50 protein-coding genes and 3 pseudogenes (2 of these 53 cut by a window edge) are annotated in these 56,773 nt (G+C 70.1%); 29 read left to right on the top strand and 24 right to left on the bottom strand.

The genetic code is table 11. From position 1 onward, the window contains the following. Positions 1-2,341, top strand: partial view of a formate dehydrogenase subunit alpha gene (gene fdhF / locus GGE06_RS25770; RefSeq protein ID WP_184931901.1) — the 3' portion only. It extends 395 nt beyond the left edge of the window; the window shows 2,341 of its 2,736 coding nt (coding positions 396-2,736); the start codon falls outside the window, past its left edge; the stop codon is at positions 2,339-2,341. Here fdhF and GGE06_RS25765 read toward each other — a convergent pair. From GGE06_RS25765 to GGE06_RS25730, 8 genes are read right to left on the bottom strand one after another with little or no spacing between them, the layout of a single operon-like run. Continuing rightward, positions 2,312-3,166 (bottom strand): universal stress protein, encoded by an 855-nt coding sequence (locus tag GGE06_RS25765; RefSeq protein WP_184931900.1) that lies wholly within the window; start codon positions 3,164-3,166, stop codon positions 2,312-2,314. The genes fdhF and GGE06_RS25765 overlap by 30 nt on opposite strands. Continuing rightward, the gene (locus GGE06_RS25760; RefSeq protein ID WP_184931899.1) at positions 3,163-3,843 is read right to left on the bottom strand and encodes a CBS domain-containing protein; all 681 of its coding nucleotides are present in this window, start codon (positions 3,841-3,843) and stop codon (positions 3,163-3,165) included. Before GGE06_RS25760 ends, GGE06_RS25765 begins: the two co-directional genes overlap by 4 nt. After that, positions 3,843-4,112: an acyl carrier protein gene (locus GGE06_RS25755; RefSeq protein WP_184931898.1), complete on the bottom strand. Its 270-nt coding sequence runs from the start codon at positions 4,110-4,112 to the stop codon at positions 3,843-3,845. Before GGE06_RS25755 ends, GGE06_RS25760 begins: the two co-directional genes overlap by 1 nt. Continuing rightward, positions 4,109-5,437 carry a dihydrolipoamide acetyltransferase family protein gene (locus tag GGE06_RS25750; protein WP_184931897.1) on the bottom strand — a complete coding sequence of 443 codons (1,329 nt, stop codon included), beginning with the start codon at positions 5,435-5,437 and terminating at the stop codon, positions 4,109-4,111. The genes GGE06_RS25755 and GGE06_RS25750 overlap by 4 nt, the downstream gene beginning before the upstream one ends. A gap of 1 nt (position 5,438) precedes the next feature. Next, the gene (locus GGE06_RS25745; RefSeq protein WP_184931896.1) at positions 5,439-6,449 is read right to left on the bottom strand and encodes an alpha-ketoacid dehydrogenase subunit beta; all 1,011 of its coding nucleotides are present in this window, start codon (positions 6,447-6,449) and stop codon (positions 5,439-5,441) included. Then, complete coding sequence (pdhA, locus tag GGE06_RS25740) at positions 6,446-7,510, bottom strand: pyruvate dehydrogenase (acetyl-transferring) E1 component subunit alpha (RefSeq protein WP_246532741.1); 1,065 nt, start codon at positions 7,508-7,510, stop codon at positions 6,446-6,448. The genes GGE06_RS25745 and pdhA overlap by 4 nt, the downstream gene beginning before the upstream one ends. Then, entirely contained in the window at positions 7,510-9,312 is a 1,803-nt protein-coding gene (acsA, locus tag GGE06_RS25735) for an acetate--CoA ligase (RefSeq protein ID WP_184931895.1), read from the bottom strand. Before acsA ends, pdhA begins: the two co-directional genes overlap by 1 nt. Further along, complete coding sequence (locus GGE06_RS25730; RefSeq protein ID WP_132916198.1) at positions 9,309-9,986, bottom strand: CBS domain-containing protein; 678 nt, start codon at positions 9,984-9,986, stop codon at positions 9,309-9,311. The genes acsA and GGE06_RS25730 overlap by 4 nt, the downstream gene beginning before the upstream one ends. A 248-nt stretch (positions 9,987-10,234) precedes the next feature. On the opposite strand from GGE06_RS25730, the pseudogene GGE06_RS25725 reads away from it, so the two are divergent. Then, a pseudogene (locus GGE06_RS25725) lies at positions 10,235-10,414 on the top strand (DUF1918 domain-containing protein); the annotation flags it as partial. A gap of 25 nt (positions 10,415-10,439) precedes the next feature. Here GGE06_RS25725 and GGE06_RS25720 read toward each other — a convergent pair. Continuing rightward, the gene (locus GGE06_RS25720) at positions 10,440-11,039 is read right to left on the bottom strand and encodes a CBS domain-containing protein (protein WP_184931893.1); all 600 of its coding nucleotides are present in this window, start codon (positions 11,037-11,039) and stop codon (positions 10,440-10,442) included. Positions 11,040-11,427: 388 nt separating this feature from the next. On the opposite strand from GGE06_RS25720, the gene GGE06_RS25715 reads away from it, so the two are divergent. From GGE06_RS25715 to GGE06_RS25705, 3 genes are all read left to right on the top strand, one after another. Further along, positions 11,428-12,327, top strand: coding sequence for a universal stress protein (locus tag GGE06_RS25715; RefSeq protein ID WP_184931892.1), 900 nt, complete (start codon positions 11,428-11,430; stop codon positions 12,325-12,327). Continuing rightward, positions 12,327-13,058: a helix-turn-helix domain-containing protein gene (locus GGE06_RS25710; protein ID WP_184931891.1), complete on the top strand. Its 732-nt coding sequence runs from the start codon at positions 12,327-12,329 to the stop codon at positions 13,056-13,058. The genes GGE06_RS25715 and GGE06_RS25710 overlap by 1 nt, the downstream gene beginning before the upstream one ends. 81 nt (positions 13,059-13,139) lie before the next feature. Further along, positions 13,140-13,661: a hypothetical protein gene (locus tag GGE06_RS25705; RefSeq protein ID WP_246532740.1), complete on the top strand. Its 522-nt coding sequence runs from the start codon at positions 13,140-13,142 to the stop codon at positions 13,659-13,661. A gap of 375 nt (positions 13,662-14,036) precedes the next feature. Here the strand turns inward: GGE06_RS25705 and GGE06_RS25700 are convergent, their stop codons facing one another. After that, positions 14,037-14,894, bottom strand: coding sequence for a universal stress protein (locus GGE06_RS25700; protein WP_184931890.1), 858 nt, complete (start codon positions 14,892-14,894; stop codon positions 14,037-14,039). Positions 14,895-15,117: 223 nt separating this feature from the next. Between GGE06_RS25700 and GGE06_RS25695 the strand changes: the two genes are divergently transcribed. The 8 genes from GGE06_RS25695 to GGE06_RS25660 all read left to right on the top strand — a co-directional run bounded on the left by GGE06_RS25695 (position 15,118) and on the right by GGE06_RS25660 (position 24,703). Further along, positions 15,118-16,023 (top strand): universal stress protein, encoded by a 906-nt coding sequence (locus GGE06_RS25695; protein ID WP_184931889.1) that lies wholly within the window; start codon positions 15,118-15,120, stop codon positions 16,021-16,023. Continuing rightward, positions 16,020-17,030, top strand: coding sequence for a universal stress protein (locus tag GGE06_RS25690; protein ID WP_184931888.1), 1,011 nt, complete (start codon positions 16,020-16,022; stop codon positions 17,028-17,030). The genes GGE06_RS25695 and GGE06_RS25690 overlap by 4 nt, the downstream gene beginning before the upstream one ends. Positions 17,031-17,159: 129 nt before the next feature. Beyond that, positions 17,160-19,562, top strand: coding sequence for a phosphoenolpyruvate synthase (ppsA, locus tag GGE06_RS25685; RefSeq protein WP_184931887.1), 2,403 nt, complete (start codon positions 17,160-17,162; stop codon positions 19,560-19,562). A gap of 240 nt (positions 19,563-19,802) precedes the next feature. Further along, positions 19,803-20,216, top strand: a complete 414-nt coding sequence (locus tag GGE06_RS25680; RefSeq protein WP_132916206.1) for a CBS domain-containing protein — start codon at positions 19,803-19,805, stop codon at positions 20,214-20,216. A 213-nt stretch (positions 20,217-20,429) separates the two neighbouring features. Then, positions 20,430-20,885, top strand: coding sequence for an Hsp20/alpha crystallin family protein (locus GGE06_RS25675; protein WP_184931886.1), 456 nt, complete (start codon positions 20,430-20,432; stop codon positions 20,883-20,885). Positions 20,886-20,898: 13 nt separating this feature from the next. Further along, positions 20,899-21,369 (top strand): flavodoxin domain-containing protein, encoded by a 471-nt coding sequence (locus GGE06_RS25670; protein ID WP_184931963.1) that lies wholly within the window; start codon positions 20,899-20,901, stop codon positions 21,367-21,369. 48 nt (positions 21,370-21,417) lie between these two features. Next, on the top strand, positions 21,418-22,011 hold the full coding sequence (locus tag GGE06_RS25665) for an Rv1733c family protein (RefSeq protein ID WP_184931885.1): 594 nt from the start codon (positions 21,418-21,420) through the stop codon (positions 22,009-22,011). Further along, positions 22,004-24,703: a cation-translocating P-type ATPase gene (locus tag GGE06_RS25660; protein WP_184931884.1), complete on the top strand. Its 2,700-nt coding sequence runs from the start codon at positions 22,004-22,006 to the stop codon at positions 24,701-24,703. Before GGE06_RS25665 ends, GGE06_RS25660 begins: the two co-directional genes overlap by 8 nt. Here the strand turns inward: GGE06_RS25660 and GGE06_RS25655 are convergent. The 5 genes from GGE06_RS25655 to GGE06_RS25635 all read right to left on the bottom strand — a co-directional run bounded on the left by GGE06_RS25655 (position 24,673) and on the right by GGE06_RS25635 (position 28,601). Beyond that, positions 24,673-25,335, bottom strand: a complete 663-nt coding sequence (locus tag GGE06_RS25655; RefSeq protein ID WP_184931883.1) for a DUF4389 domain-containing protein — start codon at positions 25,333-25,335, stop codon at positions 24,673-24,675. The genes GGE06_RS25660 and GGE06_RS25655 overlap by 31 nt on opposite strands. Beyond that, positions 25,332-25,946, bottom strand: a complete 615-nt coding sequence (locus tag GGE06_RS25650) for a CBS domain-containing protein (protein ID WP_184931882.1) — start codon at positions 25,944-25,946, stop codon at positions 25,332-25,334. The genes GGE06_RS25655 and GGE06_RS25650 overlap by 4 nt, the downstream gene beginning before the upstream one ends. After that, positions 25,943-26,599 (bottom strand): CBS domain-containing protein, encoded by a 657-nt coding sequence (locus GGE06_RS25645; RefSeq protein ID WP_184931881.1) that lies wholly within the window; start codon positions 26,597-26,599, stop codon positions 25,943-25,945. Before GGE06_RS25645 ends, GGE06_RS25650 begins: the two co-directional genes overlap by 4 nt. A 12-nt stretch (positions 26,600-26,611) precedes the next feature. Further along, positions 26,612-27,082, bottom strand: coding sequence for a cyclic nucleotide-binding domain-containing protein (locus GGE06_RS25640; RefSeq protein ID WP_184931880.1), 471 nt, complete (start codon positions 27,080-27,082; stop codon positions 26,612-26,614). A 91-nt stretch (positions 27,083-27,173) separates the two neighbouring features. Then, on the bottom strand, positions 27,174-28,601 hold the full coding sequence (locus GGE06_RS25635) for an MBL fold metallo-hydrolase RNA specificity domain-containing protein (protein ID WP_184931879.1): 1,428 nt from the start codon (positions 28,599-28,601) through the stop codon (positions 27,174-27,176). A gap of 174 nt (positions 28,602-28,775) precedes the next feature. On the opposite strand from GGE06_RS25635, the gene GGE06_RS25630 reads away from it, so the two are divergent. Genes GGE06_RS25630 through GGE06_RS25620 form a run of 3 tightly spaced genes read left to right on the top strand, consistent with a single transcriptional unit; the run spans position 28,776 to position 33,006 of the window. Beyond that, positions 28,776-29,846 (top strand): alcohol dehydrogenase catalytic domain-containing protein, encoded by a 1,071-nt coding sequence (locus GGE06_RS25630; protein WP_184931878.1) that lies wholly within the window; start codon positions 28,776-28,778, stop codon positions 29,844-29,846. Beyond that, the gene (locus GGE06_RS25625) at positions 29,846-30,619 is read left to right on the top strand and encodes an HAD family hydrolase (protein ID WP_132916217.1); all 774 of its coding nucleotides are present in this window, start codon (positions 29,846-29,848) and stop codon (positions 30,617-30,619) included. The genes GGE06_RS25630 and GGE06_RS25625 overlap by 1 nt, the downstream gene beginning before the upstream one ends. Continuing rightward, the gene (locus GGE06_RS25620; protein WP_184931877.1) at positions 30,616-33,006 is read left to right on the top strand and encodes a glycoside hydrolase family 65 protein; all 2,391 of its coding nucleotides are present in this window, start codon (positions 30,616-30,618) and stop codon (positions 33,004-33,006) included. Before GGE06_RS25625 ends, GGE06_RS25620 begins: the two co-directional genes overlap by 4 nt. A gap of 27 nt (positions 33,007-33,033) precedes the next feature. Here the strand turns inward: GGE06_RS25620 and GGE06_RS25615 are convergent, their stop codons facing one another. Next, positions 33,034-34,023, bottom strand: coding sequence for an Acg family FMN-binding oxidoreductase (locus GGE06_RS25615; RefSeq protein ID WP_312883293.1), 990 nt, complete (start codon positions 34,021-34,023; stop codon positions 33,034-33,036). Positions 34,024-34,045: 22 nt separating this feature from the next. Next, a complete protein-coding gene (locus tag GGE06_RS25610; RefSeq protein ID WP_184931876.1) occupies positions 34,046-34,669 on the bottom strand; it encodes a CBS domain-containing protein in 624 nt (207 codons plus the stop codon). A 203-nt stretch (positions 34,670-34,872) separates the two neighbouring features. Between GGE06_RS25610 and GGE06_RS25605 the strand changes: the two genes are divergently transcribed. The 4 genes from GGE06_RS25605 to GGE06_RS25590 are packed head-to-tail and all read left to right on the top strand — an operon-like array spanning position 34,873 to position 41,091. Continuing rightward, positions 34,873-35,820, top strand: coding sequence for a universal stress protein (locus GGE06_RS25605; RefSeq protein ID WP_246532739.1), 948 nt, complete (start codon positions 34,873-34,875; stop codon positions 35,818-35,820). After that, positions 35,817-36,677 (top strand): universal stress protein, encoded by an 861-nt coding sequence (locus tag GGE06_RS25600; protein ID WP_184931875.1) that lies wholly within the window; start codon positions 35,817-35,819, stop codon positions 36,675-36,677. The genes GGE06_RS25605 and GGE06_RS25600 overlap by 4 nt, the downstream gene beginning before the upstream one ends. Positions 36,678-36,684: 7 nt before the next feature. Continuing rightward, positions 36,685-39,306: a cation-translocating P-type ATPase gene (locus tag GGE06_RS25595; RefSeq protein WP_184931874.1), complete on the top strand. Its 2,622-nt coding sequence runs from the start codon at positions 36,685-36,687 to the stop codon at positions 39,304-39,306. Between the two features lie 24 nt (positions 39,307-39,330). Next, positions 39,331-41,091: a sensor histidine kinase gene (locus GGE06_RS25590; protein WP_376773587.1), complete on the top strand. Its 1,761-nt coding sequence runs from the start codon at positions 39,331-39,333 to the stop codon at positions 41,089-41,091. Position 41,092: 1 nt separating this feature from the next. On the opposite strand, the gene GGE06_RS25585 is transcribed toward GGE06_RS25590, so the two are convergent. From GGE06_RS25585 to GGE06_RS25570, 4 genes are all read right to left on the bottom strand, one after another. Beyond that, complete coding sequence (locus GGE06_RS25585) at positions 41,093-41,782, bottom strand: response regulator (protein ID WP_184931873.1); 690 nt, start codon at positions 41,780-41,782, stop codon at positions 41,093-41,095. Between the two features lie 63 nt (positions 41,783-41,845). Next, positions 41,846-42,472, bottom strand: a complete 627-nt coding sequence (locus tag GGE06_RS25580; protein ID WP_184931872.1) for a CBS domain-containing protein — start codon at positions 42,470-42,472, stop codon at positions 41,846-41,848. Positions 42,473-42,908: 436 nt separating this feature from the next. Then, positions 42,909-43,445 carry a flavodoxin domain-containing protein gene (locus GGE06_RS25575; RefSeq protein ID WP_221518487.1) on the bottom strand — a complete coding sequence of 179 codons (537 nt, stop codon included), beginning with the start codon at positions 43,443-43,445 and terminating at the stop codon, positions 42,909-42,911. Positions 43,446-43,468: 23 nt separating this feature from the next. Next, on the bottom strand, positions 43,469-44,113 hold the full coding sequence (locus GGE06_RS25570; RefSeq protein ID WP_184931870.1) for a hypothetical protein: 645 nt from the start codon (positions 44,111-44,113) through the stop codon (positions 43,469-43,471). Positions 44,114-44,383: 270 nt separating this feature from the next. On the opposite strand from GGE06_RS25570, the gene GGE06_RS25565 reads away from it, so the two are divergent. After that, positions 44,384-45,100, top strand: coding sequence for a hypothetical protein (locus tag GGE06_RS25565; RefSeq protein ID WP_184931869.1), 717 nt, complete (start codon positions 44,384-44,386; stop codon positions 45,098-45,100). Here GGE06_RS25565 and GGE06_RS25560 read toward each other — a convergent pair. Then, the gene (locus tag GGE06_RS25560) at positions 45,092-45,847 is read right to left on the bottom strand and encodes a transposase family protein (protein WP_184931868.1); all 756 of its coding nucleotides are present in this window, start codon (positions 45,845-45,847) and stop codon (positions 45,092-45,094) included. The two genes, GGE06_RS25565 and GGE06_RS25560, sit on opposite strands and share 9 nt — an antisense overlap. Positions 45,848-45,880: 33 nt before the next feature. On the opposite strand from GGE06_RS25560, the gene GGE06_RS25555 reads away from it, so the two are divergent. From GGE06_RS25555 to GGE06_RS25540, 4 genes and pseudogenes are all read left to right on the top strand, one after another. Beyond that, on the top strand, positions 45,881-46,573 hold the full coding sequence (locus GGE06_RS25555) for a hypothetical protein (protein ID WP_184931867.1): 693 nt from the start codon (positions 45,881-45,883) through the stop codon (positions 46,571-46,573). Between the two features lie 112 nt (positions 46,574-46,685). Next, a pseudogene (locus GGE06_RS25550) lies at positions 46,686-46,860 on the top strand (transposase); the annotation flags it as partial. Positions 46,861-47,424: 564 nt separating this feature from the next. Next, the gene (locus tag GGE06_RS25545) at positions 47,425-49,677 is read left to right on the top strand and encodes an AbiJ-related protein (RefSeq protein WP_184931866.1); all 2,253 of its coding nucleotides are present in this window, start codon (positions 47,425-47,427) and stop codon (positions 49,675-49,677) included. 79 nt (positions 49,678-49,756) lie between these two features. Continuing rightward, positions 49,757-50,563 (top strand): transposase family protein, encoded by an 807-nt coding sequence (locus GGE06_RS25540; RefSeq protein WP_184931865.1) that lies wholly within the window; start codon positions 49,757-49,759, stop codon positions 50,561-50,563. Between the two features lie 83 nt (positions 50,564-50,646). Here the strand turns inward: GGE06_RS25540 and GGE06_RS25535 are convergent, their stop codons facing one another. Beyond that, complete coding sequence (locus GGE06_RS25535; RefSeq protein WP_184931864.1) at positions 50,647-51,861, bottom strand: IS110 family RNA-guided transposase; 1,215 nt, start codon at positions 51,859-51,861, stop codon at positions 50,647-50,649. Positions 51,862-52,179: 318 nt separating this feature from the next. Between GGE06_RS25535 and GGE06_RS25530 the strand changes: the two genes are divergently transcribed. After that, positions 52,180-52,929 (top strand): transposase family protein, encoded by a 750-nt coding sequence (locus GGE06_RS25530; RefSeq protein WP_184931863.1) that lies wholly within the window; start codon positions 52,180-52,182, stop codon positions 52,927-52,929. A 227-nt stretch (positions 52,930-53,156) separates the two neighbouring features. Here GGE06_RS25530 and GGE06_RS25525 read toward each other — a convergent pair whose 3' ends face one another. After that, complete coding sequence (locus tag GGE06_RS25525) at positions 53,157-55,238, bottom strand: hypothetical protein (RefSeq protein WP_184931862.1); 2,082 nt, start codon at positions 55,236-55,238, stop codon at positions 53,157-53,159. A 181-nt stretch (positions 55,239-55,419) separates the two neighbouring features. On the opposite strand from GGE06_RS25525, the gene GGE06_RS25520 reads away from it, so the two are divergent. The 3 genes and pseudogenes from GGE06_RS25520 to GGE06_RS25510 form a co-directional block, all read left to right on the top strand. Further along, on the top strand, positions 55,420-56,022 hold the full coding sequence (locus GGE06_RS25520; protein WP_312883291.1) for a metal-dependent hydrolase: 603 nt from the start codon (positions 55,420-55,422) through the stop codon (positions 56,020-56,022). Further along, complete coding sequence (locus tag GGE06_RS25515) at positions 56,019-56,597, top strand: helix-turn-helix domain-containing protein (protein WP_184931861.1); 579 nt, start codon at positions 56,019-56,021, stop codon at positions 56,595-56,597. The genes GGE06_RS25520 and GGE06_RS25515 overlap by 4 nt, the downstream gene beginning before the upstream one ends. Before the next feature lie 64 nt (positions 56,598-56,661). Next, a pseudogene (locus tag GGE06_RS25510) lies at positions 56,662-56,773 on the top strand (IS5/IS1182 family transposase); its annotated part runs 45 nt beyond the window's last position; the annotation flags it as partial.

Genomic DNA, 56,773 nt, shown 5'->3' with positions numbered 1-56,773 from the left:
GTACGTTCATCTCGACCGGGACCTGTGCATCGCGTGCGGGCGCTGCGTACGGATGTGCTCCGACGTCCAGGGCACGTTCGCGCTCACCCTCACCGGGCGCGGTGCCGACACGGTCGTCGCCCCGGGAACCGGCGGCCCCTGGGCCGCCTCCGACTGCGTGGCCTGCGGTGGCTGCGTCGACACCTGCCCGACGGGGGCGATCACCCAGCCCGGGCCCGGTCAGGGCCTCACCTCGCGACAGACACCCCCAGACCGTGTGCGCACCACCTGCGGCTACTGCGGAGTCGGCTGCACCCTCGACGTCGTCGTCCGCGAGGACCGCGTCGCCGCCGTGCTTCCCGCCGGGGACGGGCCCGTCAACCGGGGCCACGCCTGCGTCAAGGGCCGCTTCGCGTACGGATACCTCGGCTCCGCCGAGCGCCTCACCGAGCCCCTGCTCCGTGAGAACGGGGTCCTGCGGCCCGCGAGCTGGGCGGAGGCCGTGGACCGGATCGCCGACGGCCTGCGCGCGGCCCTCCGTGACGGCGGCCCCGACGCGGTCGCCGCGATCTCCTCCGCCCGTGCCACCAACGAGGAGAACTACCTCGTCCAGAAGTTCCTGCGGACCGTCATCGGCACCAACAACGTCGACAACTGCTCACGCCTCTGCCACGCCCCTTCCGCCGCGGGACTCACCGCGTCTTTCGGACGCGCCGGCGGCACCGACCCCTTCGACGACGTCGAGACCGCCGACTGCCTCCTGGTCGTCGGCGCCAACCCCGTCGAAGCCCACCCCGTCGTCGGCGCCCGCCTCCTCCAGCGGGCACTCTCAGGCGCCTCCCTGATCGTGGCCGACCCCCGCGCCGTGGGTCTCGCCCGCCATGCCGACCTGCACCTGCGTCCGCGCCCCGGTACGAACGTCGCGCTCTTCCACGGCCTGGCCCACGTCCTCGTCGACGAAGGCATGACCGACCCGGGTTTCCTCCGCGAACGCGCCACCGGACTGGACGAACTCACCGACCTGCTGGCCGACTACCCGCCCGAGCGGGTCGCCGAGATCACCGGCGTCCCCGCCGACGACATCAGGAAGGCCGCTCGGCTCTACGGCCGCGCGGAGCGGCCGGCGGTCCTGTATGGCCTCGGGGTCACCGAGCACCTGCACGGCACCGACGGCGTCCGGACCCTGGCCAACCTCCCCATCCTGCGCGGCGCCGTCGGAGGCACCGGCCGCGGGTTCGGCATCAGCCCCCTGCGCGGCCAGAACAACGTGCAAGGCGCGTCCGACATGGGCGCCCTGCCCGACCTGCTGCCGGGCTATGGCCCTGTCACCGCCCCGGAGGCCCGCGCCCGTGCCGAGGCGGTGTGGGGTCGACCGGTCCCCGAACGGCCGGGTATGCGCATTCCCGAGATGTTCGTGGCGGCCCGGGAGGGCCGGCTGCGGGCGCTGTGGGTCATAGGCGAGGACGTGTGTGCGACCGATCCCGACAGCCGACGGGTCGCGGAGGCCCTCGACGCCTGCCCGCTCGTCGTCGTCAGCGAGCTCTTCCTCAGCGAGACCGCCCGGCACGCGGACGTCGTCCTGCCCGTGGCCTCGTGGCTGGAGAAGGACGGGACCTTCGTCAACTTCGACCGCCGCTTCCAGCGCGTACGGCAGGCGGTGAACCCGCCTGGAACAGCGCGCCCCGACTTCCAGGTCGTGCACGCCGTCGCCGAGGCCCTCGGTGCCGACCTGGGGTGCCCCACCCCGGCGGCGGCTCTCGCCGAGTGCGGACGTGTGACGCCTCTCTTCGCCGGTCTCTCGCACGAGCGGATCGACCGGGAGGGGGCCGTGCCCTGGCCCTGCCCCGCACCGGACCAGCCGGGCGAACGCACCTTGTACGGCACGGAGTTCGCTACCCCCGACGGGTGCGCGCACCTGTCGGCGGCCCCCTACCTGCCGCCCGGCGAGGAGCCGGACCAGGACTATCCGCTGGTGCTCGTCACGGGGCGCCGCTGGGCCCACTACAACTCCGGAAGCATGACCCGGCGCGGCGGCAACCTTCTTCTCGACGCGTACGACCGCCTGGACCTGCATCCCGAGGACGCCGCACGCTACGGACTGCGGGACGGCACCCCTGTCACCGTCGAGAGCCGCCACGGACAGGCGCGACTCGTCGCCCGCGTCGGCACGGAACTCGCTCCGGGGCAGGTCTTCTGCGCCTTCCACTTCCCGGCCAGCGGCGTCAACTCCCTCACCTCGGCGCACGCCGACACCGTGACCTCGTGTCCGGAGTACAAGGTCACGGCGGTACGGCTGCGGCCGGCTTCGTCCCGCGACTCGGCGGCCCCGAGGTCAGCCGTGGGGGACGAGGGCGACCGGTGACCGACTGTGGTGCAGCACCGCGTGGGCCACACTGCCGATGCGTGCACCCAGCGTCGAACCCCGGGTGCGTCTACCGACCACCACAAGAGCCGCGTCCGAGGCGGTGTGCACCAGCTCCTGGCCGGCCGAGCCGGTCGTCACTCGCCCGGTCGCCATCACGTCGGGGAACTTCGTTCGCCAGGGTTCGAGGAGATCGTCGAGCGAACGCTGGATCTCGGGGGCGACGGTGAGCCGGACGTCCGGGACCATGGCGGGGCCGAGCGTCGCGTACACAGGCAACTGCTGCGCGTAGACGACCTGCACGCGGGCGAGACGCCGTGCCGCCTCCTCGAAGGCGAATCCCAGAACGGTGTCCACGGGTTGCCGGAGGTCGACGCCGACCACGACGGGTCCTTGCGGAGGTGACGTGTCGAGGGCCCGTACGAGGACGACGGGCCGTTCGACGAGACCGGCGACCGACATCCCGACCGAGCCGATCAGGTATCCGGTCGTACCGCCCAGGGCGCGGGAGCCGAGGACGAGCAGGTCGCTCTCCTCGGCCACGGCGACCAGTCTCGCCACAGGCTCCGACGGCAACAGCCGGGTGGTCACCGACAGATCCGGATGACGTTCGCGCAGGCCGGCCGCCGTGCGGGCGAGCAGATCCTCCGCCCACGGCTCGTCGGGCTCTCGCGCCGCGAACGGGAGGAGGACATCCGGCGACGTCTCCTTCACATGCACCAGGTCCACCCCGGTGCCGCGCAGCTCCGCCTCCTCCGCCGCCCACTGCGCGGCGGCGTTCGCCTGATCCGTACCGTCCAGACCGACCACGATCCCCTGCGTCATGATCGTCCACCTCCTTGTGCGGTGTCGTCGATGTCGTAGGCGAGACGGGTCGCGGAGACCGAGACCACTCCGTCGACCGTTGCGCACATGCGCACGACGGCCGGGATCATGCCGCGGAAGCGCAGCTTCCCGGTGAGGTCGACACGCCCCTCTCGCACGTCGACCGCGATCAAGGTCGGGTCGAGACGCAGAGTGGCACCGAGCACGTCCTCGACGATCTCCTGGCGGATGTCGTCGTCCTGGCGGAGGAAGATGCTCAGGAGGTCGCGGCGGCTCACGATGCCTACCAGGCGGTCCTCGTCGTCGACGACGACGAGCCGCTTGATCCCTTGGACCTCCATGAGCCGGGCCGCCTCAGCCACGGTCCAGTCGGGGCGGGCGCACACGGCGGGTGCGGACATCAGCTCCTCCGCGCGCGTTCCCTCGGCCTTCGCCCGCTCCCACGCCTCGAGCCCCGGCACGTCCGGCATGTCTCCCGGCGTGGTGGACTGGTCGGCCGTCTTCCGCATCAGATCGCCCTCCGACACGACTCCGATCACCCGGTTCTCTCCGTCCACCACCGGCAGCGCGGTGACCCGGTGCTGCGACAGCACCCGCACGATCTCCTTGAACGGCGCGTCGCCGCGGACGCTCACCACCTCACGGGTCATCAGCTGGTCGATCCTGCGGTGTCGCATCACCCGCTCCTTCCCTGCGCGGACGCACCCGCTCCGGCCACCAGGCGAGCGGCGCAGCCGTCCCAGGTGACGAGGGCCGGATAGTCGTCCTCGGTGAGTTCCCTCCCACTGAGTTCGGCGAGCGCTTCCACGAACTCAAGGAAGTCCAGCGAATCCATCTCGAAGGTGTCCCGCAGGGACACGCCGGGATCGAGTCCTGTGAAGTCGGCGCCGGGGACGACACGCTGCACGGCTTGCCGAACGAACGCCTTCGCTTGGTCGTGGTTCACAGTTCCTCCGGGTGTTGCAGGAGCCGGTCCAGGGCGGTCAGGAGACGCGCGCCGGTGGCGCCGTCGGCGGCTCGGTGATCGGCGGACAGCGTCGCCGTGAGTACGGGACGTACTCCCAGCAGGCCGTTCACGGCCACGGGCCGCTCGACGATCCTGCCCAGGCCGACGAGTGCGACTTGCGGCGGGTAGACGACGCCGAACACGGCCTCGACGCCCTGGTCGCCGAGGTTGGTGACGGTGAGGCTGGGGTCGACGGTCTCGGACGCCCGGAGTCGGCCGCCCCGTGCCCGTGCCACCAGGTCCTTGAGTGCGGCCATCACCTCGGTCACGGAGAGTGTGTCGGCGTGGGCGAGGGCGGGTGCGACGAGGCCGCCGCCCCGCAGGGAGACCGCGACGCCCAGCCGTACCTCGTCCGCGGGGACGAAGCCGTCGTCGACCCAGTGCCCGTTCAACGCGGGCACTTTCCGTGCCGCCAGCGCGATGGCCTTGAACGTGAGTGCTGCGGGCACCAGCCGTGCGGAGAGCGACAGTTCGCGGTTGCAGGCGTGCATCCATTCCAAGGCCGCTGCCATGTCCACGGTCGTGGCGAGGTAGAAGTGCGGGATCTCCCGCTTGGATCGGCTCATGAGCCGGGCCGTGGCCGCCCGCGCCATGTCCGGGACGGCCGGCCGCTGCGCGCCCTCGGCGGCCGCGGCGGAACGGACGTCATCCGCACGGATGGTGCCATCCCGACCAGTGCCGGTCACATCGGCGAGGTCGACGCCAACCTCGGTGGCCAGCCGCCGGGCGAGCGGAGAAGCCTTCACACGCAGCGGAGCGGGACGCTCCTTGGCCCAGTCGTCGCCGCGCACCGGCTTCACCGGCCGTGTCGTTGGCACGGTCTTGTCGCGCGCTGGTGCCGGTTCCGCGTGCTCCACGTCCGCGCGAGTGATCCTGCCTCCCGGGCCCGAACCATGGACGACAGTGAGGTCGACGTGCAGATCCTGGGCGAGTCGGCGGACCAGGGGTGTCGATGGCGGCGGGCTTTCGGCAGGTGGACTTTCGGGCGGTCGGCTCTCAGCCGGACTGATTTCGGCCGACGGGCTTTCGGAGGTCGTGCCGATGCGTGCCAGTGGGGTGCCCACCGGCACGGTGGTGCCCTCGTCCACGAGGAGGGCCTCGACCGTACCGCTGTGGAAGCACTCCACCTCGATCGCGGACTTGGCGGTCTCGACCACCGCGATGACGTCGCCGCGCGTCACGCGGTCACCCGGGTGCACCAGCCACTCGGAGAGCATGCCCTCGTCCATGTCGGCGCCGAGGGACGGCATCGTGAACTCGGCCATCTCAGCTCACCGCCCGGCGGGCCGCCGCCACGATTCCGGCCGGCTGGGGGAGTGCCGCCTCCTCCAGCCGGCGGGCGTAGGGGATGGGGACCTCCGCGCTGCAGACCCGTTCCACGGGTGCGTCGAGGTCGAAGAACACCTGCTCGCAGATGCGCGACTCGATCTCGGCGGACAGACTGCCGCTGCGCCAGCCCTCGTCGACCACGACGGCCCGGTGGGTCCGCCGGACCGAGCCGACGATCGTGGCGTCGTCCAGAGGCCGCAGCGACCGCAGGTCGACGACTTCCGCGCTGATCCCCGCACCCGCCAGTTCCTCTGCGGCTTCGAGGGCCTTGGGCACGCAACCGCCGTACGCGACGACGGTGACGTCGTCACCCGCGCGGCGGACGGCCGCACGGTCCAGGTCGACCTCGTGGACGGCCGGGTCGAGCGTGCCGGCCGCGTTGTAGAGGCTGCCGTGTTCGAAGAGCAGCACCGGGTCCGGATCGGTCAGCGCGGCGGACAGCAGATGGCGGGCGTCGTCGATCGTGGCCGGCGCCAGGACACGGAGGCCGGGGATGTGGGCGTACCAGCCCTCGAGGCTGTGGGAGTGCTGAGCGGCCAGCTGCCGTCCCGCGCCCGTCGTCATGCGGATCACCAGCGGCACGCCGAGCTGTCCGCCGGACATGTGCCGCAGGGTGGCGGCGTTGTTGAGGATCTGGTCGAGCGCCAGCAGGCTGAAGTTGACCGTCATGATCTCCACGACCGGCCTCATCCCGGCCAGGGCGGCGCCGATCCCCGCTCCGACGAACGCGGACTCCGAGAGAGGGGTGTCGCGGACACGATCGGGGCCGAACTCCTCCAGGAGGCCGAGGCTCACGCCGAAGCATCCGCCGTAGCGGCCCACGTCCTCGCCCATCAGGAAGACCCGGTCGTCCGACGCCAACGCCTCGCGCAGGCCCTCCCGAAGGGCCTCCCTAAAGGTGGTGGTGCCGTCGTCGGGATGCGCCCGCGGTCGTGTACGCGTGCTCATGACGGAACCTCCTCGTGTCGGCCCGTGACATGGAGCAGCAGATCTTCGGTCGGCTCCTCGGGAGCCTGTTCGGCCGCGCGGACAGCTCGGTCGATCGCCTCCATGACCTCGTGGCCCAGGGCCTCTTGGGCGTCCGTGTCGAGGAAACCGGCCTTGCGCATGCCTTCGGCGAGTCCCGTGACGGGGTCGTGCTTCTTCCACTCCTCGATCTCGTCCTTGGGACGGTAACGGTCCGGGTCGTACATCGAGTGTGCGCGGAACCGATACGTCCGCATCTCCAGGAAGTGCGGTCCGTTGCCGGCCCGAATCGACTCGACCGCTCCGCGTGCCGCCTTCTCCACGGCATGTACGTCCATGCCGTCGACAGCCCAGGCCGCCATGCCGTACGACGCCGCCCTCATCGCCAGGTCCGTCTGGGCGTGTTCGCGGGCGAGTGCCGTCCCCATCGCGTACAGGTTGTTCTCGCAGACGAAGAGCACGGGCAGCCCCCAGAGCGCCGCCAGGTTGGCGGTCTCGTGGAACTCGCCCTCGGCGAAGGCTCCGTCACCGAAGAAGCAGCAGGTCACTCTGGAATCGCCGCGCATCCGGTCGGCGAGTGCCAGCCCCGCCGCGAGCGGCAGTCCGCCGCCCACGATGGCGTTGCCGCCGTAGAAGCGGCGGCCGGCGTCGAAGAGGTGCATGGAGCCGCCGCGGCCGTGGCTGCACCCGGTGGCCTTCCCGTACATCTCCGCCATCACGGCCTCGGGCGGTACCCCACGGGCCAGCGCGTGGCCGTGTTCGCGGTACGTGGAGACGACCGCATCCTGCTCGGAGAGCGTCTGGTGGACACCGACGGCGACCGCCTCCTCACCGATGTAGAGGTGGACGAAGCCGCGGATCGCTGCCGCGCTGTACAGCTCGACACACCGCTCCTCGAAGCGCCGGATGAGCAGCATCTGCCGCAGCAGGTCCAGGTCGTGGGCCGCCGCAGGGGAGAGGGCGGGCGTCGCGGGTCCCCGAGCGCGACGGGGCCGCTTCGTCTGCGATGTCCTGGCGGACGTGTCGCCCTGTGCGGTGGCCATCACGACTCCTTCCCCGAGGGCCTGGCCGTTCCGGCCGGTTCGGGTGCCTCCAGCGTCGACACATCGCCCTCGGGCAGGCCCCGTTCGCGGGCCCGCAGCAGGCGGCGCATCACCTTTCCGCTACGGGTGTGGGGCAGGTCCTCGACGAACTCGATCTCGCGAGGGGCGACAGCCGGCCCGAGGCGCCGACGGGCGAACGCCAGGACGTCCCGCCGCAGTTCGGGGTCGGGCGGATACTCGGGGCGCGGCAGCACGAACGCCTTGACGATCGTGCCCGCCAGCTCGTCAGGGCGGCCGATGACACCGGCCTCGGCGACGGCCGGATGCTCCATGAGGGCGCTCTCCACCTCGAACGGCCCGATGAGGTGCCCCGCGGACTTGATGACGTCGTCGGCGCGGCCCACGAACCAGTACCAGCCGTCGGCGTCGCGGCTGACCAGGTCGCCGGTCAGGTACCACCCGTCCGCGAAGCACGCCTCGTAACGGCCCGGTTCGTGGAGGTAGCCGCGGAACATCGACGGCCAGCCCGCCCGCAGGGCGAGCTCGCCCTGAGCGCCCGGCTCCTCAAGGATCTGGACGTGCCCGCCGGTGACCGACGCCCGGCCGTCCTCGCCGCACGCCAGTACTGCTGCCTCGACGCCCGGAAGCGGTCGGCCCATCGAACCTGGCCGCACCGGATCGGCCGCGAAATTGGCGATCATGATGGCGCCGGTCTCGGTCTGCCACCACGTGTCGTGGACCGGAAGCCCGAGTGCCTCCCGGCCCCAGTGCACGGCCTCGGGATTGAGCGGCTCGCCGACGCTCGCGACGAACCGGAGCGACGACAGGTCGTGGCGCGCGGCGGGTATGGGGTCGCCGCTGCGCGGGGCGGCCCGCATGAGCATGCGGAGCGCGGTGGGAGCCGTGTACCAGACGGTGACGTGCTGGTCGGCGAGGATCCCGTACCAGCGGGCGGGGGCGAAGTCTCCTTCGTCGACGACGGTCGTCACGCCGTGGGTGAGCGGGGCGATGATGCCGTACGACATGCCGGTGACCCAGCCGGGGTCGGCGGTGCACCAGAAGACGTCGCCTTCGTGCAGGTCCAGGGCGTAGGCGGCGGTCACGTGATGGGCGAGGACCGCCTCGTGCACGTGTACCGCGCCTTTGGGGGTGCCTGTCGTGCCGCTGGTGAAGTGCAGCAGCGCCGGCTCCGCCGGATCGGTCGGCTGCACCGTGTACTCGTCCGGCGCGGCGTCCGTGAGCGCGGGGAACGAGAGGGTGCCCGGGGGCGGGTCGGCCCCGGGGTCGAGGAGCAGGACGTGTCGTAGGTGCGGAAGCCGGGGCCGTACCGGGGCCACTTTGCGCTCGTACAGCTCCCGGGTCGTGACCAGAGCCCGGGCGTTGCCCAGCTCCATGCGCAGTGCGACGGGTTCGGGACCGAAGGCGGTGAACAGGGGGCACAGGATTCGCCCGGCACGCAGCGTTCCGAGGACGGTGCTGTACAGCTCGAAGCGGCGGCCGAGCAGGGTGAACACCCGCTCGCCGCGTTCCAGGCCGAGCGTCTCCAGCACGTGCGCGAAGCGGGAGCTCTCGGCCGCGAGCCGGGCGAAGGTCACCGTCGCCACGGAGCCGTCGCGGCCGACGCAGCGCAGCGCAGCGCGATCGCCGTGGCCCTCACGCAGGTGCCGGTCGACCGCCTCGTATCCGATGTTGATGCCGCCGTCCGGAAGCCCGGCGAGCCGGGACCGCTCGCGTCGCCAGGAGAACGTGGCCCGGGCACTGTCGTAGTCGGGCATGACCGGCGCCACCCACAGAGCGTTCATCGCGGTGGCTCCACGTCGAGCGCGAGATTGTCGTAGGCGTACTCGATCGATTCGTGCAGGGCGACCACTCCGTCGACCGAGCGGCAGAGCCGCACGATCACGCGGACGTCGGCGCGTTCGTCGACGCGACCCGTGAGCCTGACGACTCCGTCGTCGACAGTCACACGGATGGTGTCGGGAGCGAGGCGTAGAGTGTCGGCCAGGACGTCGTGCTCGATCTCGTCACGGATCGCGGTGTCACTGCGCAGGAAGGGCCGCAGCAGGTCGCTGCGACTGATGATCCCGACGAGCCGACCGGTCTCGTCGATGACGGGAAGCCGCTTGACTCCCTTGCGGTGCATCGTCCGGGCCGTCTCGACGAGATTCCAGTTCGGCTGTGCTGTGATGGCCGGCGAGGTCATCAGCTGGGCGGCCGTCTCCGCATCGGGCATCCCTCGCTCCTGGGACAGGAGTCGGACGCCCGTCGCACGGCCCTCCAGGTCGGGGAGCTCGGCGGTGGCCCGCAGCAGGTCGGCCTCCGAGACCACGCCGAGCAGGCGTCGGTCGGGGTCGACGACCGGGACCGCGGAGACGTCGTGTTCGGCGAAGAGCCGGGCGATCTGCTTGAACGGGGTCTGGGGGGCGGCGGTGACCACGTTGTGGGTCATCACCTCGAAAACCGTACGGTGCTGCATGACGGTCCTCCTTCACGGGACGAGGCGGCCCCGGTAGATCTCACCCTGCTGCGCGGAACCGGCCCGCGGGCAGTGCCGAATGGTCCCCTTCCGGGACGGTCGGCCCCATGACGAGCGGCCGATCGGGACGCATGGTGGAAGGCGTGAGCACCGGTCCCGGGAGGGCCGTGGCCGGTCGCTCGGGCCGGGAGGCGAGGACCATGACTGCGACTGAAACACGGCAAGGTCGGGAGACGCCCCGCGCAGGGTTGTGGGCTCGCGTCGGCGACCGTCTGATCGTGGGCGGTTCCACGGTCGGGGACGAGGGACGTGACGGTGAGATCGTCGGGCTCCACCACGCGGACGGCACTCCCCCCTTCGACGTCCGCTGGTCGGACACGGGCAGGGTCACCCTGGTGTTCCCGGGCCCGGACGCGCGGGTCCAGCACTTTCCGCCGCATGACACGAAGGCCGCTACGCGGTCGTGAACTCCGCCGCCGCGTCCACCACGCCGGGCACCGCCCGGGTGAGCCGCAGGGCCAGATCCGGGGATACGGATGGTGGCAGGCGTCCGGCCAGCGTCACCACCCCGTCCGTGACCCGTACGGTGAGTGCGGCGTCGCCTTCAGCGATCAGGTGCGTGAGGAGTTCGTGCCTCACGTCCTCGGCGAGCTCGGCGTCGGAGCGTAGGTAGACCTTGAGCAGGTCGCCCCTGCTGACGACACCGACCGGGCGGCCTTCCTCGTCCACCACGGGGAGCCGCTTGAGACGCCCACGCCCCATCAGCCGCGCCGCCCCCGCCATTGTGGCGCCGCGCGGCACGGTGACGGCCGGCGCCGACATCAGACTGCCCGCCGTCACCGGACCCGCCCCGTCGCCGTCCTCTCCCGGAACCTTGCCGAGTACGTCCGCCTCGGACACCACGCCGACCACCCTCCCCTCGGCCGACAGCACGGGAACCGCGCTCACACCCCAGCGCCGCATGGACTGGACGATTTCTTTGACCGGTGCGTCGAGCCTGGCGGAGACCATCGCGTGGGTCATCACGTCGTCGACGGTGCGTGGGTGCTTCATGACCGGCCTCCGGTACTTCTGCGCCCCCGAATCCTGTTCCTGCGAGGGTGTCGCCGCTGGGCGGCGGGCGACAAGGGCCGAAAGGGGCACGGCGTGACCCGGCCGGCCCTGGCCCGGCCGGTCGACCGGTGCTTTCCTGAAAGTGAGGAGGGGCCCGCCCCAGGGACGCGGGGAAGCGGCGTTCGAGCCGTGCACCGCGCGATCAGGATCCGCGAGAAGCGGATGGGCCCCTCCTCCTGTCGTGTCACCGCGTCGCCTCTCCAAGTGGTCTGGGCGGGAAGTGGTCTGGGCGGGCCGAGTCTGGGGCCGACCGGCCCTACCCGGCTCCTCCAGCCCGGTGCGAGCGTGGCAGCAGGCCACCCCGCGACCTGGAAAGGCGGTGGGCGCGATGGAATCGCCCCTGGTGGTAGGAGTCGACGGGTCCGACCCCAGCCTCACAGCGCTGGACTGGGCAGTCGACGAAGCGGTACGGTACGGGCTTCCGCTGCGGATCGTCCATGCCTCGCTCTGGGAGCGGTACGAGGGAGTCGTGCCTACCTGGGCCACGGACCGGCCGTCGGGCCAGATCCTCGCCGAGAACATTGTCGGCATCGCGGCCGAACGCGCCCGGCGCCGCGCACCCGATCTCCCTCTCGCCACGGCTGTCCTGGCCGAGGACGCGTCCACCGCGCTGCTCAGGGAAGGGCAGGAGGGAGCGATCCTCGTCGTCGGATCCCGCGGGCGCGGCGAGTTCGCCGACCTTCTGCTCGGCTCCGTCGGCCTCATTGTGGCCGCCCGGGCTCACTGCCCGGTCGTCGTCGTAAGAGGGGATCGGCACGCCCTGGAGGCGCGCCATGGACGCGTGCTGCTCGGCGTCGGAGAGCACGACGTGGACTCGCCCGCCGTGCGTTTCGCCTTCCGTGAGGCTGCAGCCCGGGACGCGGAGCTGGACGTCGTCCGCACCTGGCGACGGCCGGCCCACGAACCGATCGACCACCCGCTGTTGAGCGGCAACCGCGCGATCCACCTTGCTGAACAGTCCTCCGAACTGCTCGACAAGGCCCTGGAGGCCGCGGTGACCGAACATCCCCGGGTGCGCCTGCGCAGGGCCATACTCGAGGGCCCCGCCCACAGGGTGCTGACCGAGCGCTCCGCCGCCGCCGACCTGCTGGTCGTCGGGGCCCGGCGCCGGGACGGGCTCGTCGGTCTGGAGCTCGGCAGGGTCGCCCACCGAGCCCTGCACCACGCCACGTGTCCGGTCGCCGTCGTACCCCAGCGGCATCCCGAGAGTACGGAAGGAGAGCCGTGATGAACACAGCCGATGACCGGCACGCCCCGCACGCCACGAGCGACCTCGGCCGCCGCGTCGCGGCCAAGCGGGCACAACTTGGCCTGTCCCGGGAGGACGTGGCAGACCGGGCCGGCACCACGCCCGGCTACATCGCCTACCTGGAGGGGCGGGTGCCCACTCCGGGGATCGAATTCCTGGTCCGCCTCGCGAACGCGCTGGAGACCACCGTCCAAGACCTCACTGGATCCACGGCAGACCTCGCGCCGGGCGGAGGCCGCGCCGGGTATCGGCCACGGATGGAGGAGATCGACGAGGCCGAGTGCTGGGAGCTGCTCGACGACCACGGCGTCGGCAGGATCGCCGTCGAAGGACGGGACGGGCTCATGGTGATCCCCGTGAACTACCAGGTCGTCGACGGGCAGATCGTCTTCATGACCGCAGCGGACTCGTCCCTCGCGCGCACCGCGGCGTCCGGTGCGGAAGTCGCCTTCGAGGAGGATCGCCTGGACGAAGCCTTCAGCCAGGGGTGGAGCGTGCTCCTCGTCGGTCCGGCACGAACGGTGTCGGACGCGACCTCAGTACGGAGGATCAGGGACGCCGTCCACTCGGAGCCGTGGGCCGGGAACGGGCGGGACACCGTGGTGACACTCTCGCCGCGCCGGGTGACCGGCCGCCGTATCCGTGTGCCGGGTGCGCCCGGCACGCCCCTGGGGCAGCCGATCAAGGGCCGTCCCGTCAGCGATCTCTGAGCGCCAGGCAGGCTCGAATCCACTGGGCCGCCGGGCGCGCCCGGCGGCCCGTAGGCATCAGACCTGGTGCACACTGCCGACATGGCTGAGGACGAGGCGCAGGTCAGCCCACCTGACTCGCTGCTGCAGTTGATCGACAATCTCGCGCGGTTCCATCGCGAGCATGAGAAGTACTACGCACAGGCGCCGTTGCGGCAGGCCGGCGACCTGCAGGCGCGGTCTCGTGCGCTGAAGGCGCTGGCCGACCGGTGGAGCGTGATCGGCGTGGGTGAGCATGCGTCGGAGATCGCGTTCGCCGGAACGGAGGACCTGAATGCTCCCGGGCTCGTTGCGGAGTCGGGGATCCTCTTCATGGAGGGGGAGGGCGAGCCGGCAGAACTGCAGAGGTTGAAGCGTGAGGTCGGGCTGCTGGCGGACGACCTGGAGCAGACGGGCGTCTGGCTGGCCGAGGCGATGGAACAGGCGTGGGAGATGGCGGGGGGGCCTGGCTGCCTATCCCGCGCTGGCCGACCTGCTCGGGGAGCGGCACCGGATCATTGCCGACGACTGGCAGTCGGCGGGTCTGCAGACACTGATCGCGCGGCTGCTGCGACGCGCCCTTGACCTGCTGGCCCGCGTCGACTTCGCTCCGGCGGCGCTGCGGGCCGACCTGCGGGGCGAGCGGACGGCCCCTGCCTACCTCTATTCGGCTTCGGAACTGCTCGACCGGGCGGCGGATCTGATGGCGGAATCGGCGATCCTGGTGCACGACAACGAGCGACGCTGGCGCGTCTTCCGCGCCCGGGTGCATGCGTTGCGGTCCGCATAGACCGAGCGGTCCATCCGTGGCGTCGTCATCGCCGCCCTGGTCATCGCTGTCATTGCCGTGTAGAAGGGCTGCGACGCCGGGCAAGGCAAGGGCTGTTTCGCGGCTACCACCGCATCGACTTGCTCTGCCGACGCCGAAGCGGACGCGTGCGGCAGGAGTCGCCTCTGTCTTCACAACAAGGGGACGACGGCGACCGGAGCGGGGCTGTGGTGGATGACCGCGTGGGCGACGTGGCCGAGATGCGCGCCGAGGGGCACCTTCCGGCTCCGTCGTCCCACGATGACGAGTTGCGCGGTCTGCGACGCCTCGACCAGCTGGTAGGCAGGCGAGCCCACCACCGCCGTGGCCGCCACGTCCACACCCGCGTACCGCTTCCGCCACGGTTCCACCAGGTCCTCCAGACCCCCGAGGAGGTGGCCGCCCAGCTCCTCGCTGATCCCCGGGTCCATGACGGCCGCGTAGCCGTACGACGCGGGAAGCGTCCAGCTGTGCAGGAACCGCAGCGGCATGCCCCTGCGGGCGGCTTCATTGAAAGAGAACGCGAGCAGGGCTTCGCACGGATGGTAGATGTCGACGCCCACCACGATCCCGCCTTCGGGAGCCACTGAGGCGCCCTCCGCGCGCACAAGAACGACAGGCCGGCGCGCCGAGCCGACGACGGCAAGGGAGACCGAGCCGACGATGAAGCCCCGGACGCCACCGAGCCCACGCGATCCGAGCACGGTCAGATCCGCCTCGTTCGCGGCGGCCGTCAGTTCCTCGGCCGCCCGGCCACGCGCCCGCTTCGTGAGCATCTCGAGGCCGGGATGTTCCTTCCGCACGCGGTCCGCCTCGTCCCGCAGGAGACTCTCGGCCCGATCGGCCAAGGTTCGGGCGTACGACAGGGTCACCTCAGGGGTGTTCGGCCACTCCTCCACGTGCACCAGCCGGAGTGGCACTTCGCGGAACACGGCTGCCGTCGCCGCCCACCCCACGGCGGCGAGGCTTTCCTTCGAGCCGTCGAGACCGACGGTGACCTGGGCCGTCATGGCGTGCCTCCTCAGTCGTGACCGCTCCGTCCCAAGCGTGGCCCGGATCGGAGAGGACGTCCCGAAATTCAGGCTGGCGGTCCCGTGCCTCCCGGCAGCAGGGCCGGGCAGGTCTCGATCGGGGCCGAACGGCCCATCCCCGGGAGGCCGGCCACGGTGTCAGCGTGGGAGGTGTCGCCCCTTGGGACGTGCTCCCGAACGGAGGGCGTACGGAGGTGGAACCATGACAAGCGAGATCCCCGCTCGACCGGAGCTCGGCAACGTCGTCGTGGGAGTCGACGGGTCCCCCTCCGCGCGCACGGCCGTGCTCTGGGCCGCAGCCGAGGCGCACCGACGCGGTCGGACCCTGCACCTCGTCCACGCCGCCGACTCCGACCGTCGGGCCCTCTTCGCCAATGCCGAGACGATCCAGGCAGTACGCGAAGCGGGTCGAAATTTGCTGATCGAGACCGAGAGCACGGTCCACGAGCGCTTTCCGGACCTTGCCGTCACGAAGGAATTGAGCCGCCAGGAGCCCGTCGCCGGTCTCCGGGCGGCCGCCGGCCACAGGGGCACGATCGTGGTGGGCAATCGGGGGCTCGGCGGTTTCTCGACCCTCATGCTCGGCTCCGTGGGTCTGGGGGTGGCGGCCCGCGCCGAGACGCCCGTGATCGTCGTCCGTGGTGACGGCGACCGCCCCGAGTCGGGCTCGGTGACGGCAGCCGTGCACGGCGCCTCGGACGTCGGCTGGCTACTCGTCGCGGCTGCCGAGGCCGACGCCCGCAAAGCGGTGTTGCGACTGGTGAGCGTCTGGAACGTGCTCACCCACGTGGGCAGCGTCGCGACCATGCTGGACGACCTCGACGAGATCGCGCGGCAGCGCGCGCACGAGATCAAGGCGCTCGCCGACCGCGTACGTGACTTCTATCCCGGGCTCAACGTCAGCCATCACGTCGAGACGGGGACGAGTACGCCCGGGACCCTGGTCGAGGCGACCGCCCACACCGATCTGCTCGTGATGGGCAGAGAACACCGAGTTCTGGGCGCAGGCCCGTCCCTGGGGCGCGTCGCCCACGTCCTGCTCCACCACGCCCACGCTCCGGTGGAGATCGTCCCACCCACCTTTGCCACACGGGTTGAGGAGCTGTGAACGAGATACTGCTCGGAATCGACCCCCGGGAGCAGTCGATCCCCGCTCTCGTGTGGGCCGCCGCCGAGGCCGTACGGCGAGGACTGACGCTCCGCCTGGTCGTCGCCGTACCGCCCGCCCACAACGGGCTCCGGTACGACGCGCTCGCCCACCAGAGCGCCCTGCGCCTCCGCGCGGAGTCCGCGATCGCCAATGCGGAGGACCTCGTACGGGAACTCCACGCTGGTCTGCGGATCGCGACGGAACGCGTGAACGGTGTGCCGGCGACCGTACTCCGCGATCTGGCGGCGCACGCCGCACTCGTCGTCGTCGGCTCGCGCCGTCTCGGCAGGGCGGCCGAGGTGTTCAGCGAGAGCTCCGTGGTCGTCCCGCTCACCGCGCGCGCCGCCTGCCCCGTCGTGGTGGTCCGCGTACCCGAGCACACCGCCGTGCACCCACCGACCCTCGTCGTCGGCGTGGACGGTAGCCCGTCGTCACAGGCCGCGGTCGCCTTCGCCGCCGCGGAGGCGAGCCTCCGCGAGGCACGACTGCGCGCCGTCTGGGTCTGGCCCCCTTCCCTCCTCGCTCATGACGATGCGGACGAGGGTCTGGCCGAGCGCCGTCGGCTGCTGGCCGAGTCGGTGGCGGGGTGGGCGGAGAAGTACCCGGACGTCGCCGTCTTCCAAGAGGTCCTTCGGGGACACCCGGTCGAGCAACTCGCCCTGGCGTCCCAGGAGTCCCTCGCCCTGATCGTCGGCCGAAGAGGTCGTGGCGGGTACTCCGGCATGCGGCTGGGGTCGACGGTCCACGGCCTGCTGCACCGCGTCATGTGCCCGGTGATCACCGTCCCCTTCCCGCAGCGCGGAGAGCGGCCGGGCGACCCGGCATGGGCCGACCGGTCCCGTTTCCGTACGACCGACCGGCCCCGGCCCGTTGACCCGCTCGGCACTGGGCCGCTACGGCTTCCTCGCGGGACGGTGGGTCGAGAGGACGACCTCGGTCCGTCCGCCGGTTCCCCGGAGAGGTGAGCACCATGCAGCGCATCCGGATCAGCCCCCGGCCCCGAGAGCCCCGCAGGCCGAGCCCCCTCGATCTGCGGACACCGTCCGGCAGACCGCTCCCGTACTGAGGGGCGCCCGAGAGCCACGGAGGATGTCATGGCACCGACGCGTCGCGTCGTACCGTTCACCGAGCTGGACCGCTCGGACGTCGGCCGGGTGGGAGGCAAGAACGCCTCACTGGGAGAGATGACCAACCGGCTCGGCGCCGCCGGCATACGCGTACCACCGGGCTTCGCCACCACCGCCGAGGCGTACGAGGAACTTCTCGCGGGCCACGGACTGCGCGACTCCGTCGAGGAGCAGATCGGCCGTCTGCACCAAGGGGCCCCGCTCGACGAGGTCGGGGCGGCCATCCGTTCGTTCTTCCTTGCACAGCCACTGCCCGCGCCGCTGCGGGACGCCATCCTGACCGCGTACGAGCGGCTTGCCGAGGAGAGTGGCCGGGAGACGCCCGAAGTGGCCGTACGCAGCAGCGCGACGGCCGAGGACCTGCCCGAGGCGAGCTTCGCCGGGCAGCAGGAGACATACCTGAACGTCCGTGGGACCGATGCGCTCCTGGAGGCGTGCAGGCGCTGCTACGCGTCCCTGTTCACCGACCGAGCGATCGACTACCGCGAGCGGATGGGCTTCGACCACATGGCCGTCGCCCTCTCCGTCGGCGTCCAGCTCATGGTCCGCTCCGACCTCGCCGGGGCCGGGGTCGCCTTCACCCTCGACCCGGAGAGCGGCTTCACCGAGGTGATCGTGGTGAGCGCCGCCTGGGGTCTGGGCGAGACCGTCGTCAGCGGCCAGGTCGATCCCGACGAGTACACGGTGTTCAAGCCCAGCATGAAGGACCCCGCCCTAAACCCCGTGATCGATGTGCGGATCGGCAGCAAGCGACTCAAGACCGTGTACGCGGACACGGGAATGACCCGCACCCTCGACACCCCCGACGCCGAGCGGAACCAACGCGTCCTCGCCGATGCGGAGATCCGCGAGCTCGCCGCGTGGGCGGCGGCCGTCGAAGAGCACTACGGCTGCCCGATGGATCTCGAATGGGCCAAGGACGGCCTCACCGGCGAGCTCTGGATCGTGCAGGCGCGCCCTGAGACCGTGCAGTCTCGCCGGCGGTCCACGACCCTGCGACGCTGCCGGCTGACCGTCGTTCCCGGTGAACCTCTGGTGGAGGGCATCGCGGTGGGCGAGGCGATCGGCCAGGGTCCCGTCGTCGCCCTCGACGCCCCCGTCGACCTCGACCGCTTCCCGCAGGGCGGGGTTCTCGTCACCCGCGTCACCGACCCCGACTGGGAACCGGTCATGAAGAGGGCTTCGGCGATCGTCACCGACCATGGCGGACGCACCTCGCACGCGGCCATCGTCAGCCGCGAACTCGGCGTCCCCGCTGTCGTCGGAACCGGCAACGGCACCCAGATTCTGCAGGACGGCAGGCAGGTGACCGTCTCGTGTGCCGAGGGCGAGCGCGGACGGGTTCACGAGGGCCTGCTGGCGTACGAGGAGATCCTGACCGACCTCGCGGAGCTGCCCGCCACGCACACCCGGGTGATGCTCAACCTGGCTGACCCGTCGGCCGCGTTCCGCTGGTGGCGGCTCCCCGCCGACGGAGTGGGCCTCGCGCGCCTCGAGTTCATCGTCGCTCACCAGGTGAAGGTCCACCCGATGGCTCTGCTGCACCCGGAGCGACTCGATCCACAGGACCGACATGTGATCGACCGGCTCACGGAGGGGTACCTCGACCGCGGGCAGTACTTCGTCGAGCACCTTGCCCATGGCATCGCTCGGATCGCAGCCTCCCGCTGGCCCGCACCCGTCGTCGTACGGACCAGCGACTTCAAGACCAACGAGTACGCCAAGCTCCTCGGCGGCCGGCCCTTCGAACCCGACGAGGCCAACCCCATGATCGGCTGGCGCGGCGCGAGCCGGTACTACAGCGACGGCTACCGTGAGGGGTTCGCCCTCGAATGCCGTGCGCTGCGCCGGGTCCGTGAAGGGATGGGGCTGACGAACGTGGTCGTCATGATCCCGTTCTGCCGGACCCTCGGCGAGGCGGACCGGGTGCTCGCGGTGATGGCGGAGGGGGGACTCGTACGGGGTGAGAACGGCTTGCGCGTCTACGTCATGGCCGAAATACCGGCCAACATCATCCTCGCTCAGGACTTCGCGGAACGCTTCGACGGGTTCTCGATCGGCAGCAACGACCTCACCCAGCTCACCCTCGGCGTCGACCGCGACTCGGAGGCTCTCGCCCACGTCTTCGATGAGCGTGACCCCGCCGTCGTCCGGAGTATCCAGACCCTCGCTGCCCGCGCCCACGCGGCCGGCCGCCCTGTCGGACTGTGCGGGCAGCGGCCCAGCGACGATCCGGCTTTCACCGCGATCCTGGTCGACGCGGGTCTCGACTCCATCTCCGTGGCACCGGACAGCTTCGCTGCTGTCAAACGGCACGTGGCGCGCGCGGAGGCGGCGCTCGGAGACGGCGCTGGTCGAAGGAAGGAGTGACCGTGCCCAGGAAGACACGGAACCGAGGCACCCGGGACAACGGGCCGTCGGTCGAACTCGGTCGACAGGTGGCCGCGGACACGCGGCGTGGGCGCCCCAGGAATCACCAGCCGCCCGCAGAGGGGGCGAGCGGGCGTCCCAAGCGCCCGGTGCACACCGTCAGCGTGTCGACGCTATTCCTCTGAACCGACGGTGAAGCGGCCGGATCGCGAGCAGGGGGCCTGAAAGGAGGACGCGGCCATGACGACCGCAAGGGAGATGATGCACGCCGGCGCGAGCTGCGTGCAGGAGAACGAGACCCTGATGGACGCGGCACGCCGCATGAGCGAACTCGACGTCGGCGCACTGCCCATCTGCGGGCCGGACAACCGGCTCCACGGCATCATCACCGACCGGGACATCGTGGTGAAGTGCCTCGCCAAGGGCAAGGATCCCCACCACATGACGGCCGGACTCCTCGCCCAGGGCAAGCCGGTCACGGTCGACGCGGACGCCGACAGCGAGAAGGTGCTCCGCACCATGCAGGAGCACCGCATCCGCCGCGTACCCGTGATCGACGACCACCGCCTGGTCGGCATGATCAGCGAGGCAGACCTGGCGAAGCACCTGCCGGAGGAACGGGTCGGCCAGTTCGTCGAAGAGATCTGCCGCTGACAGCACCAGAGCCGTGGTGCCATGGGCCTATCGGTCCAGGTGCGGCCCGTTCGGCCCCGTCGGACAGCCCTCTTGGACGCTGCGCCACATGACCTCACGGGCGGACGATGGGGTTACGGAGGCGGACCGGCCCCCGTAATCCGGTCCACCGCCCGTCCGCACCGACTCGGGTCCTCGGCGACCGTCCTGGGCCCCGAAACGAGGAGCAGAACAATGGCCGGAGGCAAGGTGGAACGCAGTCACAGCCTGTTCCCAGACTTCGACACCTGGTTCAACCGTGAGTTTCCGGGGCTGCCCGGATGGCGCCCCGCGACGGCTGCGCACTCCATCCCGGTAGAAGTGTCCAGCGGCGCCGGCGGGTACGTGCTGCGGGCCGAACTGCCCGGAATGGACCCCGACGATTTCACCATCACCGTCGATGACAACCTGATCACGGTGAGCGCGGAGCACAGCGAGAGCGAGGAGGACAAGGAGCACTCGGAGTTCCGCTACGGATCGTTCCGCAGGACCGTGCGTCTCCCGGCCACGATCCCGGTCGACGACGTCGAGGCGTCGTACGAGGACGGCATCCTCACCATCCGCGTTCCGATGCCCGAGGAGAAGACCGGCGCCGCACGCACCATCCCGGTGAAGCGAGGCGGTACCCCGCCCGGAGGAGCCACGTCGTGAACCCAAGCGAGTCCTGGTCGCCTACGGCAGCAAGCACGGCGCGACCAGGGGGATCGCCGACGAGATCGGCCGGACGCTCCAGGCCGACGGCTTCGAGGCCGTCGTCCTGCCGGCCGACGTCGTCTCCGACGTCAGCGGCTACGACGGAGCCCTCTACGCCGGGCACTGGAACGGCAAGGCGCGACGGTGCGCCCGGCGCAACGCCGACCAGCTCCGCCATCGGCCCGTCTGGCTCTTCAGCAGCGGGCCCATCGACAGCTCCGCCGAGCAGCACGACATCCCGCCGGTACCCGGCGTGGCCCGCCGGATGAAGAAACTCGGCGCCCGGGAGCACATGACCTTCGGGGGCGCTGTGACCGCCGAGACGCCCGGCCGCATCAGCCGGTCCCTGGTCCGCCACGGCAAGGGCGGAGACTTCCGCAACCCGGAACGGATCCAGGACTGGGACCACCACATCGGGACCGAACTCGGCACCACACGCTGACCGGTCTCGTCGGCCCGTCCTGGAGGCCACTCCACCCAGAGGTGCGACATGGACCACCGCAAGCGGTCGGAACCGCGACCCCCGGCGTCCGGGCTGGGACCCCGCGGGCGCGCCGCACTGATCCTCGTCCTGACGATCTCCTTGATCTGCGGCGCCGTGGCCACCGCGAGCCTTTGGAGCGCCGGCGCCAAGGCCGACCGTGAACTCGCCACCCACCGCCACCAGGTGCAGGCAACCACCACCGGGACGGCCAAGGACCCGCCCGTCGCCACCCGGTACGGATCGACACCGCGGGCGCTCGCACCTGCGGTCTGGGAACAGCCTGAGCACGTCCGTCGGTCCGGCACCATCCACGTCCCTCCCCGCACGCCCCAGGGCCGCACGGTGACGATCTGGGTGGACGACACCGGCACCCCCGCACGCCCCCCGGGTAGCGCCGCTGACCGCGCGCTGACCTCACTTTCGGGCGGCAGCGTTGCCACGGCCTCCGTCGGAGCGATCGGGGCTGGCGTTCTCGCCCTTGTACGACGGCGGACCGAAGCCCGCCGGCTCGCGGTCTGGGAACAGGAGTGGGAAGAGGTCGAACCCGTGTGGTCCGGTCGGCTCCGCCGGGGGAAGGCGCCGGGGACCGACGATGACTGACCGCGCCGCCACGGGCCGGGCGGCCACGCCCAGCGAGGCGCTGCCCTTCGACCCCAGCGAGCCCCTGCCCAGGCTCCGCCGGGAACTCGCCACAGGACCGGACGGGCTGTCCGCCCGCGAGGCCGCCCGCCGGCTCGCCGTCCACGGACCCAACGAGGTGCGGCGCAAGGCCCGCTCCTCTTTCGCGCGAGAGCTGGTCGGGCAGCTGGTCCACCCCCTCGCCCTGCTGCTCTGGGCCGCCGCCGCACTGGCCTTCGTCGCGGATCTCGGAGTGCTCGGTTGGGCGATCCTGGCGGTCATCGCCGTCAACGCGGCTTTCGCGCTGCTCCAGGAACGGCAGGCCGAGCGGGCGGTGGAGACCCTCGCCCGGTACCTGCCCGCGCACGCCCTCGCCGTGCGCGACGGCCGGCCCCTCACCGTGGAGGCCCGCGACCTGGTGCCCGGCGACGTGATCCTCCTGGAAGAGGGCGACAAGGTGCCCGCCGACGCGCGCGTCACCGAAGGAGGAGTGGAAGTCGATCTGTCGATGCTCACGGGGGAGTCCGTCCCCGCCGAACGCATGGCCGCGGCCGGTCTCCTCGGTGCCCCGCTGCTGGAGGAGCCGAACCTCGTCTTCAGCGGGACGACCTGTGTCGAGGGACAGGCTCGGGCCATCGTGTTCGCCACCGGCAACCACACCGAGCTCGGCCGGATCGCCGCCCTCAGCCAGCGGACCCGGCGCGAGGCCAGCCCGTTGGAACGACAGGTCAGGAAGGTCGCCTGGCTCATCGCCGGCGTTGCCACCGGCATGGGAGCCGTGTTCCTCGTCCTGGGGGTGGCTGTCGGACTGCCGGTGACCGACTCCCTCATGTTCGCCATCGGGCTCCTCGTCGCCAACGTCCCCGAGGGTCTGCTTCCGACCATCACGCTGGCCCTCGCCGTGGGCGTCCGCGCGCTGGCTCGCGAGGGCGCCCTGGTGAAACGACTCAGCGCCGTGGAGACTCTCGGCTCCACGAACGTCATCTGCACGGACAAGACCGGCACGCTGACCCGCAACCGCATGCGCCTGAGAGCTCTCTGGACGGCGGGGCACGGAGCGGAACCCGGGCCCTGGGCGCAGGAGCTGGTGCGGGCGAGTGCCCTGTGCACCACCGTCACCCGCGAGGAGGAGGGCGAGCTGCACGGTGATCCGACCGAGGCCGCCCTCGTCACCGGGGCCGCCGACCACGGGGCCCCTGTGGACCTCGCCCGGCGCGACGCGGAACGGCGGGGACTGTTCCGCTTCGATCCGCGACTGCGGCTGATGTCGGTCGTGCAGGAAGACGAGGCGACGGGTCACCTGCGGATCGTCGCCAAGGGAGCGCCTGAAGCGGTCCTGGCACGTGTCCTTCCCGGCTCCGCCACGGACGCCGCCCGCGCGGCGGCGGAGGAACTGGCCCGGGGCGGCATGCGGGTCCTCGCCGTCGCCGCGCGTGACCTCCCGCCGGGCGCTCGGGCGCCGGCACAACGCCCGGACGCCGAATCGGGACTGACGCTGCTCGGTCTGGTCGGACTGTACGACCCGCCGCGCCCCGAGGTGACGGAGGCCGTCCGCCGCTGCCACGAGGCCGGGATCCGGGTCCACGTCGTGACGGGGGACAGCGGAGCCACCGCCGCGGCCGTCGCCCGGGAGGTGGGCATCGGAGTCCCCAGCCTGCACGTGGTCGCGGCTTCCGAGTCGCTGCGCGACGACGAGCTCGACCGACTCCTCGTGGAAGGCGACGCCGAGATCGTCTTCGCCCGCTCCTCGCCCGAGACGAAACTCAAGGTGGCGGACACCCTGCGGGCCCACGGCCGGATCGTCGCCATGACGGGTGACGGGGTCAACGACGCCCCCGCGCTGCACCGCGCTCACATCGGGGTGGCCATGGGACGCTCCGGCACCGACGTGGCCCGCGAGGCCGCCACCATGGTCCTCACCGACGACGACTTCGCCACCATCGTGACCGCCGTCGAATCCGGGCGCCGCGTCTACGACAACGTCCGCAAGTTCATCGTCTACATCTTCGCCCACGCCACCCCGGAGATCGTGCCCTTCCTCGTCTTCGCGCTCTCCGCCGGCGCCGTCCCGCTTCCCCTCACCGTCCTGCAGATCCTCGCCATCGACCTCGGCACCGAGACCCTGCCCGCCCTCGCCCTCGGCCGGGAACGCTCCGAGCCCGGCATCATGCAGCGGCCGCCCCGACCACGGCACCAGGGCGTGATCTCCCGCGACATGCTCGTCCGCAGCTGGGGCTACCTGGGCCTGGTGTCGGCCGCCCTCGTCATGGCCGGCTTCTTCTACGTGCTCTGGCGCGCGGGCTGGCAGCCGGGCGATCCCACGGGTACGGGCAGCCCCCTGCACCACGCCTACGTGACAGCCACCACGGCCACCTTCGCCGGCATCGTCACCTGCCAGGTCGGTACGGCCTTCGCGGCCCGCACCGACCACGCGGCACTCCGCGACATCGGGGTGTTCTCGAATCCGCTGCTGCTCGCAGGTATCGCCTTCGAACTCGCGTTCACCGCCGCCCTCGTCTACGCGCCCCCGCTCCAGCACCTCTTCGGCACGGCCGCCCTACCCCTGGACGTCGTTCTGCTCATCGCGACGTTCCCGGTCCTGGTGTGGGGCACGGACGAGCTGCGGCGCGCCAGGCGGCGCCGTCAGCGCGCGGCACCCACGACCGGCTCGTAACCACCCTGGTCGAGACGGAACGGCGGATAGGCGTCCGTCATGAGGCTCGCGTAGGCGGCGACGCGCAGGACCCAGCGGTTCAGGCCGACGATCAGGGCGAACAGGTCGCGCGGATACCGGTCGGTGAAGGCCACGGCGAAGCCTGCGATAAGCGTGAGCAGCGTGATCAGGCCGCCGCTCCACCAGTGGACCTCCATCCCGCCGGTGAAGAAGGCGATCACCAGGTAGTGGGGGATGGCGAGCAGCCACCACTTGACCAGCACCTGCGAGCGGGAGAGCCGCTCCGGATAGACGATGTCGAGCCGAGCGGGGTAGCCGGGCTCGGGGCCCAGGCTGAAGGGCGGGTAGCGGTCGGTGCCGAGGGCGCCGTACGAGTAGTACGACACTCGCCATGACCAGCGGAGCACACCGAGGTTGAAGTCGAACAGGCCCCGCGGGAAGCGCTCTGTGAAGAGGATGGCGAAGAACGCGATCACCGTCACGACGAGGAAGGCGATCCAGAGGAAGAACAGCACGATCCAGTGGGGGATCACCAGGATCCATTTGACCAGCCACAGCCAACGGGACAGCCGGCTGTCGAGTTCGGCCGTCACCACCACAGGAGCATGCGGGGTGGTGCTCGGGGTGTTCATGATCGTCCCTCCTTCGGCAGGTCGTCGTCTTCGTACGTGAGCCGATCGATGACCCCCACGACACCGTCGACGCTGTTGCAGAGCCTGAGAATCACCGGCACGAGGCTTCGGCGCCGTACCGTGCCGCTGAGCGTGACCCGGCCGTCCACCACCTCGACCGACAGGGCGGACGGGCTCAGCCCCAAGGTGTGGGTGACCACGTCCTCGACGATCTCCTCCTGGATCGCCCGGTCCCTGCGCAGGAACAGCTGGACGAGGTCGCTGCGGCTGAGGATGCCCACGAGCTGCCCTTCGTCGTCGACCACGGGCAGGCGCTTCACCCCCGCCCGGTCCATCACGCGGGCGGCCCGCACCACGCTCCACTCAGGTCGGGCGACGATGGCGGGGCTCGACATGAGCGCGCCCGCGGTGTCGAGCCGGGCCCCGGCGGCACGGCGGCGTACCAGGTCCGCCTCCGAGACAACGCCCAGAGGCCGGTTCGACTCGTCCACCACGCACACCGCGGTGATGTCGAACTCGTCCAGGAGTCGTGCGATCTCCTTGAACGTCGTGCCCGGTACGACGCTGACCGCCGTGGGTGTCATCAGATTCGCAACGCTGCGGTGCCTCATCGCCTGTCACCCTCTGCTGTGAGTTCGCACCGTACGTCCACGATGCCTTCGACGGCGCGGGCCAGGCGGGCTGCGAGCGGGATGAGCGCGCTGTCGCGGACCTCGCCGGACAGTGTCACGACTCCGGCGTCGACACGGACCTCGACCCGACGATGAGAGAGGGGGAACAGGTGCTCGACGACGTCCTGGCGCACTTCGGTGGCGAGGTCCTCGTCCGGGCGGAGGAAGACCTTGAGGAGGTCGGACCGGCTCACGATCCCCTGGATGACGCCGCTCGCGTCGACGACCGGTAGCCGTTTCACGCGATGGGCAGCCATGAGGCGGGCGGCCTGGGGCAGGGACGCACCGAGAGCGACGGTGACAGCGGGCGAGGTCATCAGGTCCTCGGCCCGGTGAGACCCCGCCTTGGCCGTGGCGTCGAGGCGCCGCATCTGTTCCACGAGACCCAGGCGGTGGTCGTGGAGCTCCTCCTTGAGGAGCAGGTCGGCCTCGGAGACCACCCCGACGACGCGGCCCTCGCCCTCGACGACCGGCACGGCGGTCACCTTCCACCGCTCCATGGCGGCGACGATCTCCTTGAACTCCGCACCGGGCTGGACGGCGACCACCTTCTTGGTCATCACGTCGGCGACGGCGAACGGCTGGGTGGCCATGACTCTGTCTCCTCATCGGGCGTAGGCCAGGGGTTCCGCGCCGATACGCGGCATGAGGTCGTCCAGCAGGCGGTCGCGGGCGGACAGGAGCCGACGCGCCATCGCCGCGGCGACGCACGCGAAGACCGCCTCGCCGACGGCCGCGTCCTCCGTGCACAGCTCCCTGACGGCCTGGGCGTCGAACTCGAGGGCGTGGACCTCGGTCGTCGCCGTGGCGCCGAGGTGCCAGATGTGCGGGGGCATGATCCAGGAGCAGCCGAGGAGCGCGCCGGACGCGAGGGTGTCCACGACGGCGTTGCGGCGCCCGGGGACGTGCATGTCGAGCTCGACCCGGCCGGTCTCGATGATCCAGAAGCGGTCTGCGTGCTGCCGCTCGCGGAAGATACGCGTCCCGGCGGGGAATTGCACCGTGCGAGCGTGCTCCAGTAGCCGGTCACGCGCCTCGGGAGCGAGTTCGTTCAGCAGCGTCCTCGTGGTGGTCATGAGGTCCTCCAGCCCTTTCCCACAGGCTCGCCCGGGTCGGGTGCCGTCCGGGAGGGCCGCGCAGGTCCCACCCGGGGCCAAAGGGCCCCCGTCAGCGGACCAGGACGGCCTCCCCGGAGCGGGGCACGACGGCCGTCCAGCCCAGTTCGTGGTCGATGCGGTCGCGCAGCGCCTCGGAAGCGGCCGGTTCGCCGTGGACGAGGTAGGTGGTGTGCGGGGGAGGGGCGGCGCGCAGCCAGTCGATGATCTGTCCGGCGTCGGCGTGCGCCGAGAAATGGGGTACGTCGGCAACCTCGGCCCGTACGGGCACGTACTCGCCGAACATCTTGAGCGTCCGGGCACCGTCCACGAGGTCCCGCGCCCGGGTGCCGGCCGCGGCGAAGCCGACCACGACGACCGCGTTGCGCGGGTCCGGGAGCAGCCGGTGCAGGTGGTGCAGGACGCGGCCGCCAGTCGCCATGCCGGCCGAGGAGACGATGACGGCCGGCCCGTGGACCTCGTTGATCTCTATGGACTCCTGGACGGTACGCGCGGCGAGGAACGGCTCCGGGCTCAGCGCGGCACCCCCCTCGGCGAGGATCTCCGGCCGCAACTCGGGGGAACGCTCGCGTACCGCGTCCCGGTAGACGTCGAGTGCGGCCAGGGCCATGGGGCTGTCCACGTACACGGGCACCGACCGGGGCAAGACGCCCGTCTCACGCAGCAGGGTCAGTTCGTGGAGGACGACCTCGGTACGGTCGATCGCGAAGGCGGGGATGACAACGGTGCCGTTCCTGGCGGTGGTCCGCGCGATCACGGCGGCGAACTCCGACCGGGCGGACTCCTGGTCGTGGCGACGGTCGCCGTACGTGGACTCCATCAGCAATACGTCGGCGCCGGAGAACGGCTCGGGCGGCAGCAGCAGCGGATGTCCGGGCCGCCCCAGGTCCCCGGAGACGGCCAGGGTGTGCCCGTCCTCCAGCGTCATGTGGGCCCAGGCCGAACCCAGGATGTGCCCGCCGTGGTGCAGCGTCAGCCGGGTGCCGGCCATGATCTCCACGTCCTCGCCGACCGGGACAGGGTCGAAGAACGCCAGCGTCTTCTCCACGTCGGAGTCGTCGTACAGCGGCTTGGCCGGCCGGTGCTTGGACCAGCCGTGCTCGTCGGCGTGCCGGGCCGCCTCCATCTGGAGCCGGGCGCTGTCACGCAGCACGATCCCGGCGAGCCGGGCCGTGTGGGCGCTGGTGAGGATCGGTCCCCGGAAGCCCTGCCGGACCAGACGCGGCAGATAACCGCAGTGGTCCAGGTGGGCATGGGTGACGACCACGGCGTCGACGTCCGCGGCGTCACGGGCGAACCGTTCCCAGTTGCGGCGCCGCAAGGTCGCGAAACCCTGGAAGAGACCGCAGTCGAGGAGGATCCGCGCATGGTCGCTCTCGACCAGGAACTTGCTTCCGGTAACCGTCCCCACACCGCCCAGGAAACTGAGCAGTGCGGGCCGCAGAGCGGTGGGAGCGGCGTTCGGGGCTGCCTCGGACATGGCCAGCCCTCCTTCGGAGTGGACCAGCCTCCACCTTCGCATCCGGACCGGCCCGGTCCGGAGGTCCGAGCGGGCCCTTTTCGGGGGCCGACCGGCTCATGTGCCGGCGAAGGGCTCCGCGGAGCCTGGTAGGCGAGGACCGCAGCGACGCGCGACAGGAAGCAGGTGGGCGCCATGAAGGCACTCGTCTTCCAGGGGCCGGGCCGGATCGCCTGGCAGGACGCACCCGATCCAGGCATCGAGGACCCCGCCGATGCGATCGTCCGGGTCGACGTCGTCACCATCTGCGGCACGGACCTGCACATCCTCAAGGGGGACGTGCAGGAGGTGACGCCCGGCCGGGTCCTCGGACACGAGGCGGTGGGCACCGTGGTCGAGACCGGCGGCGACGTCCGCACGGTACGGCCCGGTGACCGCGTTTTGATCTCCTGCATCTCCGCCTGCGGCAGGTGCCGCTTCTGCCGTGAGAGCCGCTACGGACAGTGCCGTGGCGGAGGTGGCTGGATCCTCGGCCACACCATCGACGGGACACAGGCCGAATACGTCCGTGTGCCCTTCGCCGATCTGTCCGTCCATCCGCTGCCGGACTCGATCGACGGCTCCGACGCCGTCCTCCTCGCCGACATCTTCCCCACGTCCTACGAGGTCGGGGTCCTGAACGGTGCCGTGCACCCCGCCGACACGGTGGTCGTCGTCGGAGCGGGCCCCATCGGTCTCGCCGCCATCGCCACCGCCGGCTTCTACAGTCCGGGCCGGATCGTCGCCGTCGACCTGGCCGAGTCGCGGCTGGCCGCCGCCCGTGCCCTTGGCGCGGACGCCATCGTGAACGCGGGAGAGGATCCCGAACAGCTGGTCGCGGATCTGACCGAGGGCCTCGGTGCCGATGTCGTGATGGAGGCCGTCGGTGTCCCGGAGGCGTTCGAGATGTGCACGCGGATGGTCCGGCCCGGTGGCCGGGTCGCCAACATCGGTGTGCACGGCAAGCCGGCGGCCCTCCACCTCGAAGACCTGTGGATCAGGGACGTCACCGGGCTGGTGGACACCTCGTCCACGCCCATGCTGCTGCGCATGATGGCCGCAGGGCGGCTGCCGTCGGCGGAGCTGATCACCCACCGGTTCGAGCTGGGGGAGATGGAGGAGGCGTACGAGGTTTTCGGCCGCGCGGCCGAGACCGGCGCCATCAAGGTCGCGCTGGGCGGCCCGCGACACACGGTCGTGAGCCTCCCCGACGCGCCGGCGGCCTGATGAACGGCCCAGGCCCGGGTTCCGGGCCGCCGAACGGTGTTGTCCTCGACACCGACGGCGTTCTGCTCGACTCCGCCGTCGTGCACGCGGCGGCGTGGAAAGTCGCGTTCGACGCCTGCCTCGACCGACTGGCGCCCGGCATCGGGACACAGCCGCCCTTCGACGCGGATGCCGAGTACCGTCGGCTCGTCGACGGCAGGTCCCGGTACGACGGTGCCGCGGCCTTCCTCACCGCCCGTGGTCTCCACCTCCCGGCGGGAGAGCCGCACGACGCGCCGGGCTGCGGCACGGTCTGGGGCGTCGCGGCACACAAGGAGCAGGCGTTCGTCGATCTGCTTCGTACGGAAGGCGTCACGGCTTTCGCCGACGCCCGGCCTGCTCTCGCGGCCCTGCACACGGCGGGGGTCCCGTGCGCCGCGGTGTCCGCCTCCAAACACGCCCGGGCACTGATCCGTGCCGCGGGGCTCGCCGGTCTCCTCGCGGTGATCGTGGACGGCGAGGACGCCGCCCGGCTCGGCCTTGCCGGCAAGCCGGATCCCGCGCTCTTCCTGCGAGCGGCGGTCCTCCTCGGAAGCCGCCCGCGGGAGACCGCGGTCGTCGAGGACGCGCTCGCTGGAGTCGAGGCAGCTCGTCGTGGCGGCTTCGGGCTCGTCGTCGGAGTCGACCGCACCCCGCTGCGGCGCACTGCCCACCTCCTGCGAGAGCAGGGGGCCGACCTGGTGGTTCCCGACCTCACGACGCTGGTCCGGAGCGTGTGGGGTGAGCGCGGATGACCACCGGTTGGACGTGGGGCTACGACCGTTACGACCCGGAACGCGAGCCGCTCGTGGAAGCACTCTGCTCCCTCGGCAACGGCCGGTTCGCCACTCGGGGCTCCGCTCCCGAGTGCACCGCCGGAGGCCCGCACTACCCGGGCACTTATCTGGCTGGCTGCTACGACCGGGTCGCCTCGGTCGTCGCGGGGGAGCGGGTCGAGAACGAGGACCTCGTCAATCTTCCGAACTGGACGCTTCTGCGCTATCGCTGCCTGCCGGACGACGGTCCGGCCGGCGACTGGCTGACCCCCGACGCCGGGGAGCTGCGTCATTTCGATGTCCGTCTCGACCTGCGCGCGGGTGTGCTCACCCGGCGTCTGTTCTTCGAGGACGCCCGGGGGCGGGGCCTGCGCGTCAGCCATGTCCGCGTCGTGCACATGGGGGACTCCGGGTTGGCGGCGCAGAGCACCTTGTTCCGGGCCTACGGCTGGAGCGGTTCCGTCGAGGTGCAGTCCGTTCTCGATGGCGCGGTCACGAACGCCGGAGTGGAGCGTTATCGGCACCTTGAAGGGCGTCACCTCATAGATCACCGGGCCGGATTCCAGCCCGAGGGTGTCGCCTGGCTCTCCTGCCGTACCGTCGACCCCGGCATGAGAGTCGCTATGGCCGTGCGCACGGTCACCCATCCCGTACGGCGCGCTCGGGAGGCGGCCACGCCGGCTGGCACCGTGCAGACGTATCAGCTGCCCATCGCCTCCCGCCGCTCGGCCATGGTCGTCAAGACCCTGGCACTGCACACCTCGACGGACCGGCCCGCCGCCGACCCGCTCTCGACAGCCGTCGACGCGATCGCTCGTGCTCCGGCCTTCCCCCGGCTGGTATCGACCCACAAGGCCGCGTGGCAGCGTGTCTGGGAGCAGGGCGAGTTGCACGTGCCCGGTGAGGCGGGCCGTATCCTGCGGCTGCACGTGTTCCACCTGCTGCAGACGCTCTCCCCGAACACGGCGGGCCTCGACGTGGGCGTGCCCGCGCGAGGGCTGCACGGAGAGGCGTACCGGGGGCACGTCTTCTGGGACGAGCTCTTCGTCCTGCCCTACCTCGACCTGCACTTCCCCGAGGTGGCCCGGGCGCTGCTCATGTACCGGCACCGTCGATTGCCGGCCGCCCGCTCGGCCGCCCGCCTCGCTGGTCAGCAGGGGGCGATGTATCCATGGCAGAGCGCGAGTTCGGGCCGGGAGGAGACCCAGACTCTGCACCTCAACCCGCGTTCGGGACGCTGGCTGGTCGACCACTCACGGCTCCAACGCCATGTGGGCTCCGCCGTCGCGTACAACGTCTGGCGGTACGCGCAGGCCACCGGAGACCGCGGATTCCTCCACTCCGCCGGGGCCGAGATCCTCCTCGAGGTCGCCCGCTACTGGGCCGGGGCCGCCAGGTTCGACCCCGAGCTCGGTCGCTACCGCATCCGGGGCGTCGTAGGCCCGGACGAGTTCCACGACACCTATCCCGATGCCACGACTGCGGGCATCGACGACAACGCCTATACCAATGCGACCGCCGCCTGGGTGCTCGCCCGTGGCCTCGACCTGCTCGGCGAACTGCCCGAGACCCGTCGCTCGGAACTCTCGGAGCAACTGCCTTTGGACGACGGGGAACTGGCTCGCTGGGAGGACGTCTCCCGCCGGCTGTACGTGCCGTTCCACCAGGGTGTAGTGAGTCAGTTCGACGGCTTTGGGGAGCTGGCGGAGCTCGACTGGGAGGCGTACCGGGCAAGGTACGGCGACATTCGCCGCCTCGACCGGATCCTGGAGGCCGAGGGCGACACGGTCAATCGTTACCAGGCGTCGAAGCAGGCGGACACCCTCATGCTCGGCTACCTCTTCCGGTCCGAGGAGCTGTACGGCCTGTTCGGCCGGCTCGGGTACGCGCTGGACGACGAGGTGTGGCGTGCGACCGTCTCGTACTACCTGCGGCGCACCAGCCACGGCTCCACGCTCAGCAGCCTCGTCCACGGTTGGGTGCTGGCCCGGCAGATGGGCGCTGATGCCTGGCGATACTGCGAGGAGGCCCTGCTCGCCGACGCGGCCGACGTTCAGGGCGGCACGACCGGCGAGGGCATCCATCTCGGCGCGATGGCCGGCACGGTCGACCTCGTCGAACGCGGGATCACGGGCCTCGAAACGGGACCGGAGGGGCTTCGGGTCGCTCCGGTGCCGCTGGCGGAGATCCCCCGGTTCACCTTCACCCTGTGCGTCGGCCGTCATCGAGGGGTGCGCCTGCGGATACTTCCCGGTCGGCTTGCCATCCGGGTACCCGCCTCGCCCGAGGGTCCGCTCGCAGTCGTCCTCCCCGGCGACCGGAGGGTCACCGTCGCACCCGGACAGGAGCGTTGGTTCCGTCTGTGAGAAGTGGCTCTGTCCGTGAGAAGCGGTTCAGTCGAAGGTGAGCACCTCGGAGACCGGACGGCGTGGCGTGGCCCGACCGTGGGGCCCGTAGCCCAGGCGGAACACCATATGGACGAAGCCGATCGTCGAGCCGGGATCGCGGGCGTCGGCACGGAGCTCCGGCCACTCCAGCGGCTGGGACATGAGGGAGGTGGAGAGGCCGTCGAGGGTGGCCTGCAGCAGAACCCTTTGCATGGCCTGGCCGGCCTTCAGCCATTCCTCCCGGGTGTCGCCGACCGTACCGAGCAGTGCGATCTGCGGCCTCTTCTCGAAGCGTGCCGAGACCCGGCCGGGCACCCGGCGGGGAGCGCCGAAGTCCCTGACGGGGGAGGTCACGTCGTACTGCCTCGGGCCGAAGGCGTACGCCGGGATGCCTTCGGTGCCGGGTCCTTCCCCGGCAGCACCTGTGCGCGTCCAGGCGGCGATCTCCGCGCGCACTGCCTCGTCCGCCGCCTCGAACAGCTCGGAGACGTGGACGAGATCCATGACGGTGTCGGTGTGCCAGGCCCCGGGGACGACGAGCCGACAGCCCTCCAGCAGAGCTGCGCCCCGCAGCCCGTCGATCACCTCGGAGGGGATCTGCTCCTCGGTGAAGGGGAAGCGACTGGTGTGCCGACGCGACACCGCGGCATGCAGTACGACCAGTTCGCTGTCGGCGTCGTCGGGACTGTCGAGGCGCACGTCGGCGAGATGCCACGGGTCATCGGGAGAGGGGAGTAGCCGGACCACGGGACGCAGGCCCCGGTGCGCGGCGGCGACGCGCAGGTTGAACAGGGCGGCGCCGCAGCCGAGGTGGAGGGCGCGGTGGTCCGGGTCCTCGCGCGGCAGGGCGCGCAGCGGATCCCCGTGCAGTTCGATGACTCCGGTGCCGGTCTTGTGGACGAACTTCCAGGGCTGTGCGTTGTGCATCGAGGGAGCCGTGACGGCGTCTTCGATCAGCGACGTCACGAGTGGTCGGGTCAGGGCGGTGGTGGACACGGTTCGTCCTGTCTGCGGTGACTCACCAAGAGATGTCGTGGGGAGTCCGGGTGGGGTGGGTGAGAGGTGTGTCGTCTTCGTGGAAGGAGAGCCGGTCCACGACGGCGACGACGCCGTCCACGCGCTCGGCGAGTCCGACGAGCATCAGGGCCTGACTCCGCCGCCGGAGGCGGCCGCCCAGCGTCACCACGCCGTCGAGGACGTGCACGTCCACCGCGTCCGCGGGCAGCTCCATGACATCCGAGAGGACGTCCTCACGGATGCGGCGCCGTATCTCCGCATCCGGGCGGAGGTAGACACAGAGCAGATCGCGGCGGGTCACGATGCCCACCAGTCGTTCTTCTTCGTCGACGACGGGAAGGCGCTCGACTCCGCGGCGCACCATCAGCCGTGCCGCGTCCGCAACCGTCTCCTCGGCGTGAACGGTGACGGCCGGCGTGGTCATCAGGTCCCGCGCGGTCAGCTCGTGGCGGGCCAGGAGGTCGCTCTCGGAGACGACTCCGACGACATGGTCGTCGTCGTCCACGACGGGGACCCCGCTGATGTCGTGCTCGGCGAGCATCTTGGCCACTTCCCTGAACGACGTCGCAGGGACGGCGGAGAGCACGTTGTCGGTCATCAGACCGCCGACCTTCATCTGCTTCATCACCGCGCCTCCCGTTCGAGGGTCCGGACGGTGCTTCCTACGCCACCACCCTCCGACGCGCGCGCGGGGCCCGCGAGGGCCGAACGGTCCACCCTCAGGACCGAACGGGCTCGTCATTGCAGCGGTCGCGCCCCGCCCGGCCGAGGGCGGGGACTATTGGTCCCGTCATTGCCCCCAGCGGCCCTCCAGCCTCCCGAGCCCAGTTGCCAGAGTGGAAGGAGGTCTCTCGGCCCCTGGGAGGAGAAGCCATGAACGGAACCACAGCCCGTTCCGGCCTCGGCAGGGTCGTCGTCGGTGTGGACGGATCACCGTCCGCAGACGCGGCGGTGATGTGGGCGGCAGCGGAGTCGGCGCTGCGGGGCAGCACTCTCTGTCTTGTTCACGCGGTGGACACGGACACACCGGTCCCGTTCCTGTCCGAGGCGGAGATCGCCAGGAGCCGGCAAGCAGGGCGTGAGCTGCTCGACCGTACCGCAGAGGCGATCACGGAGCGCCACCCCAAGCTGGCCGTCGTCAAGGAACTCACTGATGGCGCAGCCCCCGGCAGCCTGCGCCGAGCCGCGGCCCTGACCGGCACGATCGTCGTCGGACACCGGGGTCTCGGCGGATTCTCTTCGCTGTTGCTCGGATCGGTCGGTCTTGAGGTCGCGGCTGAAGCCACCACGCCCGTGGTCGTGGTGCGCCGGGCCGCAGAGCCCGTCGAGGCCGGAGCGGTTCTTGCGGCGGTCCGGAACGAGGCCGACGTGGGCTGTGGCCGTGCGGCGGCCGGCGAAGCCCTGCTGCGAAAGGTGCCTCTGCGGCTCCTGCATATCTGGAATGTGGGGCTGTCGGTCGGCTCACGTGCCGCGCTGCGCAACGGTGGCAACGGGAGCGCCCGCGATCACGTACACGTACTGTCCTCGGTCTCGGACCAGCTCCGGGAGGAGTTCCCGAATCTGACCGTGCAGGCCGACGGCCAGAAGAGCCACAGCGTTCCCGGAGCTCTCGTCGACGCGTCGCACCACGCCGACCTTCTGGTCGTCGGCGGTCGACGATCGCCCGGCTACCTCGGACCGACGCTCGGCCGGATCACGCTGACCCTGCTGCAGCACGCCCACTGCCCCGTGGAGCTCATCCCTCGGCAAGGACCCGGACATGGGAGCACGTCATGACCAGCACCACGGATCGCGGCAGCATCGTCGTCGGTATCGACCCGATCAAGAACTGGCACATGGCCCTTGCCTGGGCCGCGGACGAGGCTCACCGGCGAGAACGGGGACTGCGCCTGGTGGTCGCGGTACCACCGCACCACGACACCCAACACGTCGACGACACCCCCCGTCACCTTGCACAGCGGCAGGTGGGAACAGAAGCTCTGCATACAGCGCTCGCCTGGGCGAACGCCCGGCAGCCGGGTGTCGAGGCTGCTTCCTCCCTTCTCGACGGGTTCCCAGCAGAGGTCCTGGCCGGACTGTCACACGACGCAGGCATGATCGTGCTGGGATCCCGGCACCTCAGCCGCACCGAGGAGTACCTGAGCGCCGGTTCCCTGGTCGTCCCGGTCACCGCGAAAGCGGACTGCCCAGTGGTCGTCGTCGGCGACGCCGAACACGTCACGCAGGAGATGCCCTACCTCGTGGTCGGCGTCGACGGCAGCGAGTCCTCCCGAGCAGCCCTGGCCTGGGCCTTTGAGGAAGCCGACCTCCGGCGCTGCGCACTGCGTGCCATCGCCGTCTGGCAGCCCCCCGTCTTCTCCCTGCACAGCTCCGACACGCTGTTCCACGCCGAGCGGCGGCTGCTCTCGGAAACCACCGCGGGCTGGGCGGAGAAGTATCCCGACGTCCGGCTCACCCACGAGGTTCCCATCGGCTCCCCCGTAGAGACGCTCGCGAACGCCGCCGAGCACGCCCTTGCCGTCGTCATCGGCCGTCGAGGCCGCGGCGGATACACCGGGATGCGCGTCGGCTCCGTCGCCCACGGGCTGCTGCACCGGGCCCACTGCCCGGTGATCACCGTCCCTGCCAGGTGAGCGCGCCATGACGGCGTCGGCTCCGCACCGGGCCCCTGCGCCGGTACGGGAGACAACGGGACTCACCCAGGAGGAAGCCGCCCGACGGCTCGCCGACACAGGTCCCAACGAGGTGGCCGCGAGAAAGCCCGTACCGCTCCACAAGCGGGTTCTGGCCCAACTGACGGACCCGCTGATCATGGTGCTCCTCGGGGCCGTCGTGCTGACCCTCGCGATCGGTGACCATCCTGACGCGATCGTCATCGGGCTGGTCGTACTCGTGAACACGACCGTCGGGGTGGCGCAGGAGATCCGTGCCGACAACGCTGTCGCCGCACTCTCTGCCCTCACCGCCCCGCACGCGCGCGTGCGGCGCGACGGCGCCGTCTGCGACCTCCCGGCGGCGGCGGTCGTCCCTGGTGACGTCCTCCTGGTCGGTGAGGGCGACATCGTCGCCGCCGACGCCGAGCTCCCCGAGGCATCCGCGGTACTCGTGGACGAGTCCATGCTCACCGGGGAGTCCGTGCCCGTCGACAAGGACGCCGGTGCGACGCTGAGCGCGGGCACGGTCGTCGTGCGTGGTCGGGGCGTGGCCGTGGTCACGGCGACCGGTGCCGGCAGCGCACTCGGCCGCATCGCGGCTCTTCTCGACGAACGTCGCGAGCCGACCCCGCTGCAGCGTCGCCTGGCCGCCCTCGGGCGCGTCCTCGCGGCCGTGACGCTCGCCCTGTGCGTCCTGGTCTTCGCCCTCGGTCTGGTGCGGGGGCTCCCGCTCGGCACGATGGCGGTCACCGCCATCAGTCTGGCCGTGGCGGCGGTCCCCGAGTCCCTTCCTGCCGTCGTCACCCTGGCACTCGCACTCGGGGCCCGGCGCATGGTCGCCCGGCACGCCCTCGTGCGGCGGCTTCCCGCGGTGGAGACGCTCGGCTCCGTATCCGTCCTCGCCACCGACAAGACCGGCACCCTGACCGAGGGCCGCATGGTCGTCCAGCACGTCTGGACACCGCGGGTGAGCGCCGAGCTCTCGGGCGTGGGGTACGAACCTGTGGGCGAGGTCCTGGTCGCCGGGCGGCCCGCGGAAGCGGACGAGCTCGAACCCCTGACGGAGCTCCTGACCGTGACCGCCCTGTGCAACGACGCCACGCTGCGCCCGCCCGCCCCCGCAGCGCCCGACGGCCGCTGGACGGCCCTGGGCGACCCCATGGAAGCCGCCCTGCTGACGGCCGCGGCCAAGGCGGGCTGCCCGGATTCCGCAGAACTGGCGATGACCCGTCCCCGGCTCGGAGAAGCACCCTTCGACAGCCTGCGCAGACGCATGACCACGCTGCACGCGACCGGGGAGGGCCGGGTGCTGGTCTGTCTGAAGGGCGCTCCCGAGGCTGTCCTCGACCCGGCTGTTCTGCGCGACGCTCCGGAGGCGCTCACGGCGGCCCGCCAGGAGGCCGCAAGCCTGGCTGCCCAGGGGTATCGCGTGCTTGCTGTGGCATCGGGCGTGCGGAACGACATCCCGAGCCCGGTCACCGAGGCGGAGTCGGGGCTCGCGCTTCTCGGCCTCGTCGCGCTCAGCGACCCGCCCAAGCCGCATGCCGCAGCGACCCTCGCTTCCTGCCGGGCCGCTGGCATCACCCCGGTCCTTATCACCGGGGACCATCCGGCGACGGCTCGGTCGGTGGCGTCCCACGTCGCCCTTCTGGGCGACGGCGGGGAGACGGAAGCCCACGTCGTCACGGGGGCGGACGTGGCGGCCGGTCGCGTTGCCGACCTCACCTCGGTGCGGGTCTTCGCGCGCACGGACCCCCAGCAGAAGCTGGACATCGTGGAGGCGTGGCGAGCCAGGGGAGCCGTGACCGCCATGACTGGCGACGGGGTCAACGACGGACCCGCGCTGCACCGGGCCGACATCGGCGTCGCCATGGGCGCACGCGGAACGGAGGTCGCGCGGCAGGCCGCCGACCTCGTCCTCACCGACGACGAGCTCTCGACGGTCGTGGCGGCCGTCGACGAGGGCCGGCGCGTCTACGACAACATCCGCCGCTTCCTCGTCTACGGGATGTCCGGCGGCGCGGCCGAGATCCTCGTCATGCTGATCGGCCCCCTGCTCGGGCTCCCTCTGCCCCTGCGAGCGGGCCAGATCCTGTGGATCAACCTCCTGACGCACGGCCTCACCGGCGTCGCCATGGGCGCGGAACCAGCCTCCCCGGGAGCGATGCGACGACCGCCACGCCCGCCGGACCAGCACATCCTCGGCGGAGGCGCCTGGCAACGCCTGCTCGTCCTGGCCGCTGTCGTCACAGCAGCCTCCCTCGGCGCGGGACTCGGTGCTCAGGCGCTGGACCTGGCTTGGCAGAGCGTTCTCTTCCTCGCCCTCCTGGCCGCGCAGCTAGGCGTTGTCCTGGGACTCCGCGCCCGGCTGTTCACCCGCAAGAACCCATTCCTTCCCCTGTCCGTCCTCGCCTCCGCCCTGCTGGCCGGGGCAGCGCTCTACGTGCCCTTCCTGAGCTCGGTCCTGGAGACCGAACCGCTCGGCTGGGCGGGCATCGGGATCGCCGTGGCTGGTGCCCCCGCGGGGTTCCTTGCCGCGCGAATCGTCCGCAACGCCTTCCGTGGGACACACCCGGCTGGAGCGTCGGGGACACGGGAACTACCGTGAAGAAGTGCCCGTCGGACGAGGACCATGCGCTCGACGTGGCCGGAGGTGATGATGGAGCACGAGCGGCCGGTGCCGGCGGACAGCAAACTCCCACGGCTGAGACTCGACGAGCTGCTCGACGAGCTCCAGGCGCGCATCGACGAGGTGAGGGGCACCAGGGACCTTCTCAACGGGCTCCTCGAAGCCGTCATGTCCGTAGGCAGGGAACTCGACCTGCCTCAGGTTCTGAGGGGCATCGTGGAGGCAGCCGTCACCCTCGTGGACGCCGAATACGGCGCTCTGGGCGTCATCGGGGACGACAGGAAGCTCTCGGAGTTCCTCCCCGTCGGTATCGGGGACGACCTGCGGGCGCAGATCGGCGACCTGCCCTCCGGGCACGGACTGCTCGGCGAGCTGATCCGCAACCCCGAACCGCTGCGGCTTCCCGAGTTGTCCGAGCATCCCGCCTCGTACGGGTTCCCGCCCCACCACCCGCCGATGCATACCTTCCTCGGCGTGCCCATCCGGGTCCGCGACGAGGTTTTCGGAAACCTCTACCTCACCGAGAAGCGGGGCGGGGTCGAGTTCGACGCCGAGGACGAGGCCGTCGTGACCACTTTGTCCGTCGCGGCCGGCATCGCCATCGAGAACGCCCGCCTGTACGAGGAAGGCCGCCTCCGGCAGCGGTGGCTTGCCGCGAGCTCCGACCTGACCAGCGCCCTCCTGTCCGGCGTGGAGGAGACCGAGGTCCTCGACGGGATGCTGGAGCAGGCCGTCGACATCGCGGGTGCCGACGTGGGGGTCTTCTACCTGGTGGGGGACGACGGCGAGCTGCGGGGCTCGCTCGCCCGCGGCGAGGGAGCCCACGTGCACGCAGGTGTCGTCCTGCCGAGCAGCGAGGGAACTCTGGCCGCCGCCCTCACACAGAAGGACGGCCTGGTCACGGTGGCGGACGTGGAGAACGAACCGCGCATCACTGTCCAGCCCGAACGGTGGAAGGGGTTCGGACCGGCGGTAGCCGTCACGGTCGGCACCAAGGAGCGACTCAACGGGGTGCTGATCCTCGCGCGGCGCCATGGGCGGTCTCCGTTCACAGGGGCGGAGATCATTGCTCTCCCCGGATTCGCGGGGCAGGCGGCACTCGCGCTCGAGCTGGCCGACCACCGCCGTGACGCCGAGCAGGTGAGCCTCCTGGAGGACCGCGACCGGATCGCCCGTGACCTGCACGATCTGGCGATTCAGCGCCTGTTTGCCACGGGGATGACGCTGCAGAGCGCCCGGCGGTTCGTAGAGCACCCGGAGGCCGTGGACCGGCTGGGACGGGCGATCGACGATCTGGACGCCACCATCAAGATCATCCGGTCGACCATCTTCGGGCTCCGTGAGCACGACACCCCCGGAACCGCCCCGAAGCTGAGGAGCCGGGTGGCCAAGGCGGTGGACGAGGCCGCGACCACACTCGGATTTGCCCCCGCCCTGCGCATGGAGGGCCTCCTCGACACGGACGTTCCCTCTGAGGCGGCCGAACAGGTGATCGTGGTCATCGGTGAAGCCCTCACCAACGTGGCCCGGCACGCGCGGGCTTGCCGGGCCGAGGTGTCGGTCGTTGCCGACGAGGGCGTGCTGGCGGTGACGGTGAGCGACGACGGCGTGGGCATACCGCAGGGCGGCAGGCGCAGTGGGCTGCGGAACCTGGCCGAACGGGCCGAGCGGCTGGGCGGCACCCTGTCAGTCCGCGCGCGGGCGGAGCGCGACAGCGGCACGGTGCTCGAGTGGCGGATCCCGCTGCCGACCGAGCGCGATTGAGCTACGCCTCCTCGGTGGCGTCGTGCTCGTGGGCCTGCGCGGCGATGACGGCGGCCTGTACCCGGCGTTCCACGCCCAGCTTCCCGAGCAGCCGTGAGATGTGGTTCTTGACGGTCTTCTCAGACAGGTAGAGCTGCTTGGCGATCTGCCGATTGGTCAGCCCCTCGCCGATCAGTTCGAGTACGGACCGCTCTCGCTCGGACAACACCGCGAGCCGCTCGTCCTCCGGCGGCTTCGCCGCCTCGGGGTCCCGCAGCGAGTGCATCAGCCGCGCGGTGGTGGCCGGGTCCAGCATCGACTGCCCGGTGGCCACGGTCCGTACCGCCGACACGAGGTCTGACCCCTTGATCTGCTTGAGGACGTATCCGGCCGCACCGGCCATGATCGCGTCGAGCAGCGCGTCCTCATCGTCGAACGAGGTCAGCATCAGACAGGCCAGCTCGGGCATCCGAGAGCGCAGCTCCCGACAGACGGAGATCCCGTCGCCGTCCGGCAGCCTCACGTCGAGGACCGCCACGTCCGGCCGCAGCGCATGCCCCCGGGCCAGCGCCTGCTCCGCCGTCGACGCCTCACCGACCACTTCAAGGTCGGGTTCGTCGTTGATCAGGTCGCGCAGTCCCCGGCGGACGACCTCGTGATCGTCGACGAGGAAGACCCGCGTCGGTGCATCGGCTGTCGTCAGATCGTTCATGGCGATCCCTGCGGTCGGTGGGTTCGTACCCGCCCCCACAAGGATTGTCCGTCATAGAGCGGCTCAAGGGGCACCGAGATCCATGCGGACGTCGACGACGCCCTCCACGGCCCGCACGGCGCGGGCGACCAGCGGCACCATCGACCGGTCGGCGAGCGGCCCGCGGACCGTGGCGACACCGTCCGCGACCGTCACATCCAGTCCCACGGTGGCGGCCGGCTCGCCGAGGACGGAGCGGCGGATGTCCTGCTCGATCTCGGCGTCCGTACGGAGGAATACCTTCAGCAGATCGCTCCGGCTGACCACGCCCTCCAGCATGCCGACGTCGTTGACCACGGGCAGGCGCTTCACCCTGCGCGTCGCCATGATTCGTGCCGCCTCGGCGAGCGTCGCGTCGGGATGGACGGTCACGGCCGGGCTGGACATGAGTTCCCCGGCCCGTACGGCTCCGGCCTTGGACGCCGCGGCGAACTCGTCCGGGCGGGGCTCGTCCGTGCGGAACTCCTCCTTCGGCAGCAGATCGGCCTCCGATACGACCCCGATCACCCGTCCCTCCCCCTCCAGAACGGGCAGGGCGCTCACCTTCCACTGGTCCATGAGCGCGACGATCTCCTTGTACGGCGCGTCACGCCCGATGGCGATGGCGGTGTGGGTCATGACGTCGCTGACGGTGTAGCGCGAGGCGGGCATCACGTTCTCCCAGAGGGGTGAAGATCTACGGGCCGCTTCCGTGCGTGGCAGTGGAGATCCAGCAGCCGCACACGGACGGAGAGGAGACGGTGGGCGAGCACTGCCGGCGGTACGGCTCGAACAGCCACGACCAGCCGAACAGTTCGCCGGTGCTGACGGGGTCGGCGACGTGCGGGTCGCTTGCCGCTCACCGGGGCCTCCGCATCGGTGTCTCCTCCAGTCTGGCCGCGTTCCGTGAAGGACAGGAGGGCCGGATGGCCCCCTTGGGGCCCTCTTCGGCCCGTGCGAGGCGAGGCGAGACGAGCCCGCCTCGTCCCCCGCGGTGCGGACGAGCGGCGAACCAGGATGTGCGCGGCCCTGATCTTCGCCCACCGGCCACGGTCGCCTGTGGGCCTTGGTACTCCCACGCTTGCCAGTGGCGTTCCAGGTGGATCAGTCAAGCGACCTGGAGGGCCGCACCCCACGCCCTTGCGCGATCCCGTTCGCCTGCGCGGAGCGGCCCTTCGGTGTCCTCGATGATGAATCCCTCCGGTTCCGCGACGAGTTCGTAGCCATGGCCGCGCAGCCGACGCGCGATGCCGCTGGCGGCGGCCCCGGCCAGCCGCATGTCCGCCCGAGTGTCGAAGGCCGCGGCGGCATGGGTGCCGGTGTGGGCCTTAGGGAGCGTGTCGTGGAACCAGTCGCGGACCCCAGGGCCCTCGGCGCCCTCCTCGGGAGTGAAGGGACGCTCCCCCTTCTCAGCTTCTTGCCTCTCGGCCTTCAGCCCCATCTTCCGGCTCATCCCGGTGGTCATGCCCCGTATATGGGTCGGCCCGCCGACGACCAGCAGGTCGGTGGGGCCGATGCGCTCCGGGACGGCGTCGACCACTGCCACGCACTCGACCTCGGCGTCCGGGTGTGCTTCCTTCACGCCCTCTCCGATCGCGTCAGCGATCTCGCGCGTGTTGCCGAACAGACTCTCGTACACGATCACAGCACGCATCACGACTCATCTCCTCAAGTGCTTCCTTCTCCGCTTTCCGCTGCCGCTTCGATCGCTCGCAGCGCTCCGCGCAGCACGATGCCGACGCCCGGGGAAACCAGCGTCCAGTAGCGGCCGAACCGAGCGGTGGAAGCCGGGTCGGTGCAAGCGGTACGCGCTTCATAGGTCGGGAGCGACCGGCGCGCCCCGTAGGGATAGACGACGAAGGCGGCGGCCATCTTGGCCCAGCCGGGCTCCTCGAAGCCCGCGTAGTCACCAGGTTCGACACGGCGCCACTCGATGGTGGGCTTCCACACCTTGCCGACCGCCCCGAAGACGATTTCGCGCCCCGCGCGCTCCCCGAGGGCAACCCAGGGTTGGACCTCCAGGCCCCCCTGATCACCGGTTGCGGCGGCGTCGAACAGGTCGGACACCCGCATCGAAGGTGGCGTGGCCACGGGCCGACGGCGCACTCGGTCCGGCACTCCACGCGCCCACGTGACCACGTCGAACAGCGGCGAGTGAATGGACAGGATGTCCAGATCACGGGCCGCGCGGTACACGACGTCCGGCGCGGCGGCGATCACGGCGCACTCCAGGCGGGAGAACCGGAACTCGGGCAGAGCCGCGTCGAGCAGGAGAGGCTCGGCTGTTGCGGTAACGCTCGGCTGGGTATCCATGGAGACCTCCCCGGATCCGACACCACCAGTCTGGCCCACAGGACAGTCGCGCGCCGGGGTCGAACGGTCCGACGAGGCACCGCTGCCGAGGTGATCATGGGAAGGTCGGCGTCGCGGGGTCACGGCGCGACGCTGCTGGCAATCGGTGGTCTGCTTCTGTCGCACGAGGCTTGATCCTTTGGATAGCTGAGGGTACGGTCGCACTGACCCTGGGTTACGGGCGTTAGCGGAGGGCCTCGGGGTGGGAGCCGGTCAAGCGGCGGGGGGACAGTGCAGGAACTTAACGCGGTTGCGGCCGGGGTGCCTCCCATCAGCTTCGCTGTTCACATCGTCCGCGGCGGGGGGCTCGGCGGCGCCCGCGATGACTTCGAGAAGATGATCAGTGAGCTGGCCGGATCCACTACACCTGGCGTTCGGATGATCGCAGCGAATCCGGGCGACTGGGGCGTCGATGCGTTCGCTGGTGACCTCGGCGGTGAAATCACCGTCTGGCAGTCCAAGTACTTCTGGCCTGTAACGGAGAAGGGCAACCAGCAACAGATCCGCGACTCCCTGAAGTCAGTTCTCGACACGGCGGCGAAGAACGACCACACGGTCAAGATGTGGATCCTGTGCATTCCGTCCAGCATGGACGGTCCCACCACGGCCTGGTGGGACGGCTGGAAGAAGCGTCAGGAGCGAGCGCACAACCTTGTGATCGACCTGTGGGACGAAATGCGGCTCACGAAGCTGCTCCGTACGCCGGAGGCCGACGATGTCCGCCGTGGCTACTTCGAGGTGTACCGCGGCGAGCCGTCGGCGGAGGAGCCGCGGGACCTCGTCGAGGTGGACGACCACCGGGCAAGCGTGCTGGAGTCGGCGCTCTTCATCATGCAGATGAAGGAGGCCGGCCATGTCGAACTCGACTCCGCTAAACGCCAGTTCTTCAACGCGGACGTTGTTGCTCGGGAAATCGCTCACAAGGAGCCTTTTCCAACCTCACGTTGAGGCGTGGTGAAGGACGACGACCGCCTTCACCACGTCCGTGATCCGGTTCGTGCTGCAGCGGAGCTTCCGGAGGAGGCGCCACCCCTTGAGGGTGGCCATGGCGCGTTCGCCGAGGCAGCGGATCTTGGCGTGGGTGGTGTTGTGACGACGCTTCCATCGCTTGAGGCGACGGCCGCGAAAGGGTACCCGGACAGGCCCGCCAGCTCCCTGGTACGCCTTGTCCGCCCAGCATTTGAGGTCCGCCTCAGCGAGGGCTTCGGTGATCCCATGGTGGCGTGCGGCGGTCAGGTCGTGAGTCGATCCGGGCAGAGCCGGCGAGGCCCAGAGCAGGCGTCCGAACGGGTCGGTGAGGACCTGGACGTTCATGCCGTGGCGTTTGTGTTTCCCGGAGTAGTACGGGGTGTCGGCGGCGATCCGGTCGATCGGCAGCAGGGTGCCGTCCAGAATCATGAACGCCTTCATCTGGATCGTCTTCATCGCCTCGGCCAGGGATGGGGCGAGGGCGGCCAGTACGTCGACGGCCTCGCGTATGGAGCGGAAGGCGGTCGCGATCCCGATACCGAACCCGGCGGCGAGCTGGGTGTAGGTGTCACCACACCGCAGGTGGGCGAGGGCGAGCAGGGCTTGGCGCTCTGGTGCCAGTCGTCGCCACCGCGTGCCGATCTCCTGCCGCCGGGAGGTGAGATGTGCGGCCAGATATCGCAGGGTGCGACTGGACAGGTCGATCGACGACGGGTAGACAAGCACGCGAGGCTCCTGGCAGCACGGTGGATCTTGGTCGTGACACCGTCTACCAGGAGCTTCGTCGTTGCGCAGGAGCGTCCAACTCGTGGCCATTACCGCCAGGTTGAAAAAGGCTCACTGCTCATCAAGGCGGATGCTGCCAGCACCCTCTTGAACGCCTTGCGAGATGAATCACGTCACGACCCCCGCGATCTCGTCGACTCCAACGGTCACACCGACTGCTGCTATGTAGGCGAAGTAGGGCGGGTGGGGCCGAGCTGCCCGCACCGGCACGACGCCCTTCGCTCGGTATCGATCGGCGGGAAAGTCGTGGAGGCCGTACCCACCATCGAGCAGTACACCTGGGAGGGCAGCATCCTTGACTGCTCCATCGGCGAGTCCGCAACCGCCGTCCTGCCCTCGACCTTCATCCAGCAGGCCGCGGGACTGACTTTCGATATGCGAGGCCCGAGCTGGCTCGATACTGCCGGCGCACCCATGTTCACCTACTACGAGGAACCTGAGGATTCGAGTCGGGCGCTTTTGGTGAGGAAGCCCTTCCTGCAGAAATTCCTGGTGGAGCACAACCTTGAGCTGATTGTGTGGCACTGGTACGAGCGAATGCAGCTACGAGACGACTACCACCAAGGCCAACACCCCTATGTCGAATCGAACGTTATCGCCCGGCTAGGGGCGGACATGAACGTTCGCCAGGGCACCCCGCAGCGGACAGAACGAGACCTGGAGTGATTGGCATAGCCACCCTCACCGTGAAGTACCGTGCCACAGTTACTTCCGCAACGAGACGGCTGGTTAAGATGTCGTCTCATTTGGCGGGTTGAGTGGCCTGCGCTGCGTGGTGATGATCGAGCGCTTGGTGCCGGACGAGCTGTGGGAGGTGTTCCAGCGGGTGGTCCCGCCCGCTCCGGAACGACCGCAGGGTGGCGGCCGATGCCGGTACGAGGACCGCGCAGTGCCGGCCGCGATTCATCTTCGTGGCCACGACAGGCTGCACCTGGCGGCAGCGGAAGCCTGGCGCTGAGCGGGTGAGCCCAACGCGTGACTCTGCCTGAGCAGGGTTGGGCCGTTGCAGGCAGTGGAATCGGAAGCCCATGACCCATGCATCGGACAGGTCATCTAGGACGATCAGCCGTGGGTCGGTGTGAGTGGTGGGGCGGTGCGGGGGCATGGCTACCGGCACGGGACACTCGCCGGACCCAGACCGGGCGTGGAGGGCAGGAGCGGTCACTATGCGGCCTACGAGTGGCCCAGCGGTGTGGTACTCGGCGGGCAGCTGTTGCAGGGGGCTGTCGACCTCGATCGTGACGGTGCGATGTCGCTGGCGAGGAGGAGATAGGGGGTCATAGCGCCACTGCCTGTTGGCCCCCGAGCGGGAGACCGTAGCTCATCCAGGGCCGGAGGGAAGCCGCAGTCCACCGCCGCCTCGCCGACTGAAACGACGTCTAAGCTGGCTGTCCCTCCGCGTTGAGTGGAGGAGTTGTTGCAGGGGAGGGCGCCAGTTGGCCGCGCCGGTGCTGCCAGGCACTGCTGCCGTGGACGCGGGTCGTGTCCGGCTGTGTGCGTGAGAGGGGCGACGGAACATGGATCGTGGACAGGAGCAGATCGGGGAGCGCGTCTTGGCGCAGGCTGCAGCGATCTTCTCTGCTCGCTCTGATGTTGGTGCGACGGAGTTGCTCCGCGCGGTGGAGAGGCTGGAATTCGAGCAGACGGAGGACGGGTATAGGACGTCCACTAACTGGCACGACTACTACTGGGCCGCGGTCTTCTACATCGACGTCGTGGACGTCCCCAGCTTTGACGACGAGGTACTGGACCACCTACTGCCGACGGTCGCCGAAGTAGCCGGTCAAAACGGTCGCCCAGACGTCGACCGGATTCTGGTCAAGCCGGCACTCCGCGATCCAGACGTGAACTGGCGGCAGGCGCTGGAGGCGGGGCAGCCGCTGGCACTCCTCCGACCGGACGATGTGCGCACGGGTGAGGGCAAACGGGCTCGCATCACCGAAGTCACCCGCATGCGGCTTTTCGACACCCTTCGTCTGCAGAACGTCGACTGGTCCGGCAGGATGGAAGAGCCAGACTTCCTCAAGCGAATCTTCGATCTGGACGCGTTCGCAAGCTACGATCCTCGCTTCACAACCGCCGAAGGGGACATCTACCAGCACCGCGTCAACAACTATGACTGGGAGGACGACTGGGTCTTCACTGATGATCGGTTCGGATTGAATCGCGGCCCGGACGCGGTCCTCCTGCGTTTCCTCGCCGAAATGCTCCACCCTGTCGTGCGCACTGACGCAGAAGAGCTGCGCAAGTTGCTGGAAATCTTTAACACCCTGCTAACCCGCGACGGTTATGCACTCGTACCCGTCGACTCCATCAGCGGCTACACCATCTACGGCGGGCGCCGCGTTCCAGTTCGGGCCCGACCCGTGATCTCAGACCCTTTCCCGCTGGCATCCCACCGTGCATCTGCGGCCAAGGACGGTGCCGTAAACCTGTATGACCTGGTGCGCGCTCAAGCCCGCGGCGACCGGAAGGACTACCGTCTCGATCGACTCCCCATGGAGGAGGGTGGACAGGCCCAAGTCTTCCGGGCCGTTCACAAGCCGACCGAGGCCGAGGTCGCTTTCAAGCGCCGCAGTTCGCAAAGGGACACGCCGACCGCGCGGATGAAACGAGAGATCGAGATCTCTCAATTGCTTGGCCGGCACCCCCACTACATGCCCATCCTCGACTCCAACCCGGATGACGGGTGGCTCGTCATGCCTATGGCACAGGCGACCGCGGAGGACAGACGCGACGACCTCAAGGACCCAGCACAGCTGCGCGTCCTGGTCGAGGCGCTGATGGACGTGCTGGAACTCGCTCACGCGCACGACTGGCTCCACCGCGACGTCAAACCGTCCAACATCCTTCTACTGGAGAGCCGATGGACTCTTGGGGACTGGGGAATCGTCCGCCGGCCGAGAGGCCAGACCACCAAGGTCGGGCGGACTCGTTTCGAGATCGGGACGGAGGGCTTCGCGGCACCTGAACTCTTCATTGACGCACACGAAGCCACGCCGGCCGCCGACATCTACGGCATCGGACGCGTCATCGCGTGGGCGCTGACAGGCAAGTATCCGCAGATGAATGTGCCGCTCCTGCCTACCCCAGGACCGTGGAGGAACGTCACCCGCATTGCTACCCATCCCGATCCTGAACAGCGGTCGCAGAGCATCAAGGACCTCCGCGACCTGATCAACCGCGAACTCACTGAACCAGCGGAACCTCCGACCGAACAAGCGAAGCGGCTATGGGAGCGGACGCGTGCCGGTGATCCGGCAGCCGTGGCTTCCCTGCTCGAACTGATCGCAGACCATCCTGAAAACTACGAGCTGTACGTACGTGCTCTGACGGGTCTTCCTGCCGAAGAGGTGGGGCCTTGGCTGTCCCGTAACCCTCAGGGGAGCGAACGCGTCTTCAAGGCTCTGGCCAACCACGCCGGTGGCCGAGGAACAGGGCGTGTCCAGTTCGCCGAGGCTGCCCGCGCCGCTGTTTGGCTTCACACCATTGCGAACTTCGCTGCAGCCAAGGAGGACTGGGATGTCCTCGACGAGTCCACCCGTACGATGTGCACCTGGGACGCTGCGTGGGACCAATGGAGTGCCCAGGACCGGATCGCGCCCTGGCTCCGCTCTTTGTCGGGCCAGGCGGCGCAACTCGTAGCCGCAGTGCTGCGTGATCACCCTCGTTCTGCACGGCACTTCTCCGGCTTGGCGCAGGACAGAATGGTCGATCTTCGGATTCGCGAGGCCATTCGTGCGGCCGTCGGGCCCCGCCCGACTTACTGAGCCTCTTTCATCCTGTACTGAAGGGTGAAATGGGCTGGTCAGCGGGTGCGGTGACGAGGCAGGGCCCCTCGTCGTTGGCGTGGTGATCTCACTCATCACACCGGCGACCGAAGGGGCCCTGGTGGTTCCGTACCCTGCCACGCTCGATGTCCCGTACGAGCTGGTCGAGCATGTCGCCTGGCTGCTGCACGAGCACCGCCTGGCCTGCAACACACGCTGGCGCAAGCTCGGCTGCTTCAAGCAGGCACTGCTGGCCCTCGTCCATCTCCGTAAGAACGAGACGTTCTCGCAGCTCGGAGCCGGTTTCGGGATATCCCAGGCCACCGCCTGGCGCTACGTCGACGAGACCCTGGACGTGCTGGCCGGCTGGGCGCCCGGCCTCCATGAAGCCCTCACCGGCCTCGGTGAAGGCGACCACGTCATCGTTGACGGAACCCTGATCCCCATCGACCGGATCGGTGCGGACGAGCCGTACTACTCGATGAAACACCGCAAGCATGGCATGAACGTGCAGGTCATCGCCCGGTCCGATGGCACACCGCTGTGGTTCTCCCGCGCGACGCCGGGCAGGGCCCATGACCTGACCGCGGCCCGCGCCCACGGCATCGTCCAGGCGTGCCTGACCCGGCAGATCCTCGTCCTCGCGGACCGCGCCTACCAGGGTGCCGGCGCCACCTTCCGCACCCCCTACTACCACCACCGTGAACAACCCGAGCAGTACCAGCAGTTCAACCGAGACCATGCCCCCCTGCGAGCGCCGGGAGAACGCGCCTTCGCCCAGTTGAAAGCCTGGCGCCTGCTCCGGCGAGCGCGATGCTCCACTCGCCGCATCAGCACGATCGTCCAGGCCGTCCACACGCTCCTGACCTGCAGCTATTCAGGATGAAAGAGGCTCACTGAGCTCTTTCAGAGCGGCCACTGATTCCCAATGGTGTTGTCAACCGGCGGTAGTGACCCACTGTGGTCGGGTCATACCGCTGTCACGCCTGTGCGGGCCGCAGCGGTCTCGAAGAGCTTGTGGTCGCGCAGGAGGGCCCAGAGCACGTTCAGGCGGCGCCGGGCGAGGGCCAGGACGGCTTGCTTGTGGGACTTTCCCTCCGCGCGTTTGCGCTGGTAGTACCGCTTCGATTCAGGGCAGCACACGGTGGCGACCTGGGCAGAGAGATAGAACATTCGCAGCAGTCGTCTGCTGTAGCGCCGGGGCCTGCGGAGGTTGCCGCTGACCTTGCCCGAGTCGCGGGGGACCGGGGCCAGGCCGGCCACACCGGCGAGCCGGTCGGAGCTACCGAACACAGACATGTCTCCACCGGTAGCGGCGATGAACTCGGCGCCCAGCGTCATGCCGATGCCGGGCATGCTGGTGATCACCTCTGCGTCGGGATGCTCCCGGAACCGGGCCTCGATCTGGGCTTCGATCTCCGAGATTTCCTCGTCGAGGGCCGTCACCGCCGCAGCCAGCGTGTGGACCATCCGCGCGCAGGTCCTTTCCCCGGGAACGACGGTGAACTGGGCTTCTCCGGCGGTCACCGCGGCCTCTGCCGTGCTCCTGGCAGCGGTGCTGGTGCGCACGCCGTGGTTCTTCAACCAGGTCGTGAGCCGCGACCGGCCGATCCTTCGCAGGGCTGCGGGGGTTTGGTAGCCGGCCAGCAGAATCAGCGCGCTCTTGGAGGTGCTCAGATCGAAGGCACGCTCCAGGGCGGGGAAGTATTCCAGCAGCTGCGCGCGGAGGCGGTTGATCGCGCGAGTGCGGTCGGCCGCGAGGTCGATTCGGCGCGCGGTCAGAATCCGCAGGTCTATTGCGATCTCACCGAGCTCCTGCAGAGGCTGCAGGTCACGGCGCATGCGGGCGGTGTCGGCGATGATGAACGCGTCCTTCGCGTCCGTCTTTCCGCTGCCCCGGTAGGCCGCTGAGGCGTGGTGCACGGTCCGGCCGGGGATGTAGAGCAGCTTCTGGCCGTGGTTGACCAGCAGCGCGATCCACAAGGAGGCCCCGCCGGCGTTCAGGTCGACGGCCCAGGTGACCGGGCCACCGTCGGCTATCCCCAATACGTCACCAAGGAGTTCGAGCAGTTCAGCCTCGCTGTTCGGCACACGCCGCGACAGTAACGTCGTTCCGTTGGCGTCGATGACCGTGCAGTGGTGCTCGGCCTTCCCCGCGTCCGTCCCGGCCCACAATTCCGGCACCGATCCTCCTCCGACGTGGTGTTGTGTCCCAGCAGACGACCTCGCCGACGCATCCATACGAGCGATTCAGTTCGCGTATCCCAATTAGCGGCCGAGTCGTCGCGGGGTGCCAGGCGGCCAATCAGTGGAAGCCACATCATCGGCTATCGGGTGACAGCCATACCCAGCACCCCTGGGTGCTCCAATCCTACGAATGACCGGAACGGCCCACGACGAACGGTATGGATCGGGTGACGGGCTGAGGTTTCACAACGCACGAGGCTCCTGTTCCGTTGAGGGAGGTGTTCGACGTCTCAACTCATCGGTGCAGGGGCCTCATTGGCTCTCTATCCTGCCGCACTCGACCTGCCTCACGCTCTGGTCGAGTGGGTATCCATGCTCATCGTCACCCGTGAGGGTGACCGCCGCCGCAAGCTCCCGCCCCACCAGCGGGCCCTCGTGGGCCTGGTCTACCTTCGCCGGCACGACACGCTCACGCAGATCGCCGCCGGCTTCGGCATATCCGTCGGCACTGCCCACGCCTACGTCAAGGCCGTCGTCCAGCACCTGTCCGGCCGGGCATCGGGCCTCCTACGGGTCCTGCGTGAGGCCGATCCGGACTACGTCCTGCTCGACGGGACGCTCGCCGAGCGCGACCGGGTCGGCGACAGCCGGGCGGACTTCTCCCAGAAGCACCGCTGTCACGGTGTGAACGTCCAGGTCGTGGCCGATCCCGCCGGCAAGCTGCTGTGGATCTCACCCGCCCTGCCCGGCCGCACCCACGACCTGACCGCCGCCCGCACCCACCGCATCATCCAGATCTGCGAACGCCAGGGCGTCCCCGTCCTCGCCGACCGCGCCTACATCGGCGCCGGCCCATGGGCGACCACACCGATCAGACGGCAACCGAACCGCGAACTCACCACGACCCAGCAGACGGTCAGCCGGGCCCTGTCCGCGGCACGAGCACCGGTCGAACGAAACATCGCGAGGCTGATGTCCTGGCGAATCTTCCGCCGGGCCCGCTGCAGCCCCAACCTCATGACTGTCATCGCCGCAGCCATCCTCACCCTGGAGCGTCAACGCTGAAAATGCTCACTGCCGATCTCGTTTCATGTCTCGGCACGACGGCACGACGCGGCTCCGCATCGGTACCGCCGTCACGGGTGGGGTGAAAGACCGCGCATCAACGTGTCCCGCGAGCTGCGTACCCGCGCGCATGGCCGACCGATAAACGGCATGTCAGGCCCGGCACTTGAGTCCGGGCTTGCGTAGCGACGCGAGGCTACCAGCAGAGGCCGCACCACCGCAGAGCTTTACGACTCCCCGGGCATGGCACCTTCGGCCGTCGCCCGGTCCTGCTCCGCTTCGTACAGCAGCTGCTCGAAACTGGTCACCCAGAAGCCGCTGACCAGGGAACCGTCGAGCGCCAGTCTGGGGTCGACGATCACGCCCTGGCCCCGCGTCATGGTCAGCCGTACGAAGCGGTCGAACTGTTCGTCGGTCAGGAGCGCCGACACGGTGAACTCCGGCAGCTCGATGCCCGCCCGCTCCCAGTTCTTAAGGAAAGAGCCGAGGTTCCACGGGTCGGTGAGCAGGGAGATCACGCCCTCGACAACCACGGGCTCCCCCGTCTCGGCGTCTACGAGGTATGCCAGAGGGGTGTAGTAGCGCTCGCAGGTGGAGTACGCCTCTCCGATGGCCCGGGTGTACGGCACAACCTCGGCGTTCGTGCAGGGAATCGGATCGTGTCCTTGCGCCAGCAGGCGCGAGTAGGAGCCCCACTCGGCCTTGCTCGGGGTGTAGCAGAGGGGGTCACCCTTCTCCCGCGCCTCGGCCAGCGCGCGGTTCATTTTCTCGGCCTCCTGCGCGGCCCTGTCCGCGGACATGCGCGGCACTTGACCCCGGTCGGTGGTGTAGGTGGTTCCGCCGTCCTCCAGGATCATCCGGACGCACCATTTGCCGAGGGAGAAGTCGTCGTACGCGGACTTCCACAGGATCGGACCATGCTTGACCTGGGACTCCGCGAGAGCTCCGAACATCCCCTGTCCTCCTCGGAGAGCTGCCAGCCACCCGGCGTAATCGAAGTTCCGCAGACGATGGTGATTCCGGAAGATCGCCGCGTCGACCAGGCCGAGTACACGGTCGGTCGGCGTGAGGCACGCCTGGTGGACCAGGCCCACGTCCTCCGGCTGTCCCTCCTCGTCGATCTCGACGAGCGGTGCGCCGTCCTCGGAGATCGGGTCGCCGCAGTGCCGGCAGGCGTAAGGGTCCTCGTGCGCCGCGGCGAGGCGGGCGCAGTGGGCCGCGTGGGCCAGGGCGGCGGCCGACTGGTTCGGATCCTGCGGGAGGTCGGCGGCGAGAACCGCCACCCTCTTGTCCTCGTAGTCGTCGGCGTGGGCTTCCACGTGCCGGTCGCACCCCGCCCAGGTGGACCAGCGTCCGACCACCTCCCACGGCTCGCGCCCGCCGATCAACACCTGACCCGCCGAGAACGTGTGGCGCTTCGCGCCCGCCTCGTCGAAGCGCATGATGTCGGTGACGATGAAGTCGCACTCGGGATAAGGGGACTTGGCCAGCACCACGTCCCACCCGAAGGGCAGATCGGCCACGAGCTCGGCGGTGATCGGACCGGGGGCGGGTGTTGGCTGGTCCTGGGACGAGGGGCCCAGGTACGTGCCGAAGCGGTCCTGCACGGCGGCGACGTCGAGGGCGTGCCGGTCGCGTGCGAGCGACACGCCGAAGGCGATCATGTTGGCCCAGAGCAGGTTGGCGGGGACTGTGACCCTGCTGCCGAGGACGAGGAGGATCGCCGACTCCTGCGAACCGCCCTCAGCCAGATCCAGGGCGCTGACGTGGATCCTCGCCATGATCCGCTGGAGGTCGAGTTCGGTGATGTCCTTCCGCGTTCGGGCGAGGTAGTGGGATCGGATGATGTCCTGGGTCTTCGTCAGGACGTCCTGTTCGGGAGCGGTCAGGGGCAGGCTCTGTCCGCCGGCCGCGTTGAGTCGGGCGGCGTCGGTGACCTTCCGTAGTTCCTTGCGGATCCGGCCGGACGCCCCCTGCGAGGTGGCGAGGACGTAGACGTCGCCGGGCCGGTCGTCCGACACGTACTGCGCGACGAACTGGGCGAGGACGGATCCGAACTCCGACCCGGGGGCATCGGACAGGCTCAGCGTATTCTTGGCCTGCACGAAGAGCCGCCTGTCCGGGCCGACGACGACCAGGTCGTCGATCTCGTCGGCCGTCTCGAAGCGCAGCTCCGTGATCTCGGTGGCGGCGGCGCGCCCGAAGGCCGCGAACTCGAGCCCACAGAGCATGTGGGCCATCGCGTACGCCGCGATGCGCTGCTGAAAGTCGACGCCCGAGTGCGTGGCCGCACCCCCGCTGTTGCCCATGTGCCCTCCCTGGCGGAACACCGGAAAGTCTACGGCCGCTCGATCATGCTCAGCGTTCGTTACAGTGAACGTATAGTTCACTCATTTGAGAGCCCTGTTCAGGTTCCCGTGTACTACGCGGACACGTGCGAAGCGCAGGCCCGGGGTCGCGGCCACGGGTGAGCGGGACGGGGTGCCGTGGGTGGCGGTCGAGTACTGCCTGTTCCATCCGCAGGGCGGGGGACAGCCCGCCGACCGCGGATGGGTCGACGGCCACGAGATCGTCCCGGCGCGGGACCACGACGCCGGACTCGTCGTGGCCCGGTCCGCCGGCGACCTCCCGCTGCCGGACTTCACGGTCGGACAGTCGGTCGAGGTCCGCATCGACCTGGCCGCGCGCAGGACGTACGCGGCGCTGCACACCGCCGGCCACCCCATCGAGGCGGCCGGGCGGGCCCAGGGCTGGACGCACGCCGCGAACACCCACTTCCCGGGGCAGGCCCGGATCGAGTTCACCGCGGCACGGCCCGACCCACGCCTCGACACCCCGGAGGGCCGGGAGGAAGCGACCGAGGCGCTGCGGACGTACGTCGCCAAGGCCATCGCGGAAGACGCGCCCGTGACCTGGGAGTACGACGCCGAGGGACGCCGTATCGTGCATCTGGCGGGTCTACACTCCGCGCCGTGCGGGGGGACCCACGTGCGGAGCCTCGGAGACCTTGCCGATATCGTCCTGCCGACGCTGAAGGTCAAGAAGGGCCGGATCCGCGTCTCCTACAGCGCCGTCCACCGGGATTTCCCATGACACCACCGCCACCCGGCGACCGCCGTCCCGCCAGCAGTACCGCCATCGCGATCGGGGCGCAGATCCGCAGGCGCCGGGAGCAGCGCGGCATGAGCGGCGCGGAGCTGGCACGGCGGGCGGGGCTGAGCAAGGCGACGCTGTCACAGCTGGAGGGCGGGCGGGGCAACCCGACCATCGACACCCTCGACGCCCTCGCGATCGCCCTGCGCATTCCGCTGACCGATCTCCTCGCCCGCGACACCGACCCGGGCCCGGTGTTCGTCCCCGGCACCGATCTGACGGACGGGGAGGTCGGACGAGAGCTGCTGCGCCGCATCAGCAGCGGCAACAGCCTGGAGATCTGGCGGCTGCGGATGCCTCCCGACACGCACCTGGACGGCGTGCCGCACGCGACCGGCACCATCGAGCACCTATTCGTAGCCTTCGGCCATCTCACCGCCGGCCCCACCGACACCCTCACCGACCTGCGCGCCGGCGACCTCCTCGCCTTCGCGGGAGACGTCCCCCACACGTACCGCACCGGCACCGAGGGCGCTGACGTCACCGTAGTCATCGCCTCCCCTGTCATCAGCTGAAGGGTTCGGCCTGACGCAGCCGGTGGACTCGTCGGCACGATGCCGGAAGCTCCGGCCTGTCCAGAAACGGCCACCGGGCGGTCAACTACCTCACTCAGCGCACCGTCAAACGATCCCTGGCCGCAGCGAGGGCACCGGTCGAACGCAGCATGGCACGGCTGAAGTCCTGGCAGATC

The sequence above is a fragment of the Streptomyces nymphaeiformis genome, from assembly GCF_014203895.1.
Taxonomy (GTDB): domain Bacteria; phylum Actinomycetota; class Actinomycetes; order Streptomycetales; family Streptomycetaceae; genus Streptomyces; species Streptomyces nymphaeiformis.
This window is presented reverse-complemented; position numbering and strand designations above follow the sequence as displayed.

Excerpts from the sequence above, each read along its gene's own strand:
- GGE06_RS25765 (WP_184931900.1), bottom strand. The coding sequence starts at position 3,166 with ATGACGCAGGGGATCGTGGTCGGTCTGGACGGTACGGATCAGGCGAAC.
- GGE06_RS25760 (WP_184931899.1), bottom strand. The coding sequence starts at position 3,843 with ATGCGACACCGCAGGATCGACCAGCTGATGACCCGTGAGGTGGTGAGC.
- GGE06_RS25750 (WP_184931897.1), bottom strand. The coding sequence starts at position 5,437 with ATGGCCGAGTTCACGATGCCGTCCCTCGGCGCCGACATGGACGAGGGC.
- GGE06_RS25745 (WP_184931896.1), bottom strand. The coding sequence starts at position 6,449 with ATGAGCACGCGTACACGACCGCGGGCGCATCCCGACGACGGCACCACC.
- pdhA (WP_246532741.1), bottom strand. The coding sequence starts at position 7,510 with ATGGCCACCGCACAGGGCGACACGTCCGCCAGGACATCGCAGACGAAG.
- acsA (WP_184931895.1), bottom strand. The coding sequence starts at position 9,312 with ATGAACGCTCTGTGGGTGGCGCCGGTCATGCCCGACTACGACAGTGCC.
- GGE06_RS25730 (WP_132916198.1), bottom strand. The coding sequence starts at position 9,986 with ATGCAGCACCGTACGGTTTTCGAGGTGATGACCCACAACGTGGTCACC.
- GGE06_RS25720 (WP_184931893.1), bottom strand. The coding sequence starts at position 11,039 with ATGAAGCACCCACGCACCGTCGACGACGTGATGACCCACGCGATGGTC.
- GGE06_RS25715 (WP_184931892.1), top strand. The coding sequence starts at position 11,428 with ATGGAATCGCCCCTGGTGGTAGGAGTCGACGGGTCCGACCCCAGCCTC.
- GGE06_RS25710 (WP_184931891.1), top strand. The coding sequence starts at position 12,327 with ATGAACACAGCCGATGACCGGCACGCCCCGCACGCCACGAGCGACCTC.
- GGE06_RS25705 (WP_246532740.1), top strand. The coding sequence starts at position 13,140 with ATGGCTGAGGACGAGGCGCAGGTCAGCCCACCTGACTCGCTGCTGCAG.
- GGE06_RS25700 (WP_184931890.1), bottom strand. The coding sequence starts at position 14,894 with ATGACGGCCCAGGTCACCGTCGGTCTCGACGGCTCGAAGGAAAGCCTC.
- GGE06_RS25695 (WP_184931889.1), top strand. The coding sequence starts at position 15,118 with ATGACAAGCGAGATCCCCGCTCGACCGGAGCTCGGCAACGTCGTCGTG.
- ppsA (WP_184931887.1), top strand. The coding sequence starts at position 17,160 with ATGGCACCGACGCGTCGCGTCGTACCGTTCACCGAGCTGGACCGCTCG.
- GGE06_RS25680 (WP_132916206.1), top strand. The coding sequence starts at position 19,803 with ATGACGACCGCAAGGGAGATGATGCACGCCGGCGCGAGCTGCGTGCAG.
- GGE06_RS25675 (WP_184931886.1), top strand. The coding sequence starts at position 20,430 with ATGGCCGGAGGCAAGGTGGAACGCAGTCACAGCCTGTTCCCAGACTTC.
- GGE06_RS25665 (WP_184931885.1), top strand. The coding sequence starts at position 21,418 with ATGGACCACCGCAAGCGGTCGGAACCGCGACCCCCGGCGTCCGGGCTG.
- GGE06_RS25660 (WP_184931884.1), top strand. The coding sequence starts at position 22,004 with ATGACTGACCGCGCCGCCACGGGCCGGGCGGCCACGCCCAGCGAGGCG.
- GGE06_RS25655 (WP_184931883.1), bottom strand. The coding sequence starts at position 25,335 with ATGAACACCCCGAGCACCACCCCGCATGCTCCTGTGGTGGTGACGGCC.
- GGE06_RS25650 (WP_184931882.1), bottom strand. The coding sequence starts at position 25,946 with ATGAGGCACCGCAGCGTTGCGAATCTGATGACACCCACGGCGGTCAGC.
- GGE06_RS25645 (WP_184931881.1), bottom strand. The coding sequence starts at position 26,599 with ATGGCCACCCAGCCGTTCGCCGTCGCCGACGTGATGACCAAGAAGGTG.
- GGE06_RS25640 (WP_184931880.1), bottom strand. The coding sequence starts at position 27,082 with ATGACCACCACGAGGACGCTGCTGAACGAACTCGCTCCCGAGGCGCGT.
- GGE06_RS25635 (WP_184931879.1), bottom strand. The coding sequence starts at position 28,601 with ATGTCCGAGGCAGCCCCGAACGCCGCTCCCACCGCTCTGCGGCCCGCA.
- GGE06_RS25630 (WP_184931878.1), top strand. The coding sequence starts at position 28,776 with ATGAAGGCACTCGTCTTCCAGGGGCCGGGCCGGATCGCCTGGCAGGAC.
- GGE06_RS25625 (WP_132916217.1), top strand. The coding sequence starts at position 29,846 with ATGAACGGCCCAGGCCCGGGTTCCGGGCCGCCGAACGGTGTTGTCCTC.
- GGE06_RS25620 (WP_184931877.1), top strand. The coding sequence starts at position 30,616 with ATGACCACCGGTTGGACGTGGGGCTACGACCGTTACGACCCGGAACGC.
- GGE06_RS25610 (WP_184931876.1), bottom strand. The coding sequence starts at position 34,669 with ATGAAGCAGATGAAGGTCGGCGGTCTGATGACCGACAACGTGCTCTCC.
- GGE06_RS25600 (WP_184931875.1), top strand. The coding sequence starts at position 35,817 with ATGACCAGCACCACGGATCGCGGCAGCATCGTCGTCGGTATCGACCCG.
- GGE06_RS25595 (WP_184931874.1), top strand. The coding sequence starts at position 36,685 with ATGACGGCGTCGGCTCCGCACCGGGCCCCTGCGCCGGTACGGGAGACA.
- GGE06_RS25590 (WP_376773587.1), top strand. The coding sequence starts at position 39,331 with ATGCGCTCGACGTGGCCGGAGGTGATGATGGAGCACGAGCGGCCGGTG.
- GGE06_RS25585 (WP_184931873.1), bottom strand. The coding sequence starts at position 41,782 with ATGAACGATCTGACGACAGCCGATGCACCGACGCGGGTCTTCCTCGTC.
- GGE06_RS25580 (WP_184931872.1), bottom strand. The coding sequence starts at position 42,472 with ATGCCCGCCTCGCGCTACACCGTCAGCGACGTCATGACCCACACCGCC.
- GGE06_RS25570 (WP_184931870.1), bottom strand. The coding sequence starts at position 44,113 with ATGGATACCCAGCCGAGCGTTACCGCAACAGCCGAGCCTCTCCTGCTC.
- GGE06_RS25545 (WP_184931866.1), top strand. The coding sequence starts at position 47,425 with ATGGATCGTGGACAGGAGCAGATCGGGGAGCGCGTCTTGGCGCAGGCT.
- GGE06_RS25525 (WP_184931862.1), bottom strand. The coding sequence starts at position 55,238 with ATGGGCAACAGCGGGGGTGCGGCCACGCACTCGGGCGTCGACTTTCAG.
- GGE06_RS25515 (WP_184931861.1), top strand. The coding sequence starts at position 56,019 with ATGACACCACCGCCACCCGGCGACCGCCGTCCCGCCAGCAGTACCGCC.